A 56,905-nucleotide genomic window follows, 5' to 3' on the forward strand; every position below is an offset into this window, starting at 1 on the left:
CGTGTTGGAACGGCTGAATCGGGAGATCCGTCGCCGTTCCAGTGTGGTAGGAATATTTCCCAGTGCAGATGCCTACACCAGACTGGTTTCCACTTACCTCATGGAATATGCGGAAGACTGGTCCGCCTCCAGAGCGTACCTCAGCGAACAGTCTGTTCAAGCCATACTGCAACCGGCGGCTTGACTTCTTGTTTTACAGGAACCCTTTTTGCGAACAATACTTGACGCAGCCTTTCATTCATATTCCTGCCTCCTATACGGTTTTATAGATTTATTGTATAGGATGGGCATTTTGCACCGGGAAATTACAGATATGTGCTTATCTGTCCCATGTCCTGCCGCAGTATCGGCTCTTTTTCCGTTCGTGGGCATAGAAAAAAGACAGCCGTTTTTCCCGGCTGTCCCTTGCAGGCAGTTTGTTCGGTTTTGTTGTGATAAAGGGCCTTTTTGTACGGACCTGAAAACAGCCCTGTGCAGCAGGTATGGCGCTAATGATTATCTTTCCTTCATAATGATTTTTTCCGGAGCAACATTTTCCGTTATATAGGACTCCATCTTTTCATAGCCCGTCATAAGGGTTTCCACCGAGACATGTCTGGACTTTGTATATATGGTCGTTTTGTTCAAGATCACTATCCCGGTGTTTCGATTAACCCTGCGTACCACTTCCCTTATGCTGTCGTAGCAATAACTTCCTCTCAGCGTGCCGACACAGCCCGTCCGGTATGCTCATAATACACAAGAACCGCAGTTCCATTTCCTGTCTGGCTCATCATCGTATAGTCATCTGCTGATATTTCCACACGGGTCCTTAATCCCTGAGAATCCGTCCCCATCAGATAATAATGATGCGAAAAAATGCTGGTATGCGCTTGTGTTTCACTTACTTCTATATCTGTCAGCGTGACCGTCTTCGTACCCGACGCCAGATCAGCGGCAAAATCCTTCGTAAACCACATGCAGACTGCCGCACAGAAAACCGCGATGATCACTCCTGCTGTTTTGTTACTTTTTTCCCCTGTTTTCCAGTTATGTATGACCCGCACGACCACATAGATGCACACGATCCATATGACGGATATATTGCAGAATTCATCCAGTAACACCAGCTCTCCTGTCTTAGGCAGAAGCAGACCGGCAACTATGACCGCCAGTACAAGAACACAGAGAATGATCTCATATTTTGTTATTTTTCTTCTCACTTTGCTCATGATTCGGTTCCTTCCATTAGACTTACAAGATCATTTCTCCATGAAAATTCCTTTGCATAATCAATGCATGCTTTCCCAAAATTGTCTTTTTCATAGATATTTGAACCGTGATCTATTAAATATTGATATACCGGCATAGCCGTCTCTGTCGGCAGCTTTACAACAGTAATCGCATAATTAAGTGGAATTGCCCCATATTTGTCTTTGGCGTTTATGTTCACCCCAGCCTCAACCAGCAGCTGAGTTACTTTTAATATGTACTGTGGATCGGGCCTCATAACCGAAAAGTAAAATATATGCAGTGCATTTCTTTGATCTTTTGGACTTTTAAAGTTAACATCCGCCCCCTCAGATATTAAAAATCGAATCATCTTTATTTTTTCGTCTGTGTTGTGGTCATTGACAAACAGTAACTGAAACAAACTTAATCCTGTATACTTATGGAATAGATTCGGATCACCTGTATAAAACTTCCGGAAGTCCGAATAAGTTGCGTCTCTTACCGCATCAAAAATGTCTGTAATCCTCATAAATCTCACTCCTAAAATCACTCAATCTTGCTCAATAACTTTATCGTCCGTTTCCTGCAAATATCTTTCTGTAAGATCACAAGTTCTTTCGGGATATATCTTCCATTGATCCGGAGCCAGCAGGCACTTTCAGCAAAATCTGTCCGCCGCAGCGATCCTGACTTTAACTCGGTGATCGTCTCAAAATTTTCACATTCGAGCAGCTCCTCCTGCTCTTTTTTTTGTAAGCCGCCGGTTCAAAGCGGGCAGACACTGATATGTAGTTCTGTAATATCCAAGCAGGCGCGGCAGCGAAAGGACTGCGCCCGCCAATGCAAGAACACACGCTGCCAGCGACGGAATATTCTCCGGACGCGCCAGTATCCCGGCGAAGCCTGCGAGCGCCAGCACTCCCCATGCACACAGGGCAAGGTTTTTCTTTATGGGGTATCCTCTCCGCCATTCTGTTTTTCTCAACTGTTTCATTATTTTCCCTCTGACAGCTTCGCAATTTTATCTATCTCAAAGAGTATAGGACTTTGATAATCCGTCGTTTCGTCAGCAAAACACCGCGCTAGGCTGTTCCAGTGGATATCCGGGAGTTCATTAACATTATCGCAGGATATGATCTGCAGCATAACGTCGTATATTTTTTTGATTATTCCCGAATACTGTAACTGCGTACTATAATCGGAACGGAGTATCTGTATGACTTTTTCACAATGCTGTTTTATCTCTTCCATGTGCTTTGGCGAACCTCATCTAACCACTTCATAAAAATCTCGCTTGAATCTGTCCCCGTCTTTGCGGAACAGATACTTTCATACTTATATTCCGTGTCTATTTTACCGCTTTTACAGTCATAAATCATTCTTAATTCCGTGGGGACAGGTTTTTCGTAATGTATGCATATTTGTCTTATCTTCTCAAGATCCGCTTCCCCAAGATCCAGAAAATCCCATATCGCGTCCGGATCGGCAGCTATATTATTTGTTGTTTTTATCTGACCATCAATCTTGAAAAATGCATTGAACGAAATACTGCTTTCTTCGATAGAGCCATAGGCATAAACTTTATCAGTCCTATTCCCCGCAAATTCGACACATAGTGAAATAATCCGTGACTGCGCATCCATAAATTCATCTTCAAACACTCTATCCATAGCGTCCCCCTTTGAAACAAAACTCTTTTTTAACTTCCGCTGTATTCTCCTGACAGAAGCATTTCTTTCACTTCATCGTATTCGTCCGGCAGCGCCTGCGACAACAAGCCGGACGCTTCTACACGGAAGACCGTTCCGTCATCATATAATACAGCCAGCACCATATGCTGGGGATCTGTAATTTCCTCTTCACCCGTTCCGGATTCCCAGCCAAAAACACCATACTTGTCTAACGCCTCAATGATCTGCTGTCCGTCCGCATAATATCCGCCCTGTATCTGGTAGAGGTCATCAAAGAGATACGCGTCCGACGTTTGATACCTTTTTCTGTCCGGCAGATCATAATATACACATTCTGTACTTGTATTCTTATTTTCCATAAAAGCTACAGCATATACATTTTCTGTAAAATCAGATGTGCGTTCTTCTATGCCGTCTTCAATGAGATAACTTACATCATACATGCCGAATTTGCGTTCCGGTTCGTATTCTTCCAGGAGCAAAGGTATGTTGAGCGTATCCACATCTTCTGTCGTGATGTCAAAATCCTCAATAAACTGTTCCAGATCAACTTTGCTGTACTGTTCTTTTGTAAGTCCTGCCGCCCGGATCAGTTCTTCCGGAGTGATCAGCCTCTGTTCCGAATACGTCTCTTCCCCGGTTTCTGTCACATAGATACCCGGTTTCTGATCCAGACTCCAGAGAAATTCATCCTTGTTAAAAGTTTCTTCCGTAGTGATCTCTATCGCAGTAAGCCCTTCTTTATCCGGTTCTTCTCTGTAAAAAGGAATATAAATATATGCGATTTCATATTGTGCTTCATCTGTAATAACCGAATAGTGCCCTCTCAATTCCCGCCATGTTATTTTTCCGTGTTCACTTTTTTCATGGGAACTTGCATTTCCTTTCCAGCTTTTACATTCGCCCTGAAAAAACTCTATGAATTCTTCCGCCTGTTCCGTTAAGTTTAGCGTACTGTCCCCGGCATACTGCGAAAATAATCCCGTCAGCGCTTTTGCATCTTCCTTCTCTGCGCACCCGATAATGTTTTCTATCATTTCATCCGCCAATTCTTTATCAGAACGATATGCATTGGATGATCCCCGCCTGAAAACGATGCATCCGCTCAAACTGCATACAAGGGCGCAGCATACGATAAGCAGTAATACCTTCCTCATAAATTCTCTTCCTTTCAGCTAATATACGGTCACTTTCCCGCTCCCGGATATCGCGCACTCCGCCTCTTCGGTATAGATATCTTCCCGGAGCTTATCCTCATAATCAGATCTGCCAATCTGTTTCCACGCTTCAGACTCTGCCATGCGCAGATAGATCCCGGCCGGCACGCCCTGACAGTTCTCCGTCAGCCAGTCCGGCACAGCCTCCAGAAACGCCTCGTACTGTTCTGAACACAGGGCGTCGTCCATAAAAATATACGTCACGGCGGAAACCTCGTTCAGTATCGCTTCTTCTTCTGCCGCGCCGCTGCCGCCGTTCTTTATCTCCGTGTATATCTTTATCCCTTCGGAAGGCAGATACTGCTCTGCAAATGCGCGTACCTGCTCTTCATAGGCGGGGCGCATCAGGATCGCCCCGTAATCGTCTTCATACCGGTACATGCCGTTTTCATATGTGCGGTACACTGTCACAACATCCGATTCACCGCCCTGTTCCGGATACACCTTTAGGTGTTCCTGCTCGACGGCGTCTCCCGGCGCGTAGGATATATAATGAAACTGCTGCTCATATTTCCCTTCGATCCAGTCCAGCATCTGCACGACAGATGTAACGACCCCTTTCTGTGTATCGGTCAGTTCCTCATAAGGCCCGGTAAGGCCTGTCATGTCCATAACCTCTTCCTGTCTGGCACCAAGCCATGCGCCGCCGTCATAGCTGGCCTTCCATTCGTCGGGCCCGAAGGTGATGCTCCCGTCCGGAAATGTGCCTTCACCGACAGTCAGCCCCGTATGGCAGTTCACGATCTTTGCGCTGACACTCCAGCTTGGATCCCCTGTTTCCATGATTCCGGTCAGGACATCCGATGTCGTGATCGTCAACAGCATCTTTGCCTGTAGAATACCGTCGATATTCTCGTCGATATGATATATGAAACGGCTGTGATCGGTATCCACCTCTACATAATAGCCCTGTTCGTCTTTCTCCATATCTTCCAGCACATCGTCAATGGACCCGGCGTACATCTCTATAAGTTCTTCTTTCTGCGTCGGCGTCACTTCCAGAATTAGATCATCCCCGTCACGCCTTACATCGGTACAGTAATCTTCAAAAGCCTCCATGTTGTCCTCGATATCTGTATTGGCAAACTTAAATATCGAGGCAGGTATGGTAATCTTCTCTGTCATCTCCGGCAATGTTTTTCCGGCATCCGGGTCCTGGACCTGATCTGCTGCCGGAGCGCCCGCACAGGCGCTGCAGACGAGTACCGAAGCAGCTGTCACCGTTGCGAGCACTGTTTTATATAGCTTGTCCATCCTCTCACTCCTCTGAAAACACATTTCTATGCTGATAATAATACCATATTCAAGCTGTAAAAGTTACCGTTTTTATAGATCTTTTCATCTCAGATCTGCTGAGAACGGCAACACCCCAGGCAGTCAGGGTATCTGTGCGCAATGTATCTCCACTCTCTGTCCTGACAACTGTTCTTCCATGATTAGTACGAGTGCTCCACCGCCTTCTTCTGACTAGTATCCGGTCACTACTGCCGTGATCTCATATTCATATACTATGATTACCAAAGAGACCTTTTGTGCGGCGTTGGGCCAGATTATGGAGCAACGGGAGATCGACGAGAAGGTCGGCGCGGCGCTCGAATCTGTAGGTGACGGTCACTTTGTATTTGGATGTAAGAACCGATACCTGACTGCGCTCCTTCTAGTTTTGAAAGAGGCTGTCAACGACCAGTATGATTACATCGACTGGTGGCTATATGATGCCTCTCCAGACTATAAAGTCTGGACTGACGATGGAACAAAAGAATAGTGTCTAAAAGAACCAGGAGCCTTATATGACTTCATTGTTGCCGGCACTTGAAAAGAAGGTGAAAAACAAAATGAATCAAGCGGAAACCCTGCGGCAACTCCTGAAAGAAATCGAGGAACTGCTGGAACGTAACATAAGCGAAGACGGCGAGTGCCAATTCAGTTATCTCAAGGAAAAGATTGTACTTGAGATGGCCAAGGAAATAATCACAGACGGAGTTCCCGACCCTCCGATGTGCTTTACATCTTGCTGAATGAAGAACATCATAGATGGGAAAGGATGATTGCGAATATCGGATGAAGTGCTGAAGCAAGTGGTCTTTGATTCGGGCGATTGGGCCTCGATGCGTGAATTGTGTAAGAATCACGAGCAGTACCCTGTACCGCTCCTTGGGAAAACATCAATCGGAGAGGATATCATTATTGAGGTTCTGTCCGATCGTATCATTACGGAAGTCTACCAAGAAAACGGTTGGGTGCGAAAAAACTTCTATTACCCTGAAGAATGTACTACCGAAGAACTCTTCCAAGGGAAGTGGAAGCAGAGTCAGCAGCCCAGCAAAAAAAGGGCTCGTGGAGAACGATAACTCGAAGTAAAAGTGTTGTGTTTTCTCCTTGTACATGCTATAATTTAAGTGCAAAGAATAGGTATTTTGGCAGAGGATCTGGTCGGAGGATGCCTGGCAACAGTTGATTACTCCAAAAAGGCCGGTTTTCCAAGAATTGCCAAATATATCTATTCTGTTAGTTCATGCCATGTTGCCTTAACAAAAAAGATATAAGGCCGAAAAAGCCCGCAAACAAGCCGTTTGCGGGCTTTTTTCGTGCCCAAAATCAGGTGCGATTTAAAAAGATATATTTCGCCCTTTTCGGCCTTTGGTACAGACTTGAACTACCGACTACCGGTTTTTGACCCTGTTTCAGATCAATGTGGGCTGCTTTTTCTCATTTTTGGGCCTCTCAAATTGTAAACAATTTATGAACTTTTCAAAAATCGTCCCCAAAATCATTTTTTCTCTATCGAAGAACAGAATTTTCTGCTTTTCCCCCAAAATTCTATCGTAGAAAAAACAGCGGTATTTTTGTTTAGGATGCCGAAAATCACTTTTAAGGCATATCTTTGAGAAAAACTCGGGGCCGGATAAAGAATCAAAAAACGGCAGATCCATGAAAAGGTCTGCCGTTTTCGTTTTATCGTTCTTGATCTGGTTTTTTGATGCGATGGATTACGACTGGATTCTCTTCGATAGATGCTTTCACGAAGTGTTGCACAATCAAGATGAACCGGCTGTCCTATGACTAAACCGCTTTCCAGCAAATAAAGAAATCAAAAATAATCCACATCCTGTCTGTACCCATATATTGTCGCTATCCCATCGGAAATTGTTCCAGGGACATGGATTCTTCTGAGTTCTTGTAAAACAAACTCCCGATTTTGCTCAGTCAGCTCAATCTGCAAACAACCGATGTTCTTCCAACTTCTCGGCTCACATCCGAAATGAGTCCAAGTCCCATCCCAATCACTGATAAACCCGGTTTCTAAATCTTTTGTACGCCAACGAACCAGCGGAATATTTCCGTCACACTCATTCTGATAGAACACCGCAAATAGTTCATTCCACTTTGTGTCGTTCAATGGTTTCCTCCCAGTTCATCTCAGTCGCTCTTTTTCTTTGTGAAAAGAGCTTGTAAAGCCTTCTTATTTAGACACGCAATCAACACATGCTCTGCCGCGCCGGGAAAGTACTAATTCCAAAAAGCTTCTCTGGCAATTTCCTCGGTTCTGCTATAGTCTTTGATTTCTTCATAGCGAACCGTGATATCTATGCTTCATTATCCCCTGCCCTTTTGTTTTGGTGCCCGCTGTTCTCCTACGAAGCGAAACGGATCCTTGCCGATTTTTTAAGATACACCAATAATAACAAAGGAGAGAAAGGTCGTCAAATGGTAAAGAACAGGGACTCATTAAACCAGTGTATGACGACTTTTCTAAAATATAAAAATCATACAATGATTACGAATCGCAAATTCAAAGGGTTCGTGTTGAAACAGTCGATTGACCGATTTTCCTGTATTTTGAAGTGACTGCGGTTTGGAATTTTATCTTTCTGGAAAGTACGGACTGTGCCATCTTGAACCGTTCCGCGGCAAAGGCCGCAAATCGAAAGTGAAACACTCCCTTGACGCAGGAACATCTCCTGTGCCAAGAGGGTGTTTTGCTTCAGAAGAGGACATCCGACGGCCGCTCAGACTGTTTTATGACGCGGCAGTATCGCGGCGGAGATGCCGAGAAATACGGCCAGTCCCACCGCAAAGCCCACCGTCGTGTCGGTCAGGTAGTGGGCCCCCATGACAATTCGGGAAACAGCCACAAGGACGGTCCAGGCCAACGCGATGAAAAACAGGAAATTTTGCTTATCCGCCAGTTTTGGGGAGAGCCTCGGCAGAAGACACAGCAGCATCAGACTAGACGCATTGGCGGTATGGCCGGAGGGAAAACTCTTGAACTCATCCGCGGCAACGCCTGCGGCGACCAGCGTATCACGCAGTCCCGTTCCTGCCTGCCACCACGGCATGAAGTACGCCCGGCTGTCTGAAGCCACAAGGCGCATTCTCGCGCGGCCCCAGGGGATTTTGATGAGGTTTACCACGAGAATGTCCGCGAAAATCACAAGCAGGAATACAGCGGCGATCCGGATCACGGTGCGGCGGTCAGAAGTCCTGCACAAGCGCAGTGTTCCCCACACCGTCAAGACGGTGCAGACCAGTCCGATGCCGCCAGACAGTCCGGCGGGGATATGCAGATAGTTCGTCGGAAGAATCGACGCCATGGCGGCGCCCGAGAAGATAAACCAGCACCCGGCGATAATCTGAAGTACGCCCGTCAGATGCTTTTCCCGGTTCCGTGCGGACAGCAGCATGGAGCCGGCCGCAGCAAATCCCAGCGCCGCGGGATACTCACCGAAGGCCGCGAAAAACAAGCCAAAGGGACTGTCCGGATTGTAGGCCGCCTGTGAGATGGAGTAATCCCAGACGGAACCGGCCGCCATCATGACAAGGAGAAGACTTGCAGTTCCTAAAAACAGCCGTTTTTGCGGAAAAAGGTTCCCGCTGCGCATCAGAGGACCTCCTTCATCATGGCGGCAATCTCTGCCATCAGATCCTCCGCCTGCGGCATGACGCCGATCTGGTCGGCAAAGCCATGGCCAAGACCGCGATAGACGATTGTCCGGATGGGGACACCGGCCTTGACGGCGTGACGGGCGTATGCAAAATTCTCAAAGGCGAGAAAATCATGTTCCCCAAACGCAAGCAGCGTAGGAGGAATCTCGTGAAAATCGTCCAGAATGGGTGAGGCATAGCGGTGCTCCGGCTCGAGATAGCCCTGCAAATACACGTTCTCGAGCATATTGCCCCCGCTTCCGGTGAGCATCCCCATCATCCGGTACATAGCCTCCACCGGTTTCTTGCTGCGCCTCGTTGTATGGTAATCCGCAGGGTTGGTGCCGTGGTAGAACTCTGTGTGCTTTCCGGAAATGTTCACCGCCGGGTAAATCAGGGCCTGCATCCCCACCATACCGGTGCCCTCATCCCGATCGCGCAGGGTGATGGCTGCCGCCAGATTGCCGCCGGCACTGTCTCCGCTGACGGCAATTTTTTTCTCAGCCGCGCCCAATTCCGTCCGATGGTCGTACGCCCATTTTGTTGCGGCCCAGCAATCGTCCAGCGGCTGCGGATAGTGCGCCGCGGGACACAGACGATAATCCACATTCAGCACAACACAGTCCAGATCGCGCACCAGAACTTTGCACATCTGCTCCACAATATCCGGGCCGCCGCCGAAAAATCCGCCGCCGTGATAATACACCAGCACGGGAAGCTCTTCCCCTGCCCGGCTGCGCTTGTAAATCCGGACCGGCACATCATAACCATCAGCACTTTTTACGGTGATATGCCGGGTGTCTATGCCCTCGGTCACGACGAAATCGCCCTTGTATTCACCGAACATCTTCCGCGGCCCGGCAATCTGCTCTTCCACGGTAGCATTCTTCTTGGGCCTTGGCAGAAAGGGAAGGATCAGCGGGAGCAGCCGCATGGATTTGAAGAGCCGCGGGTCCACTTCGCCGTCGTCTCCTCCCTCGGGGATCGGCTTGACAAGAACTCTAACGCCTTTGTACATCGTCTCCTGCTGACCCTGCCTGATTTTGTCCAATAAGGCTGCGTCGTATCTGCGACCCATTGTAAAACCTCCCAACTTTCAACCTGTTGTCATTAGGATAACATGTCAAATTGACAAAGTATTTCAGAAATGTTAGATTGATTACAGAAAAGCAGGTGATTTCATGGACAGGGAAACCAGCATCGAACTGTGCCGCAGCCTGGCGAAGGCCTACAGCACCGGGGTTCGATTGTACGAAAAGGAGACTTGCCTTTTCTATTATGCCGTCAGCAATATGCAGCCCGATCCTGCAATCCCGTATTTGAGCGAAATCTTTTCAAGCGAGGCGGAAGCGGGAATCATCACCACCGGGCTGTTTCAGTTTTACGGATTCCTGACGCTTCCCGGAGCACAGCGGCTGATCCTGGGGCCGACCCGAATGATGCAGGAAAACAGCAGGGAGACGGAACTTCTGCTCGCCCGGCTGAACGTCGCGCAGGAGGCGCGGGAAAACTATCTGCGGCTTCTGCGCAGCGCGCCTCTCATTCATGCGGACCGGTTTGCGTGGCTTCTGACCTCACTCATGACGGCGCTGCGGGGAAAGCCTTTCCCTGTGGAGAATGTATGGTTCCAGATTCGTCCGGAGAGCAGCCGCGGGGCGATCCAGTCCGGTTATACCCGGCAGCAGCTGGATGACTCCGACGATGAGGATGTGCGCCAGACGGTGGCACAGAGCTATGCGTGGGAGCAGCTGGTGCTGTCTTATGTGGAAAACGGTCAGCCGCAGATGCTTCGGGAAGTCTTCAGCGCGCCGCCCAACATCCAGGCGGGACGGATCGCGCATGACGGGCTGCGTCAGATGAAGAATATGGGAATCTGCACGGCGACCGGCTTGGCAAGGGCCGCCATTCGGGGAGGCCTTGACCCCCAGGAGGCGTTCAGCATGTCCGATCTGTACATCCAGCGGCTGGAGCTGCTGCGGGATGTGTTCAGCGTGGAACGCCTGATTCAGGATATGATGCTCGATTTTGCCGAACGGGTGGAGAAGCTGCTGCGCCCGGAAGGAGGCGGAAGCCAGTTCTACCGCCGGTGCGCACAATTTGTGTCGGAGAATCTTTTCGCCACGATCCGCGCCGAGGACATGGCGGCCAAGCTGGGATATAACCGGACATATCTGTGCAGCCGGTTCAAGCAGGAAGCGGGAATCTCCCTGACGCAGTTCATCCAGAAAGAAAAAATCGGCGAGGCAAAACGTTTGCTTCAATTTACGGATCAGGACCTCGGACAGATCGCAGCGCTGCTGGATTTTTCCTCCCAGAGCCACTTTCAGACGGTATTCAAGAAAATTGCCGGAGAGACGCCCATGGCTTACCGGAGGCGGACCAGAATCCAATTGCGGCAATGAACCAAATATTCTGAAATGAGCCTGTCAAATCTGTAATCTTTTGCAGCTTTCATCTGTTATGATGAGAACAGAACCAATGTGCGAAAGGAAGGGAAATTCATGGCATCGGCAATCTCACAAAAGGCAAAGAATCTCGTATCGCAGATGACGCTGGAGGAGAAGGCGTCGCTGTGCTCCGGCAAAAATTTCTGGGAGACCAAGGCGGTGGAGCGGCTGGGCATCGCTTCGTTCATGGTCACAGACGGCCCGCACGGCCTGCGCAAACAGGCGGGGGAATCGGATCATCTGGGCCTGAATGCTTCTGTGCCGGCGACGTGTTTCCCCACAGCGGCCGCAACGGCATGCAGCTTTGACCCCGCCCTCATGGAGCGGATGGGTTCCGCGCTCGGAGAAGAATGCCGTGCGGAAAATGTGGGCATCATTCTCGGCCCCGCGGCCAATATCAAGCGCAGCCCTTTGTGCGGACGGAATTTCGAATACTTTTCCGAGGACCCGCTTCTCACCGGCGAAATCGCCGCGGGACTGATCCAGGGCATCCAAAGCCGGAACGTCGGCACCAGCATGAAGCACTATCTGGCCAACAACCAGGAAAAAGCGCGCGTCTCTTCGGATTCCATCGTGGACGAGCGCGCGCTCCGGGAAATCTATCTGAAGGGATTTGAGACAGCCGTCAAAAAGGCACAGCCGTGGACGCTGATGTGCTCCTACAACAAAATCAACGGCACGTATGCTTCCGACAACAAGCGGCTGATGACTGACGTTCCCCGGGGCGAATGGGGCTTTGCCGGCGCCATTATGACGGACTGGGGTGCGATGAACGACCGTGTGGAAGCCGTCAAAGCCGGTCTGGATCTTGAAATGCCCGGCCCGTGCAGCGGAAATGACGCCCGGATCGTGCAGGCGGTGCGGGACGGAGCACTGTCGGAAGAGCAGGTGGACGTCTGTGCAGCCCGGATGGTCGAACTGGCGCTGAGAGTGGCAGAGAATGCTGCGGACGCATACGACAGGGAGGCACACAACGAACTGGCGCGGCAGATTGCCCGCGAAAGCGCGGTGCTGCTCCGCAAGGGTTCGGCGCTGCCGCTGAAAGCGGGCGCCAGACTGGCCGTGATCGGCGATTTTGCAAAGAATCCCCGGTACCAGGGCGCGGGTTCCAGCAAAATCAATCCGACGGTGATCACAAGCCTGTGCGATGCGCTGGACAAGCGGAATATCGCCTATTCCTACGCGCAGGGCTTTGTCGCCGAGGGGCAGCCCGATGACGCGCTGGTGACCGAAGCAGTTGAAACGGCGAAAGGTGCCGACGTAGCCGTTGTGATGCTCGGTCTGCCCGACAGCTTTGAGAGCGAGGGGTTTGACCGTGCGCATATGAATCTGCCTGAGAACCAGAACCTGCTCATGGCGGCTCTGGTAAAAACCGGAACGCCCGTTGTGGCAGTTCTCAGCACAGGCTCTGCGGTCATTTTGCCGTGGCGGGAACAGGCGGACAGCATCCTTCTTCTGTATCTCGGCGGACAGAATGTGGGCAGCGCGGCGGCGGATCTGCTGTTCGGAGAAGCCAATCCCTGCGGCAAGCTGGCGGAGACCTGGCCGCTGCGTCTGGAAGATACGCCCTGCTACGGATTCTTCGGCAGCAAGGGCAATGTCGAGTACCGCGAGAGCATCTATGTCGGTTACCGCTATTACGACAAGGCCGGCAAAGAGGTCGCGTACCCGTTCGGCCACGGCCTGAGCTACACGACGTTCGCATTCTCCGTCCTGCATCTCTCCGCCGCCGAAATCAGCGAAGGAGAGCGTCTCGACGTCAGTGTGACCGTCACGAATACAGGGGATCTTGCAGGCAAGACCGTGGTACAGATCTATGTTGCGCCTCCGGCCGACGGAATGTTCCGTCCGGTGCGGGAGCTGCGCGCGTTTGCAAAAGTGGATCTTGCTCCCGGAGAGAGCAAGATCGTAACCATGCCTCTCGACAGCCGGGCGTTTGCCTACTTTGACACGGCTTCCGGAAACTGGCGTGTGGACAGCGGTGAGTACACCGTGGAAGCCGCCTTTTCCAGCCGCTGCATCGAACGGACGGAGAAGGTCACCGTCCGCGGCGCCGAGCCGAACACGGCTCTCAATGCCGAAGTTCCCGCGTACTGCAACCCTGCCGCAGTATGGCCTGTGCCCAAGGAGCAGTTTGAAGTACTGCTCGGGCATCCCGTTCCGGAAGAGAGACCGCTGCGCCCCTTCACGGCAAATTCCACACTGGGTGAAGTGCAGGTGAGCTTTGCGGGACGGATGTTTTATAAGGTCATCAAGAAGAATATGGCCAAGCAGTTCAGCGGCGGCGGCGCAGACGACATCACCAAAATGATTGACGCGATGCTGGAGGACATGCCGCTCCGTCAGCTTGCCATGCTGTCCGGCGGCGCAATGACGCCCGCCGTTATGGCGGGCCTTGTGGATATGATGAACGGCCATTATCTGAGCGGTTTGAAAAAGATGAAAGGATAAAAGAGCCCGCCGGAAACGGAATCTATCCCCGAGCGGCTCCGCTGTTTCCGCAAGCAGTGATCCGCAGCCCGCAGGTAAATACAGGATGTTAAATCGGAGTTTGCAGGTGTGAATGGTGAAAATCTTATATCCGCGCAGGATAATATAGGCACTGTCCCTATCAGTATTCCGGAGGAATCGCATGAGTGAATTAAAACAAAACTATTATGGCAGCTTGTGTACGGAAATGTACGAAATCTTACATGAACAGGCGCCGCAGGGCGAATTGGACTTTTATCTTTCCTATGCAGAAAAGGGAAAGAAAATCCTGGAACCCCTGTGCGGCAGCGGACGGTTTTTGGTTCCGTTTTTAAAGCGCGGCTTTGACATCAGCGGAATGGATTTGTCAGGAGAAATGCTGGCGAAATTAAAGCAGAAAGCACCGGACGCAAAAGTGATCCGGGCGGACATCATCAACTATGCCGTACAGGAACAGTTTGATTATATTTTTATTCCCTCCGGCTCCATCTCACTGTTTACGGACATGCGGATGTGCCAGGGAATTTTGCGGAAGATGAAAGAAATGCTGGCTCCCGGCGGGAAATTTGTGTTTGCAGTTGATACCGTTTTTGACCGATGTGAAGAGGACAGTGACTACAAAGTAAACGTTTCGGTGAAAACAAAAGAGGGATACGACTTGATCCTGAAAGGGAAAAACCACTACGACGAAAAAAGCCAGACGCAGTTTTCCCCTTCCGTTTACGAACTCCGTCACGGATCGGAATTGCTGCAAAGTGAAACCATGGATTTTCAGACACATCTGTACCGATACGGGGAGATGGACGAATATCTGCGGGCGTGCGGCTTCAAGAACATATCCGTCTATTCCGGTTACCGGAAAGAACCCGCAGTCAATGACCGGTGCGAAATGTTTCTCTATGAGTGCAGCCAAGCGCTCTGAGGGACCGGCCGTCCTGTCTGCCCGTTCCGCGGGACGGAGGGCGGCGGTCAAGGCCGGGTGTAAGCCCGTTCATTTCAGCCGTGACGGTTGCCGGCCGTTCTGCTGCTTTTCCAGGAGCGCGGTCGCAACTTACTATATCCACAAATATCTTTTTTGTTAACCCATTTCACAAAAAGAGCGTTGAAACGCAAAGTTTCAACGTTCTTCTCTTTTTGCTTCTGGAGAAAAATGCGGGTTTGTCCGTGGGTGGTCCGTTGCAGCGTTTTAGCCCCTACACTGATGGTTAGATATCATATCTGTAAATTGCATTAACCACATTAACATGATAAAATAATATCGTTATTTATTATTCATCAACTAACTTTTCAGCCTTATAATCTTTTTATCGGCATTTCTATCTTTTAGGCGGAAAGTTACTAGATCGAAAAATCGCAAGGATAAGTTTATGGAAGATTTTGACTATAACGGCTTAGACACCGCTCTGAACAAATACATCAGTCTCTCATACACAATGCCTCCTTCTTGGAAATTTTCATTTGATAAGGTTGCTTACATCCTAGAAGCTAGCACATTACACAAAGATAGACCCAGTGATGTTTTGCTTGAGCGTCTAAAAATTTCATGTTTAATTGACTTTGTTGCGACACAGCATCTTAAAAAAACTCTTTCTGTTATCAATTCCATTCATAGGGCTTCCATGCTCACGCAAAATTATCTTGATGCAACATCAAAAGCTTACGAGAATAGTTTAAAAGAAAATGTAATAGAACGCGTCTATTATTTTTATCCGTGGATAAGATGTTTTCAAGATGATACTGCACTTGAAGTCACTTTCTTTTCTTTGATAGAATACCGAAATCATAGAAGAATATTTAAAATCACCAAATTGATTCCGGATAATTTAGCATCTGATACTTCAGTTTTTCAGTATTTGGAAGATGTATGGAAAACACCTATTCCCACAATCCATATTGATTCAGATATCTATCACTATTTTCCGCCAGATTTCGAGTTGCCCGCATCACATATGCTAATTTGTTTCAACTCTATATTTGAACTTTTTTGCGTCAAAATTTCAAATATTCTTTCCACCTTTCTGACGCTGACATTGGCTTAATAGGCGTAGGCAAGTTATTAACTTCGGATGATAAAAAATCAAGGCGAGTAGCACGTAAATTTCAAGAAAGCACATGTTACGTTTCCGTAACGCCTTCCTCGTTTGATGACTATTTTTCGTACACTTATAAAGCGTATTTAGCTCTCGCAAACATGGAAACCTACAGAGATATCTTCTTTGCATATAAAAGATTATGTAGAAAGCATCACATGGATATTCGTCAAACACAGGCTAAGCAAGCATATGAAAGATTTTTGCTAAACTTTGCACATAATCAAGGAATTCGACTTGATATGAGCCTTGAGGAGCTTGTTCACCAGAAGAACAAACAAGAGCTACTCGATGTTATTGGGACATTTCTAGGGAAAATCTGCAGTGAACTCCTGCCATCTTAAATGTTTTTTATCCAATGTTATAAAAAGGGAAGCGCAGCCAAAAGTCTGCGCTTCCCTTTTTATGTTTTATCTCCCTTTTAATCTGTTTGATGTACCGGATTCAACAAATGATCCATCATCTCTGCCGAAGCCGCTGCTGCGCTTTGGATCGCATGGGCGTAGATCTTTGTGGTAGTGGCAGAATCTGCATGACCCAGATTGCTGGCCACGGTGGTAAGCGGAACGCCATTGGCAATCTGCAGCGTTGCATTTGTATGGCGCAAACTATGCAGGTGTATGGGCGGCAAGTCCGTCTTTATGATGAATGCGTGAAACCAATTGGTCAGGGTATCCGGTCGCATGGTTTGACCTTCGCTTGTGGTAGAGTGAATTATTATTGAGTGAGATGACATCAGGCTGATTGAGATTGGAACCAGATTCGTTCCGTGCTATGAATTGCCGGTCTTTTCAAAGGTTTTGAATGTTTCAGTAGATTGGTTATTGGGATTATAAGATAAGACCGCCCCTTGAACACAAATAGTTCAAGGGGCGGTCTTCATAATCAAAAGCTTGTACTCAGTTTCGGAAGATCCTTGCGATAAATTCGCCAGGACTTTCCCACACGAAAAGCGGGAAGAAGGCCCTGTTTGATCAATTTGTATACCGTATTTTTGTGGACACATAAAAACTCGGCAACTTCTTCCGGCTACAGAACTCTCGGCAAATCCTGGCAATCATCGGGGTCAACGTCATAATAGAGCATAGGTATTACCACCAATCTGTGTACAAAGCAGCCCGGCGGAGCACAAAATTGCTATATCACATCCAGGCACATTTTGCACACGAACTTTAACGTTTTGTAGAAGAAAAATTGACATTGCAGCACAATTATGCTACGCTTACATTGAGGTGATTACTATGCCTGAAATCAGACCTATGCGCGACTTACGCGATACCAATGCCATTTCCCGTCTGTGCCATGCTACATCCGAACCCATCTTTATTACCAAAAACGGTTATCAGGATTTGGTGATTATGAGCAACGAGGAATTTGAGCGCCGCTGTGCTCGAGAAGAAATCTATGCAAAACTTCTGGAAGCAGAAGGCGATGTGGCCCGCGGTGATCTGACCGATGCTGATGATGTCTTTTCTGCGATGAGGGCCAAATATGAGTATTGATCAGCCGTATGCCCTGCGCTTTACCCGCCATGCTGCCCGTGACCTAGATGAACTATTCCGCTATATTTCCTACGAACTGGATGCCGAAAAGGCCGCCAAAGAACTGATGCAGGAAGTGGAAACCTCTATTTCCAACCTGCGAGAGTTCCCCTATTCTGCCCCGCAATCCCGGGACGATTTGCTGGCCCGGAAAGGATATCGGACACTGACCGTACGGAAAAAATATGTGGTTGTGTATCGGGTATATGAAGAAAAGCAGACAGTGATTGTCCATCGGATTTTTTATGGCAGACGGGATTACGGAAAATTATTATAAAAAGGCAAAACAGCCGTATCAGAGCGATACGGCTGTTTTGCTTTGTATCTGCATATCTGCAAAAACATGTATAGCATATATATGTCATGTATGGTATGGTGTTATTAAGAAGCGGATGCGGAGGTGTCCCTTATGAGCAAGGAAAATTTCCAGCGAATTTTGGCTCTAAAACTATATGAGATTTTACGTGAGGAAAGTGATGAGGAACATCCCCTTTCCCTGGCGGAGTTGCGGGAACTGCTTACCATGCGTGGGTATCCTTGTGATACGCGCACTGTTCGCACAGCCCTGAAAGCCTTGGTTGAGGGAGGATACGATATTCAAAAAGAATTCCAGTATCCAAAAAACATGTACTGTCTGTTGGGGCGTGATTTTGATATAGCAGAGCTTCAGATTTTGGCGGATGCCGTCCGCTCTGCCACCTGCATTACCGAAAAGAAAACCCACCAGCTTGTGGATAAGTTGTCGCTTTTGGCCGGGCGGCACTGTGCAGAAGTTTTGGAACACAAGCATCGGGTATACAGCGTTCAGAAATCAAGCAACGAAAACATTTTTCGCTACACCGACCAACTGCACCAGGCCATACAAACAGACCACCAGGTATCCTTCTTGTATCTGCGCAATCGGCAGCTCCGACAGGAGGAAGACGGCTTCCCCAAGCGGTATCTGGTAAGTCCGGTGGGTACCGTTTTCAACGATGGATTTTACTATCTGGTTGGAGAATCAAAGGATCATCCTTCTTCACTGGTAAGCTACCGTGTAGACAGAATGCAAAAACTGGAAATATCCCCGTTGCCCCGCGCTTTAACCGGTATTGGCCGCCGTTTCAGCAAAGATCAATACCAAAAGAGAGTATTTTCAATGTATACCGGGCAGCCAACCCGTGTTACACTTCGGATTATTCCAAAATGGATTGATGCTGTTACGGATGCCTTTGGCCCGGTTGTCCCGAAGAATCCGGAGCCAGATGGTTGGTACCTAGTTCCTGTGGAAGTTGACATCAGTCCCACGTTTTTTGCTTGGTGCTGTCATTTTACGCATGGCTTCAAAATTGCGGCACCGGACAATGTTGTGCAGCAGATGAAGAAACACGTCAGTCAAATAGCTGATATGTATACAGAATAGGCCGAATTTTATTGTGTAAATGTAGTTTGATGACAATTCTTGGTATGGTATAATTGAGGCGGATGTGTCTGCCAATTCCACCACTGTTGTAGCTCCCTGACAGTTCTTGGTATGGTATAATAGAGGAGCAACACAATGAAACTGTCTGAGCGTTGTAGCTCCCTGACAGTTCTTGGTATGGTATAATCGCCCAAAGGGTCACGACCGGCAACAGGATGGTTGTAGCTCCCTGACAGTTCTTGGTATGGTATAATTTGCAGCAGCTGGCGTAAATCCGATGGTTCTGTTGTAGCTCCCTGACAGTTCTTGGTATGGTATAATTTCCCTGAGAGAGCATACTACAGGCCCATAGTTGTAGCTCCCTGACAGTTCTTGGTATGGTATAATCAAACGCTGCAGGGGTGCATCATAGGGCCGGTTGTAGCTCCCTGACAGTTCTTGGTATGGTATAATTTTCAATGGGTTTGAATTTGAAGTTCTCGAGTTGTAGCTCCCTGACAGTTCTTGGTATGGTATAATTTAACTCCTTTCAGTATGGCCCGAACGTTTGTTGTAGCTCCCTGACAGTTCTTGGTATGGTATAATTTGCTGATCGACCTGGTGGACAGCCCCATAGTTGTAGCTCCCTGACAGTTCTTGGTATGGTATAATAAGCCGAGTCAAACACCTGGAAAAAACTTTGTTGTAGCTCCCTGACAGTTCTTGGTATGGTATAATAGACTGTCAAAAAAGCGCTTCAGCATCACGCTGAAGCGCTTTTTCATGTTGCTATAAATCACAGAATTGTCAGCTGTTGGCTTTCAAAAGACTGGTCTGCCTCAGACAAATGGCCAAGCAAAATTTCGATGGAAGCATACTGTTTTTCTGTAATGACCAAAAGGCGGACAGCCCCATTATCCGGCAGATGATCGTACAAACGGACCCGATGTTTTTGTACGGCATCGGCTCCGTTACAGATGCGGACATATACCGAATACTGCAACATATGGTACCCATCTTTCAACAAAAAATTCCGGAAGGCGGTGGCATCATGCCGCTGCTTTTTTGTTTTGACGGGCAGATCAAAGAGAACAACCAATCTCATGAATCTATTCATACCTGTGTTGCTGCAATGGCACCAAACAGGGAAGGCACAGTTCTTTACTGCCACTGCGCAGGCTCTGTACCTGCCGTTCCATGGCGTGGGCAACACTGTACCGCTGTTTTCCGGAAAGGATGTCCATATTCAATAAGTTGAACAGACAACTTTTCAATATGGTATCCAATGCTGCCTCCTCCCTTATCTGTGATGCCACAAACAAATCGACCACCGGACGATATGGTTCCATCATATCATCCGCCAGATTCCAGGCATTTAATGTACTGCTGTGATGCAGCCCCAGCCACGGAATGAACCCATACACCGCCAGACATCGCGCCATACAACCGCGCAGAATGGCATATCCATAGTTAAGCGCTGCGTTGCGTCCGTCCATATCTTCATTGCGGGTAAATCCTTTGCCAAATAAGGATGGGAAATAAAGTGCCGCTGCCGTAGCTTCCCGATTTTCTTTATCTCCCCTGCTGACTGCCACAGCCTGGCTGTGTAAAACGGCGGCAACGTCACAGATGCCGCATAAAGCCAGACACTCTGCCTGATTTTGTATTTTTGCCTTGACAAGCTGCTGCCACCAGCGGTTCCGTTCAGACTGTGTCCAGGCAAATTGTACTCTTGTCACCTCCAGCTGTCGGCTATGCTGCGCCAGCGGAAGAGTAATGGAGCAAGGAATATGCTTTTCATCGCATAGAAAAACGATTGTCCCATTTTTCGCCAATGCAGAAAGGGCTGCTGTCGTTACGGTACATTGGCGGCTTTCAATCAGGAGAGAGAGTAAATCTTCCAAGGGAAAGCTAGCGTTTGTTTCTCCTTGAATCACCAACTGCTCCCGCTGGCAGCTGATCCGGCAAGGTGTGGTGATTATCACGTTCCGGTAAGCCATACGATCACCGCCTTATCGAAAAGATTGACGCTGTTCTTTTTTCACCTCTCTCACATTACCCAGGATATCTACTTCATATTTTTTCAAACTGGTCAGTGTTTTAACACCAAGTCCTCCAATGAAATAGGAATTATCATGATTGCATACACCTATTGCACCAGTAGAAATATTCATACCCGTATAATAACACAGCGTACTTTTTGTTTCCCATTTAGCCGGCAGAGTGCTGTCTTTATTCATAACTGCGAATGCAAGTTCCTTTTTATGTTCCACTGCAATCAAATCATCCGGATACAGTGAGAAAATAAAATTCTTATTTTCCATTACCTTCCACACTGCATATTTTTTTGCCGCCACCACAGCCCGGTTAGGCAGTTCTTTCTTCTTTGTATCAGACACGTAAATGGGAACCATGTAATACCCGTCCCCCGGTACAAAAAACACATCCACACGCACCATACTGTCGTTATCGGCTGCACCATTTCCGCCATGGACCGGCACACACAGACTGGCCTTTTCGCACAGCTTGACCTTGCGCACCAGCGGTCCCGGCGTACCATCCGCCTTGGGCTTGTAAAATGGTTCGGTGAAAGCTTTCTTACCGTCCCCGTCAAATTCCAATAGCCGGGCGCGAAGGGCCTCATACAACAGCTTATCGCTTGACGGCTGGTAGTATCCCTCAATCTCGCCGGTCTTTTTATTCAGTTTCAAATCCGTCAACGGATGTTTGACGATCAGGAAGCCATCCTGCAGGGCTTTCGGGCTTTTGATGGTTTCCTTGTGGGCTGCCCCTGTCACCTTATGCTGCGGCATACGGGACACAAAAACAGGCCGGATCGATTCCACATCAAAATTGGAATAAAACACCGGATTCCACTGCATCAGATTTTGCTGTGGTTCCTGGCTCAGGCGCTGAATCAGTTCGTCCCGGAAATGCGGCCACGGAGCCGGGAAACGCTCTCCGGTACGGGTATGCACGGAATAGGTGCCATCCGGCGACTGCTGATATTGGCCCTCAATGCGATGGTAGTAACCGGAAATCTGCTGTACCATCCCCTGGGTAGCACAGGCAATGACAGCCGCATCCAAGGCATGATGAAGATCACCGTCCGCCCGGACTTTGGTCAGGCCCCAACGTTTGCGAAGATGGCTGGTAACAGCACCCGCCAATGCCAAAACTCTCTGTTTTCCGGCAGCCGGGTGATCGGCAAAAGCAAGGTGATCCCGAATGTAATTCAGCAGAAAGCGAGCCATATACTGCGTGTCTTGCAGATTGCGCTGCTTGAAACCGTTTTGTTCTTCATCACTCAACGTTTCCCGCAGCAGATTTTTCTGTTTGCGATAGTTGCGGACTTGTGACTTGGTCCACACGATAAATTTTTCGCGCCGTTCTCCCTGAAGATACTGTAACGGCAGCCGATTTCCTTTCTGACGGTTTTCAGCTGCCATCACCAGCACTTTGTTGCTGCGAGAATCATCAAAACTGATGCTGTATGGCACAATGTGGTCTACCTCGGCATAGCCGGGTTCAAACAGCCGTTCCGCTGCAATGCTCTGCTGAGAATAGGCACAAATCCCATCCTGCTCTTTCCACAGACGGTACTTGATCAAATCCTGTCCCGTAGGGTTCAACTTGTGGAATGTATCCCGGATTTCCTGCATCAGCCGTTCATTCTGCTTGGCATTGTCTTCCATGGATTTCTGGTCTTTGCGCCGTTCCTCAAACGTGCGGCTCAGTTCTCGGGCCAGTTCAATGTGAATCCATACAGGCGACTGCCCCATTTCGCGGATGATAGCATTGATCAGCTTGATAGTCTGAGACACCGCACGGCGCACCACCGGACTGGTAATGTCCTCCAATTCCGGGGCCGAAGCCGGCAACTTAGATGTTTTTTCCGTATTTCCATGGCCATGGAAATTCAATCCGGCCTGGGCACACGCCTGGTCATAAGTAAGCCCCTGCATCAGCCATGGTTCCAACAACTGACAGGCCTTCAAAGAAATATGCCCGACACCGGAAAAATCCAGGCCAAGAACGGCTTCTATCTGCTCTGCAGTCAAACCTTTTTCTTCCAACAACTTCTTCCGGACATCTTCATCCCGATGGGATGCCAGGATCGTGATAATATCATCCCACAAGGGAAGCTCTGGCTGTTGTGTGCCCAAGGCTTTGCGGAGCGCGTGATAGCCTTTCATCACCGGGAGCTTGTACTTTTTTTCTGCTATTTCCGGTGCAGCATCTACGTCATATCGTACATCGGTGAACCGGATTTCCTGTGGCCATTTCAGCTCTTTACGAATCCGGGCATAAGGCACAGTCTCCACACGATAGGCCAGATCTATTACTTTTTGACGCTCTTCATCAGAAAGAGCCCGGGTCTGCCCAGATTCCTGTACCCGGATATGATTAATCTTTTGCAGCAAGGTGAAGCGCTCAAAGCTGTATGTGTTTTTGAAGGCACGCTTTTCGTCCGGTAACAAGGTGCAAGGGCCAATTTTTTCTATCCAGCCTCCCCTATAAGGGCTATTCCCGCCGGGGCCCTGATCAAAAGAACGTTGCCGCAAAAGAATAGAAAGATACTCTGCCTCCAGCTCCGGAGTTGCCCATGTCTGGCCCTTCTCACGCTGTGCAGCAAAGAGCAGTTGGGCTTCATTGGCAATTTCTTCCCGACTTACTGTGGAAAGATAATTTTCTCCCTTATTGCGTTTGCACGCTGCAAAAAGCGGATCTTTATACAGCATTTCACCAACAGTTCTATAGTCATTTTCCTGCATGCGCAAACGATTTTGTGTCACCGCTTGAAGAAGTGCTCCATCTTCCTTCGACTTATCGGCCCGACGGTTGCTTTTAAAGCCACGACGCTGCATCAGATGCAGCAAAATACGCGCAAATTCCTGAGGTGTGACTGCCTCATCCAAGGCTCTTGTCCGCAACGCGTAAATATCCTCCAAACCGCCTGCCGCAAACAGCTGGGAAAGCTCTTCCTTGCCCGTCAGATGATTTTTCTCCAGAAGTTGATAGAAATCCTGTTTGCGCAAAGCTTTGCGACGCAACCGACGACGCATACTGCGGGCCTCTCGCCTTGGTGCAGCCAGGCTTTCCCCCGTCTTCGGCTGCTCTGCGCGCTTGAACACACGGCTTCCAAGACGAATCAGACCACACGGCTGCGCCTTCTCATCCAAGGCAACGGTGGCCCATCCAATCGAAGCGACACCAATATCCAGACCGATTCCATAAGGCCAATGCATTCGTCTCAACCTCCTATTGTGCGTATAAAAAAAGATGACGCCCTGCAAGCAGGGCGTCAGAGCTTTACGGTATACTACCTTATTGTAGCAACCATAACAGTTCTTGGTATGGTATAAGAACTGTATATAGTATAGCAAATCTCAGCCCCGTTGTAAAGATGCAAGCTTTGTTGAACTGATTCTAAAAGTATGATACCATGTGGCTTAGGTAAATTGCTATACCTATTTTTGAATACCAATATTCCCAATTTTGGGGCCAGGCACTTGTCCGTCCCCTGTCCGTGCAAACGGTTTCGTAAAATGTAAAATAGGGTCCACCCTATTTTTACATTTCAGATGCAATCGGCGGCTAACAGGCGAAAATCAAAGGCCGATTACAGCGGTTTTGTGCCGGCCCAAAGGAATCCGGCCCTCATAACCCGGAAGTCGCAGGTTCAATCCCTGTCCCCGCAGCCGCCAAAAGAACGGTAAAATGTCATATTTTACCATTCTTTTCTTTTTTTCGGTTGTCGTCTTAAAATTCTCAGATTTTGACCCCAAAACGCTTTTTCTTTTCCACCGTTCATTTCTAATCGGTGGAAAATCGTAACGGACAATATAACGGACAACAGCCCCAGCCATCCGGCCAGGGCCGTTTTTGTTTATTCAGGCTGTCTTCAGGAGGATCAGCACGCTGTTCTCCGGCACCACGATATTCTCCTGCCGAGTGGGGATCGGCGGATATTTGAACTGGCTTAGCGCCTTCTGGATCTGCTTTTTTGCTTCCATCAAGGCCGCTTCCATTGTGCCGGCTTGAATCTGTATTTTCGGAAAGTCCGGCGCAAAGGCTTTGCGTCCCTCTTCTGTGGCAGTAAACAGTACCGGGTAAGGCTGTTGCTCCACCGAGATTTCCAGGCTCATCCCGAACAGGTCATCCATTTTATCCATCTCGTTTCGCTTGTGCTCATCCATGCTGTGCACATAAGTATCCATCGTGAACGATACGGAGTAACTCGCTGCTTTTTCATCAAAGAACAGTCCGTACAAACCTTTCCCGTGTACAGTTCTAGGAAAAGAGGCGTTTACCAGACCGGGAATCGTTACCAGTAAATCATCCAATTCTATCAATTCCTCACAGACGCCTGTGCCAATCTTGTTCTTCCAATGGGCAATCAGTAGAATATCGATAGATTCTTCATACGGCAACTGCTTATCCTTTTCTCCTTGGCTGCCCAACAATTCCCCATGATTCGAACTATAGAAAATGAGAGTATTTTCCAACATCTCCAACTGTTCCAGCTTACTTCCTATTTTCCTTACCTGCTCATTAATGGTCGTAATGGTCTTTGCCAGAACCACATCGTTGGTCTGCTTGTCCCGGACAAGGGTCAGATCGTAACTCTGCTTGGTACCGACAAAATCTATAAGAAGCACCGGTTTCTTCGATATGGTAACTGCCCAACGGCAAGTTCACCGCAACTTCACCTACCGCGCCACCGTGTTTGGCCGGGAGGAAAGCATAGGTGGAATTGGTACGCTCCGAAGCAAAGGCAGCAATGTCGCTGGTGCCATCACCGGTGCGGACAACGGCTTACCACATCGCCTTCGGCATACCAGAGAGATATGTTCCCATCGGCATCCGTCTGCCGTTCCTGAGTGCAAATATCCTCATTGGCTGTGATGGTATATTCGGCATAAGGGATGGGCCGTTCTTCATACACAAAGTAGCTGGGCTTTGCCGGAAAATGCCGGTTCAAGAGTGGCGCCCTCATCCTCCTGCCAGCCGGTAAAAACTTCGCTGGTCTTGCAGACTTTCAGAACCCCCAGCGTTGCGTTGTTCTGGTAATCCTCATCAATCACCAGAATATCCTGTCTATTTTTGCTACACCATCATTTCTAAAATACTTCCTTAGTGACCCAGAATCCAATGTTGCAGTATTATTTACGCACCATCGGGGACGAGACCATCAGGACCTACTACTTAAGTCTCAGTTACTCTACCAAGTAGGCATTCTTATTCGCGTGCACTTTCACGCTACCAAAGCTTCTTGGTTCGCCTTCTAGTACTCAGCCATCTATTACTCTAAATTGGACATCATACCATTCAGCAAGATTCTTTGCTGTTGTATTGTCCAATGCTCTTGTAAGAAATCCGCAAGTTCATGCTTGCCCAGCTGCATCCAGGACTGTGCTTCTTTGCCAGCCAGAATAGGATAGAACCAAACACCATTGCTCTGAGCAGCTTTCCAGTCACCGGGGGCATCCCCAATCATCAGGACATCCCCGTCGCCATAGCCTTCTGCTTTTGCGCAGGCAATGCACTGAGTTTTACTGCCGTCATTCTGAGAATAATACCGCCTTACATAGCCGTCCAGTCCACCGGCTTTCCATTCCTGCAAAATAGCGTCCCGATTAGCGGAGGAAACGACCACTATATCGGCAAAATCGGCTGCAGAAGCCAAGCAATCCGCAACATTGGCAAAAGGCTGAGCTAGAGGCAGCGCACTGATTTTTTCGTTCACACGCTGGGACCATTCCAGCGCCTGGCGGAATACAAGAGGTGCACCGTCCCTCACACATTTTTCCACCGCGCTGTTGGAAAGTTCCTCTGCCCGGGTGGTCCAGTGAACAAATTCTTGCACCTGCTGCGAAGGCACACTGCTCTCAATCTGCTGCAGAATAGCAGCCACACCCGCAAAACGGTTGATACCCCTTTGCGCGGAGAAAAGATTGATTTTTTCCCATCGGCGCTGCACTTCCGCATCGGGTATAGCAAATTTCCACACCTCATGCAGAGCCGGGCCAAAGCACAAGCGGTGCTTGGTATTCATGGAATCAATGGCGCAACCGTCGGAGTCTATGCAGAGAAGTTTTTTCATCTCCGTTCCTCCTTACCAAGCCCGGAATGCCTTCTGGCGCAGCCACAGCAACGATTCCACCAGGAAATAGTCACCATAGATGATAGGCACGTGGGTGTCTTCATGACCGTAGGCTGCGGTGCCATTCTGCAGAATACCGTCGCGGACAGGGTCCCAATCGCAGTGGCCGTCCAAGAGAGCCTGCAGCATCTTTTCCGCCGCCCGGCGGTACAGGGGGCGCTCCTCTGCCGTCACCAGCTCTTCCAGCGCCAGCAATCCGCAGACCGTGCAGGCCGTAGCGGTGGTATCCAGATACACTGGCGTCTGCGGCGAACGGAAATCCACCCGGGATACCCAGCCATCCTCGGCCACGTTGGCGATAAAGTAGTTGGCAGCGCGGCGGGCAGCATCTAGGTACCGCTGTTCTCCAGTATGGGCCGCCGAGATAGCATAGCCGTACACGGCCCAAGCCTGGCCGCGGCTCCAGGAAGAGCCCTCGCTATATCCCTGCCCCGCCGGGCAGGAAAGCAGCTCTCCCGAATCCGGGTCCAGTACCGCTATGTGGTTGGTGCTGCCGTCCGGCCGCGCCAGCACGCGCAGCGCCGTATCCGCATGGGCCCGGGCGATCTGCCCGAAACGGGGATCTCCAGTTTCCTCACTGGCCCAGTACAGCAGGCTCAGATTCATCAGACAATCCACGATCATCCAACCGGGCTTGTCCAGGTTCCAGGCCCGGATGTACTGCCCGTTCAGGTTGAAACGGCCAGCCAGCAGCGTGGCCGCATGAAGGGCCCGCACCCGGCTTTTCTCGTTGCCAGTCAGGCTATAATCTGCCACGGCGGAAAGCCGCCACATAAATCCCACATCGTGGTGCAGACCCAGGAAGTTTTCCATCGCTTCGTCCAGCCAGCCCTCGGTCTTTTCCGCCACCCGGCGGTAGAGTGGGTCATGCGTGGCATGATACATCTGCCACAACATCCCCGCCCAGAAGCCGTTAGTCCACCAGGAAAGATTTTTCTGCCGCATATCGGTTTCGTACCGGCCGTCATGGGCAATATAGGGGATTTTATCGGCGTTGCGCTCCATTTCGGCACGGAGCTTTCGGTCCAGCACTTCCATCAGCGAATCGTCATAGATATTCACGTTGTACCTTCTTTCCAGTCTTTGGGATACACTCCCACATGTTTTTTGAACAGTTCGGAAAAATACTTTTTGTCGTGATACCCCACCAGTTCGCACACTTCGTACACCCGGATATTGCCGCCGGACAAAAGTTCCTTGGCCCGTTCCATCCGTACGGTGGTGAGATACTCGTTAAAATTGACCCCCAACACCTCCTTGAAGGAGATGGAAAGATATGCGGGGCTGACAAAGGCCAGCGCGGCCATGTTTTTCAGGTTGATATTTTCGGCATAGTTCTGGTCAATATATCGCTTAACCTTGTACACCCCCGCCGCGATCTGGGATGCATTTTCGTCCATCTGGTCCTTCAGATAGGCTGTCAGACTGTCAAACCATTCCCGCAGCGCCGGAATGTTTCGTTTGCTACGGAACTGGTCCAGCGCACTGGCCACATGCAGATACTGGTCCAAGTCACATTCATGGAACAGGCGCAACAAAAAGGACAACAGGTGTTCCCGCAGCCCGACGGAGGGGGCCTCGGTCATGCCCATCAGCCGGTCAAACAGTTCTTCCAGCACTCGGCGGGCTTGATTCAATTCCCGGCGGCGGAGCAGCTGGATTGCTTCATCCTGCAGGTTGTAGGGATACTTCTGTTCCCAGCCCACGGTTTCACCTGGCAGCCAGCAAACGGAAAAAACAGTCGGCTTGTCCATAAAGAAGTTGCGTTCCATAGCCCGCACCGCATCTTCCCAACTTGTACGCAGTTCTCCTGCATCGGCGGCACAGCTACCGATACCTCCGGCCAAGGAAATATGCAAGATCTCGCTGCACTTGTCTGCCAGGGAGGCGATCACCGCCTCCACTTGTCTGTTGACCTCCGCCCGGGTGCTTTGCCCGGGGTAGTTCAAAAGAAATGCCAGCCGGTCTTTGCCCAAGTCCACGCATTCGCAGGGGAAGGAAGCCCGGATCAATTCCAGACCGATGTTGGACACGGCATAGCGCATGAGTTCCTGCTCATCGGACGCGGGAACTTCATCCCCATCCTCCGTCAGAGACACTACCACAAACAGAAGGTGGTTCGGTTTCAGGTCAAAGCCCAGTTCCGCCAGTTGGGTGCACAGGGATTCCTGCTTCAGCATTTTTCCTTGGGCCAGGCTTTCCAGCCACTGCCTCCTAAGAGCGGGCAAGCTGCGCTGGTACCGACGCCACTCCTCCATCTGAGCATCCTTATCTCGGCGGTGCTGCACCGAAATTTTGTATTCGCGGTCGATCAGTTCCTGAATAGCTTCCACCCGGACAGGCTTGGTCAGATACTCCACTGCCCCCAGACGCAGTGCTTCCCTGGCATAGGCAAAGTCCTCGTACCCGGTCAGCAGAACCACCCGGGTTTCCACGCCGTGCTCTTTCAGAGCGGCCATCAATTCCAATCCCGTCATAAAAGGCATACGAATGTCCGTTATTACCAGATCCGGCTTATTGTCCAGGCAATAAGCTAACGCATCGGCACCGTTGAAAAATCCGTGCATCTGAACATCTCGTGCCTTCCAGTCCACCGCCGCAGCAATTCCCCGGACAATGTCCTTTTTATCGTCGACCAAAACCACATCCATCATTTCATTGCCTCATTTCCCGGTTTCATCCCGCACAGCTCTTTTCGAATCCGGATTTCGATTTCCGTCTTCTGGTATGCTTCGCTCTGTATCAGCAGCTCCGCCGCCAGGCCATAGTGAGCGGACAGGCGCTCTTCAATATTTTTAAGTGCAAAACCAGCATACGGGCTGCGCCCTTGCTGCGATTCCGACAATGCAAAACCGCAGCCGTTATCCGCCACCTTCAAATGAAGATAATGCTCGTCCGCATCCACACTGATCCAGATCATACCCCCCCGCTCCATATTCTCGAAGCCGTGGTTGATACTGTTTTCTACCAAAGGCTGCAGCAGAACTTTGACCACCAGATACTCGTCCGGCACATTGCACCGAATCTCATAGTCAAACTTATCGCTGAAAATAATCTTCTGGATGCCCAGATAGTCCTGCACGTGGCGCAGTTCCTGGGACAAAGGAATGTATTCCGAGCCTTTGGAAAGGCCGATGCGAAGCATATCGGATAACTTCTCTACAATCATGCCGATATCTCTTTGGCGTCCGGACAACGCGTACCAGTATACCGAATCCAAGGTGTTATAGAGGAAGTGTGGGTTAATCTGCGCCTGCAGTACCTTCATTTCCGCCAGACGCTTTTTCTGCTCGCTTAAGGATATCTGCCGGTTCTTTTCTTCCAGCGCGGCAATATTCTGCTGAATCTGTCTGGTCATATCGTTGAGGGTACGGCCCAACAGGCCCAGTTCATCCGCCCCCGTCACGCCGGTACGGGCTGAATAATCTCCCCTGGCCACCCTCTCGGTGGTCAGGGTCAAGCTCCGCAGTGGGCGCAGAATGCTCTGAGCCACAAAGTAGGACAGAAGCAGGCACACCACCGAAATTGCCGCCGACGCCACCAACATATTGGCCAGCGACTCGTTTCTGCTGGCATACAGACGGCTGCGCTCCATCACGCAACATAAACTCCACCCGCTGATTTCCAGTTCAGTATCGTTCACCACATAGGCCGTGTCATCGAAAGCCTGGGGAAACTGTTCATCGCCGTACAGCACATTATCTCCACTGTGCAGCACCAGGGCACACCCCAAGGATTGTTCCAGCCGATGGATATGCCCAAACAGTTCCTGGGCATCCAGATTGACCAGGATATAAGCTTCCCGGGTTTCGGAAAAGCTGCCGGTGGGCACACGCATGACCATGGGCAGGACCGTTTTGCCGGTACTTTCGTTGGTGATGGCGGTGTCCGTCCAGTAGGCCAGCTGGCTTTCCTGCGCGGCCTGCAGCAAGGGGGTCATGTCGTAGCTGACTTCGTGCAGGTCATCTGTAAAGACCTTGCCCTGAACCGTCAATGCCACCGACTCAATATAAGTGCTCTGGGATTTGAGGGACGCCAGCATGGAGATGATCACATCCTGAGCCTGGATATATTTGGCCAAGTCCCCGTCCAGATCCGTGAGCAGCGCCGCCTGCAAGCTCTGGTCCAGCAGGCTGAAATGCACCAGCGCCACCAGATTCCGCAGTTCCGCGCTGACATAGCGGGAGGTTTCGGTCACTGTCTGTTCGATGATCTGACTGACCTTGTTCTCATAGCTGTTCTGCACGGCTACGGTTCCCGCCGTCATCAGCCCCAGGCCCATCAACAGCACCGTTACCAGAGGGATGCACAGGATCTTCTGCGCCAGGCTCGCTTTCATAAACCAGCGTTTCAAGAGAGGTCCTCCTTCAAAGCGACATTATTTTTCTCTTCCAATTTCGATTATAGCCGCTTTGAATCATCCGTACAAGCAAGTGTCAGGGAGTAATCCGGACCGTGAAGGCGGTTCCGGCGCTCAGTTTCCAGCGGTGTTCCTGCGCCAGAAGACCGCCGGCCGGCGAGAAGCATACCGCTTTCTCGGGTGATGCGGGTTCCGCCGCGCCCCCTGCCATGGGCAATAGGAAACAGCAGTCCGGACAGGAGGTCCATACCTCGATTTCCAGGCATTCCGGCCGGAAGCGATACCCCAATCGGTATTCCCCCTGCTCCGCCATGGCATCTCCCTGTATACGGGACAAAGTCCCCCGGGCTTCCAGATAAACGCCGCCTTCTTCCGAAACAGCCCGAATCACAGCGGTGTTGTCCCAGCAGCTAGCCCACAACTCCCCTGCCCGGCGGCACTCCACCCGCGGGGTCAGGCTTTTCTGCAGTTCCCGGTCCGTGAGCTGCTGCATGTTATGGGCTTCATACAGCGAGTAGCGGGTCATGCTTGATGCGATCATCAGGCCGTTCTTTTTGTGCCAGAGAAGAGAGAGTGTTCCACCGGATGCATGTCCGCCCAGGTGGTAGGTAAAATCGTAAGCGGTCACATCGGCATACCAGTCGCCCAGATGGACGCGCCAGGTGTCGATGGTGGGATAGTATTTCAGGGCGGGAGCCGCCTCACAGGGCAGAGGTGCATCCCCCTGCGGGATCAGGTCCTCGTCCAGCAGTTCCGCCAGCACCCGCGCGTGGGAAAAGCTGTGGTGGAGGCAGGCCCGGGCTCCCACCTTGGGGTAGTCGGGTCCACCGGCAAGCAGGCCGTCCCGGCTGCAGCGGCACATCAGTTCCAGATTGCGCGCAGCAGCTGCCGCACACTGTGGGTCCGTCTTGCCGAAATGGGCATAGGGCGCGATGCAGCCTTCCGACGTGCGGCTTCCCCAGTAGGTCCACTTGAAGTTGCGCGTGCCGAAGCTGTTGTCCCATCCGCCGTCGGGAAGCATAAACTCCAGATGGTCTTTCAAAGTCTTTTTTATCCAGCGGTAAACATCCTCATTGCCGCGCTGGCGGGCGTACAGCAACAGAAGAGGCAGGCTTTCCTCCACATTGTAGCCAATGTCCACCGGCCGACACCCCTTGGCGGTCAGGCTTTCGATGGGTTTGCCCTCACCGTAAAATAAGCCGTCCGCTTCAACGTGGGTCACCGCGTAGCGGGCCATGCGGTCCGCATGTTCCAGGTATGCTTCGCAGTGAAAATAGTTCCCCAACAGAGCCAGACTTCCGGCGGCTGCGGCGTTGTAGTTGATATTGCTGTCAAAGTGTTCGTCGATATGAGTCAGGATCCAATCGCCGTGGGCCCGCAGCCGCTGTTCCCATCGCTGTTTTTCCTCTGCCGTGAGAAGATGCCCGTGCCGACGCAGCGCATCGCAGAGGGATACCGCCGCAAAAACGGTGATTCCCTTCCACATACTTTGACCATCATTGAGCATAGCGCCGTCAGAACAGAATAGGCTCCCGCTCCAGTCAAACAATTTTCTGGCCGCATCCAAGTATTCTTGCCGTCCCAGGCGGTCGCACAGGGTCATCAGCGGATAGACCAATTCGCCGCAGCGGCCATGGATGGTCTGACATGCGGGGCACAGCAAGGCGCCATCCAGCTGCGGGTCTCCGGTATTCTTGATCTGGTATTGCAGCAGCGCATCACACCAGCTCTTCAGCAGCGCGCACACATCCGTTTGCAACGGGCATCCTCCCTTCCGGCGTGATCCGACCGTACAACACCCCGGCCGTAACTGCGATATTTTCCGGTGACGTGGCAAAAGTAACCACAACGTTTTCTGCATTGTAGGGAACGGAGATTTCTTCAAAGGGCGTGTTGCTTACGATGATTACCTTTTTGTTGGTTTTTCCGATCATCTCCGCCAAAAAATCCCGGTTGGACAGGGTTCCGCGCAGAAAGTAACTGGTAGCCACGATCACATCCGCCCCATCCACAGCCGCCATGATTCTCTGCTTGTCCTGCTCATCATAGGTATAGGCGGTTTCCAGATATTCTACGCGGGTGCTGTACCGCAGGCAGTCCTCGTATAGAATACCGGAATGCCAGGCGGCATCGTTGTATTCCTTAACCTTCTGTTCAATGACCAGTACCTTTCGGTCCGCGGACAGTGGCAGCACGCCTTCCCGGCTACGCGCCACTAACACCGACCGCCGAGCCACCGTTTTGGCTAGAGTGCGGATGGCGGGGTCATTCAGAACCGTTTCCGGCGCAATGTTGTGGTCCTCGGCATCATAGAACAGGCCGTATTCATATTTCAGGTTCAGAACTCGGTACACCTTGCGGTCCAGTTCTTCCCCGGAGATGCGGCCCTGTTCCACAAAGGAGCGGATGGCCTCCACCGTCTGGCCCACCAGTTCGTTTTCCGCCTTCATCAGCACCAGGTCGGCACCCGCTTCCAGAGCCAGGGCACAGGCATTGGCCACCCCGTAGCGAGTAGCGATGGCACCCATGGTCATGCTGTCGGTGGTAATCACGCCTTCAAATCCCAGTTCCTCCCGCAGCAGTCCGGTGATGACCTTGCGGGACACGGTGGCAATGTTGTCCGGGTCAATGGCCGGGAAGATACTGTGTGCAATCATGACAGAAGGCAGCAGTCCCAGGCGAATCAGTTCCTTATACGGCAGCAGTTCCCGTTCCAGCAGCGTCTGGCGGTCCACATCAATGACCGGCACCTGGAAATGGGCGTCCACATCCGAATGGCCGCGCCCGGGAAAATGCTTACCAGTGGCGATCATCCGACCGTCCCGGAAGCCGCGGCAGCTTTCCGCGGCATACTGTGCCACCACTTCCGCATCATCCGAATAGGAGCGGGTATAAATTTCCGGGTTTTTGGGTTCGCTGCACACATCCAACACCGGCGAATGGACCCAGTTGAATCCCACCGCGCGGCTCTGCCGGGCCACGGCCTGGGCTACTTCGTAAGCCAGATGGGGGTCCCCCGTTGCCGTCAGCCCCATGGGTTTGGGGAAAATATTGACCCCGCCGAAGCAGAAGTCAGCGCTGGAACCGCCCTCCTGGTCATAGGAGAAATGCAGCGGAAGCCCCAGCGGGCGGCGGCGGGCAGCGGCCTGCAGGTCATCCAAGACCGCTTTATACTGGGAAGCCGTAGGCACCGGCGCCGCCGATTTGTATTTCACGCCTGTAGAACGCTCCACGCTGACCACCGTCTTGTTGCTCTTGGGATCCACATAGCTGCCGAACGCCCGCATATCGCAGGAAAGACGCAGCCCGCCGCAGTGATACTTTTCGATAAACTCGTAAATATGGGGACGCGCCACCGTTCCCGCAAAACCAAGGGTCAGCAGGGCGCCAATCTTCTGGTCCAGCGTCATGCGCCGGATCAGCCCGCACACAAAGGTATTCTTGCTCTTCATAAAAATGTTCTCCTTATTCAAAAGCGGCCCGCCGGGCAAGCGGGCCGCTGGTCTGCCATCAGCCCTTCACGGAGCCGGAGGTCGTTCCTTCCACAAAATAGCGGTTGCACAACAGATACACCAGCAGCATGGGGATAATGGAAATGGCTGCGCCGGCCATCATCAGGTGGTATTCCGCGGCCGCCGAAGCACCGTACTTCAGCTGCACAACGCCCACCGTCAAAGGTCTCAGCTCAGGTCTGGTCATAGTAAAGACCGAGGAGGTAATGTAGTCGTTCCAAGCAATACGGAACTGGAACAGGGCCACCGTTGCCAGAATCGGCTTAAGCAGAGGCAAAAGCACCATGTAGTACAGCCGGAACGGACCGCAGCCGTCCAGAATGGCTGCTTCATCCAGCTCTTTCGGCAGGCCGGAGACAAACTTGGTGACCAGGAACACATTGTTGCCCTGGGCACCGATAGTGATGAGGATGATGGGCCACAGGGAGTTCTGCAGGCCCGTCTGCACTGCCAAGGTGTACAAAGGACGGAGGGTAACCGCACCCAGCGCAATGAACATCGTCATCATGTACAGGTTTTTCAGGATTTTCCGACCGGGAAAATCACAGCGCGCCAGACAGAACGCGGTCATGGAAGAAAGGATCACCGCGCCGGCTGTGGAGAAGGCGGCGATAAAAACACTGTTGAAGGTGTACTGGGCAAAGTTTGCCTTTTCCCATACTTCGATAAAGTTGCCGAATTCCCAGGTGGTGGGCAGCAGGCTGCCGCCGCCCATCAGCTGCAGGTTGGTTTTCAAGCTGCCGCAAAGCACATATACCACCGGGTACAGGATCACCACGGCGAAGATTGTGAGAAACACATACAAAAGGCCGTGCGTCAACCGGGTTCTCGCTTTGATTCCCATGTTCTTGCCTCCTTAGAAAGTTTCGTCCATTTTGCGGGACCAGCGCAGGTACAGCATGGTGATGATCCCCACGATGATGGCCGTGGCAAACGCAACGGTAGCGCCGTACCCGTAGTTCAGGACCACGTTGCCGTAGCTGTCGCCCATGGGGAACATCAAGCGATAGATGTACAGGTAGAGGGTCTCGGTGCAGTTGTTGGGACCGCCGCCGGTCAGAACCATGATGTTCTCGTAATCCTTGAAGGCCTGGATCAATGCCAGCATAATCACCGTCTGGGTGATGGGCGCCATCATGGGAATGGTAATGTGCCACAGACGCTTCCAGCCGGTGGCACCGTCCAGTTCCGCACTTTCGTAGATATCGGTGGGAATAGTGGCCAGGCCGGATAGGAAATAGGTCATGTAGTTACCCAAAGCGCCCCACACGGCAATGAGCAGAACCGTGACCATGGCGAACTGGTTGCCAAACCAGTTGATGGGTTCATCCACAATGCCCAGAGTCATGAGCAGCTGGTTCACAGAGCCGTTGTACGGGTTGAAGATCAGGTAGAACACCGTGCTCATGATGGACACGCTGATGATGGTGGGCATGAAATAGATAGAACGGTAGATCATACGGCCGCGCAGCTTCATGTTGACGAAGTAGGCTAGCACGAAGGACAGCGGGATGGTGATGATCAGTTTGAAGAACGCATACACCAGGGTGTTTTTCAGCGCGTTCCAGAACATTTCGTCATGAATCAGGGTGGAGAAGTTTTTCAGGCCGGTGAAGTTGAAATCACCGAAGGAGGTGTACTGATAAAACATCATCCGCAGGATCCACACGATGGGATAGATTGCAAACAGGACCAGGAAAATAAAGCCCGGCAGCAGCATCGCATATACCGTACGATTCTGCCGGATTCTTGACTTCAAGGATTTGGTATTCATAACGGTTCAGACCTCATTTCCAACAAAATAGGCCTGTGCCGCGACCCTTTACATGGATACAGGAAGGGACGAAACACAGGCCCACACGAAAGATCCGCTTACTTCGTAATCGGTGCCATGCTGCCGGATTCCACAGCGGCAGTCAACGCGGTGTTGTATTTTTCATTCATCGCTTCGACCAGGCCATCCATGGAGGCTTGCCCCATAATGACCGCACCGAATTCGTCGTAGAAGCTCTTGCCCTCGATTTCCAGACCGGCCATTTCCGGCGCGAGAGGCTGGATAGTATCGGTATCTACCAGGTTGAAGAACTCGGAACCGTACACTTCGCAGGTACCGGCCTTCTCCGCCACGGAAGGAACCACGATCAGGCCGTAGCCCTTCTCCTGGTATTCGGACATGAATTCATCGCTGGTGATGAACTTGATGAATTCCCAGGCGGCTTCGGGATGTTCGCACTGGCTGGAGATGCAGTAGCTGCGTCCGGCGGAGTTCATGGTGTTGACACCGTCTACCACGCCGTCATAGGTCGGCAGGACGCAGGCGCCCCATTCCTGATCGGTGGGGAACTGAGAATCGTAGACAGCCACTTCCCAGTAGCCGGACATATACATGCCGATGTTGCCCAGAGCAAACTGGGTACGCAACGGGTCGATATCCAGGCTTTCCGCACCGGGGAAGAAGGAACCGTCGGCGTAGATGTCGGCAAAGGTCTGCACGACCTTGGCATATTCGCTGAAGTCGTAGGTGCCGGTTTCGTAGTCATAGTAGAACATATCCGACAGACGGGCCACTTCGTCCACAGAACGATACATGGCGCTGTAGGCGTTCTTCATGTTCATGGCGAAGCCGTAGATGCCTTCGTCCTTCAGGTTTTCGGTGATAATGCGCGCATACTCTCGCAGTTCTTCCATGGTCTTGGGGGGCTTTTCAGGATCGAGCCCGGCTTTGCGGAAGACGTCCTTGTTGTAGATCAGACGGTAGTTGTTGCCGTAGGTGGGGATGCTATAGGTCTGGCCATCATACACGTTGACGTTCTGGATGCCCAGGGTGTCACCGTAGCGTTCCCGGTCTTCATCCGTCAGGAACTCGTCAATGGGAATGGCCATCCCCTTCTTGACATAGGGCACAATCTCGCTTTTGGGGCGGAAAATGTCCGGCGCCTGGTTGGACTGGAAGGCCAGTTCCAGGTTGTTGTCGTAGTTATCGGTCATCGCCTCATAGGTGACCTCGATGTTCATGGTGTTGGTGGCGTTGAACTCTGCCACCTTCTCTTCCATGAATTCCAGGTCATGGCGCTGGGTGGTCCAGAAGGTGATGGGGATCTTCTCCCCTTCCTGCGCAGTGGTGGAGGTGCCCTCCGCACTTTCGCCGGTTCCTGCCGTGTCGGCAGGAGCGCCGCAACCGCTGAAAACGCTCAGCAACAGGGCGCTTCCCATCGCCAAAGACGCCATCCGCATCAGTTGCTTCTTGGATTTCAACATCATTGATACTCTTCCTTCTTTCTTTTTTCTTGCAGCCTTTTGTCCGTAAGGCTTTTGCTGTTTGTAGTATAGCAAAATCCGGCAGCGTCCAAAATGGGACAGTTTTTGGTTTTTGGGTGGGTATTTTTTTACACTATTTAAGTAATACTCCCTCCATCAATTTAGTCAACCAGCCTATTTTCCCATATTTATATATACACTCATTCCTTAGTCCATTTATATCATCAGCCATACACTATCCGCCGGGTTCAGCCAATACGCTTGTATCCGCCGGCCTTCCAATGTCCACAATGTGATATCGAACGGCCGACAGCTGTAATCATACATGAACAGGTAATCCTTGCCGCCGAATACACTGAGCCGATTATACTTTTCCCCTTGGTCCGAAACCAACAGTTCCTGTCTGGGGCGTCCCTGCTGATACCCGAGTACTTAAACTCCCCCTTATTATTCACTTGTCCAAACCAAATGGATGCTTACTAAGCTATTTTCGCGGTTTCGCGTAAGAGTTCTCAAATCATATAGGGTATTGTGATGCTGTCCGTTCATTGTCCGTGCAAATGATTTTACAAAGCGTAAAATAGGGTCCACCCTATTTTTACATTTCAGACGCAATCAGCGGCAAACCAGCGGGAATCAAAGGCCGATTACAGCGGTTTTGTGCTTGCCCAAAGGAATCCGGCCCTCATAACCCGGAGGTCGCAGGTTCAATAGTCTGCCATGTCGGCCTTTCGGTCTGCCAGTTCCGGACGGGCGGCGGGATCTTTCATTTCCACGCTGCTGCGGGACTGTTTGTCCTGCCAGTTCAGATCCTTTCCGGTATAGGGAACGGCAGGTTTGATCTCATACAGATCCGCATCAATCGCCTCTGCGAGCAACCGGGCCACTCCCGCCGTCGTACCACTGGCGGAAAAGTATGCCACCAAGGTTTTCTTTGCCATAGAAAGTTCCTCCTTTTTACTCCATCCTATCAATTGTGAGGCTTCCGCTCATCCGGCTCACAAGTTCCTCACCAGAAACGATCTGTCCCAGTTCATAGAGCGCCGGATTTGTGTTGTACTCTCCATAAAACATCACCACATCGCCCCACGGCGCATAGTAGGCCAGGGTTCCTGCACCGCCTTCTGCCGTCGGGGTGTCCTGGGTATCCAGCGGCCTGGGCGGATAAAAAATCTTTTCGTTGGCGCCGTAGTCCTCCACTTCCATGGTCAACGGCAACTGGTCCAGTAAGGATTGAGCCTCCGGGCTGTCATTCAGTGCATAGATGACTCTGTTTTCCCCCCACCGGACCGAAATCTGCGCCCCTGCTGCATGGTTTTCACCGACGGAATTTCTCTGTTGTGTGTACCCCAACTCAGCCACCCAGTTTTTGATTGCCTCCTCCGAAGAGGACGCCTCTTCCTCATAACAATCGAAAATCGCATTGGAAATCACGGCTCCCGGCACAGCCTCCGTGATGATCTCCACACTGCGGGCCAATCCGCCGGTTCCATGGGAACAGAACAGGTAGACCTGCTTGCCGGACAAATCGTTTTCTTCCAGGAACGAGAGCAGCGCCATGGGCACGCCATACCACCAGTTGGGGTAGCCCAGAAAAACCGTGTCATACTGATCCAGATTTTCCACCCGTTCCTGCAGTGCGGGCCGCGCATTATCTCCACGTTCCTCATTGGCTCTTTCCAGGCAGGCATCCCAATCATTGGGATACGGCTCGGTCACACGGATAGAAAACAGATCTGCGCCGGTTTCCTCCTGAACCCATCCCGCCAGCTGCTGTACATTTCCGGGGACCAGCACACTGGGGGAAGCCACAGCGTCCACCTCCCCTTCCAGAATGGCATTTTCCGCCCAGGAAAAGTAGGCCACCAGAATACTCGATTCTCCCTTTTCCTCTGTTGAGCCTTCCGTGGTTTCCACCTTTCCTTCCGCTTCGGCGGTGTCTTGCGGCATCTGGTCCGCACGTTGGTCCGAAACCGCTTGCGATGCCGGGGGTTCCTGCTGCTTTTCCGGATTTTGAGAGCCTTCACATGCGGTCAACGCCCATACAAAAGTGAACATAAGAATCGCTGCAGCGACCTTCTTCATGGTTCCTCATCTTCTTTTGGTTTCTTTTCTGTTCATGCGTACCATACCGGGAGCTTCTTTACTTGCATTATAAAATCGCACCGATGAAATGTCTAATACCTATCTTTTATTATCAGTCATTCGTAAAAGGCATGGGGTTTCCAAAGCATTTCATGTTCGCCCGCACAAAAATAGCGCCAAGCCTAAAAGGCTTGGCGCCACCCATGCTTGCGCATTATCGCATCTGTGCTCGCATCATATTGATTTCTTGAATAAAGAGGGAGGTTGCCGGAGAGAACAGCTGGTTTTTCTTCCAGACCAAGACACTCCTTGTGGTTTTTTCCGGGCGCAGAGGAATAAATTTCAGATTGGCGCTGCTTCTTACAGCCAGCGCTCCATCCAGACAGAACGCACAGCCCAATCCTTCTTCCACCAACAGCACGGCGTTGGACAGAAGGGTATAGCTCAAGGGAATATAGAGATCCTTCTCCTCCCTGCCAATCCAGTTCAGGACATCCTGCCTGACTTTATCCCGCAAGGGCAGAATCAATGGGTAAGACGCGATCTGCTCCGGTGTAATGAATTTTTCATTGGCCAGTGGATGATCCTTCCACAGCAAAATCCCCCACGTTTCTTTCTGTGACAGACGCAGATATTCATATTTTTGCACGTCCACAGGCTCCAGAAGAAGGCCTATATCCGCCAGCCCTTTATCCAGCTTATCTTTCACGTTATCTGCCATTTCATTGTACATATGGAACTGTACCAAGGGATAACGCTGTGCAAAGGAAGCAATGAGCTTTGACAGCATTCTGCTTCCTATGGACTCCGTAGCGCCAATGGTAATAATCCCACTGACTGATTCGCTTTTCTCTGCAAATTGCTGCTCCAGACGATCCGCCAGTTCCACAATCTCTTCCGCTCTTTGGCGGAAGTACATGCCGTCATCTGTCAAGGTAAGCCCTTTTTTCCCGCGCAGTACCAGGGTGGTGCCCAGCTCACGCTCCAAATCCACCAGCTGGCGGCTCAAGGTGGGCTGCGTAACATGAAGAACATCGGCGGCACGGGTAATATTTCCTTCTGCGGCTGTCGTTAAAAAATATCTCAGTGTCCGCAATTCCATCAAAAATCACTCCGATGTTGCTTTTGCATACAGAATAGCATATCCCTTTTCCGGATTCAACATTCCGCCCCTCCCTCTTCGGCCGGGAGTGCCGTTCCACCCCAAACAACAGGCAAGTTTTATCCGCGCATCCTCTTCTTTTGTGCAACTCTACGTAAAATCCAAAAGAAAACTTGTGTATACTGCGTATAGACAAGAAAAAAAGCGCTTGCTAGAATAATACCAGACAAACAAACAAGCCGTTACTCTTCGGGAGGCGCTGCTTGCAGGAATCCGCACAGGGATCGTGGTATCTCTGTTCTGGTTTGCAGGCAGTTCTTTTTGAAGGGTATTTTTTTTATTTTTTTCAGACACATCCCCCATGGATTTGTGAAAAGGAGTGCTTTCCTTGAAGATCATTCGCAAAATCAACAACAATGCCGCCATTGCGCAGGACAAGCGAGGCCGCGAATTGGTGGTTCTGGGGCGTGGTGTGGGATTTCATCCGGTACCGTATGAATTGACAGATCTCTCGGTGATTTATCGGACCTACTACGATGTCAACCCCAAATACTTTGGCCTCGCCGGGGAACTTCCCCCTGAAATCATTCTGGCCGCCACCGAAATTTCTGAGCAGGCGGAATTCCAGTTGGATTGCGAATTGAACCCCAATCTTCCTTTTACGTTGGCAGACCATCTGAATTTTGCCATGGAACGCCAGCGCAAAGGTATTCAGTTGGCGGCCCCCCTGGGGTATGATGTACGCCATCTCTATCCCAAAGAGAGTGAGCTGGGCCGTCAGGCGCTGGATCTGGTGGAACAGCGGGTGGGTGTCCGCCTGCCGGAAGCGGAGTCCATCAGTATTGCACTGCATCTTGTCAGTGCCGAGCTGGAAAGCAGCGGCCTGGACAATATGATGCGGACGCTGGATATCATTGCCGACATCGACAAAATTGTGGAGACCCGGCTGCAGATCCGTCTGGACCATACCAGTTACAACTATTCCCGGTTTGCCGTCCATCTGCAATATCTGATTCAGCGACTGGAAACCGGCACGCAGACAGAGGAGAAAAACGCCGATATTCTACGCGATATGGCAAAAGAATATCCGGATCTTTATACGTGTGCCTGCGAAGTAGGCGATTATCTGCACACCAGCTACGGCTGGAAATGCAACCAGGAAGAAATCCTGTACCTGATGCTGCACATCAACCGTGTGCAGGATCGGAAACTTTGATATCACATCATTTGGCATACCAAACGGAAGCGCGCACCGTCTTGTGTATCATACAGAGACCTGGCAACGGGAGGAAAATTGAATGGGTTACAAACAGTTTTTATCCGATATCACACCGCTGGTGGGCGGTAACGGGAACATCAGCAACAGTGACTACCGGGATAACCGGATGATGCTGGCTTTGAAAGACTGTGACGCCGTTCAGTTGGACACCCTGCGGGCGCTTCCTGAGGTGGCGCGGGCCGAATTGACCCGCAACCGCCTCCGGATCGTATTCCAATCGGAGAACACGGGAACGGAGGAACATTCCATGGCAAAGAATTATGCAGAGATTGCCCAGTTTGTGGTAGAAAAAGTGGGCGGCAAAGAAAATATCGAAACCTATACCCATTGCATCACACGGCTCCGCTTTGTGCTGCGGGACAAAGGCAAGGTAGCCGAGGCGGACCTGAAAGCCAATCCGGCGATTCTGAGCATCGTGGACCAGGGCGGGCAGTACCAGCTGGTCATCGGCAACGATGTGGAAAAGCTGTACAACGCGGTCAAACAGATTCTGGGGGAGCTTGAAGGGAACGCCCCTTCCCAGGCTACGGAAAAAACCGCGGAAAAGAAAAAACCGCTGGATCGGGTCATGGGGTTTGTCCAGGCCAGCGTGGCACCGGCCATCCCGGTTATTGTGGCCTGCGGCCTGATCAATGCCCTGCTGGCGCTGGCGGTGCAGTTTTTGGGTCTGAGCACCGAAAGCGGCACCTACCAGGCCTGGAACTCGCTGGCCAGTGTGGGCTTTACCTATCTGCCGGTCTGGATGGCTTTTGCCGGTGCCCGTTATCTGAATGCCGATTCCTATGTGGCTGCCTTTCTGTCCCTGGGCATGATTGCCTGCTTCAACAATCAGGAAGCCCTGTCCATGTTCGGGCTGCCCATCCCCAACATCAAATATGACAGCAGCATCGTGCCGGTGTTGCTGATGGTCCCGGTCTTTGCCCTGCTGGACCACTTCCTGGCCGAGCATCTGCCCAAAAATCTGGTGTACATGTTCAAGCCGCTGCTGTGCAGCATCATCATGGCCCCGCTGATCCTCTTTGTCTTTGGCCCGGTGGGCGCGCTGTGCGGCACCATCCTTGTCAGCATCTGCACCGCCCTGATGAACTTCGGTCCCATCTCCATGGCCATTCTGGCCGCGGCCCATCCCATCACCGTCATCTTCGGCATGCACAGCCTGTTCACCCCCATTCTGGTCAATGAGCTGGCTGAAAGCGGCATGACCTTTGTACTCTGCCGTGCCCTGGCTGCCAACTTTGCCATGGCCGGTGCCGCTCTGGGTGTGGGCATCAAGGCCAAAAAGATCCAGAATAAATCCACCGGCGTTACCTCCAGCGTCACAGCCCTGCTGGCCGCCACCGAGCCCGCCCTCTACGGCTGCCTGCTGCCCCTGCGCCGTCCGCTGATCGCCGCCTGCGGTGCCGCCGCGGTGTCCGGTTTCTTCATCGGCCTGTTCCAGGTGCACGCCTACGCCATGGGTTCCTTCAATGTGTTTACCCTGGCCTACTGCATCGGCGGCGATTCCATGACCAATTTCTTCCTGGCCTGCGCCTTTGCGGCTCTTGCCTTCGTTCTGGGATTGGTCTTCACCCTGCTGCTCGGCTTCAAAGAAGAGTAAAGGAGGCTTCACCATGGGGTTCCCGAAAGGTTTCTTGTGGGGCGGCGCCACCGCCGCCAATCAGTATGAAGGCGGTTGGGATGCCGGCGGACGCGGTCCTGCCAACTCCGATGTCATCACCAATGGTGATCCCAAAAACGGTCGCATGGCCACCCGCCGGCTGGCGGACGGCACCGTGGAAACGGTCACCGCCATGCGCCCCGATCCCCTGCCGGACGGCGCAGTCTACGACACGGCCCCCGGCCACTACTACCCTTCCCACCAGGCAACGGACTTTTACCACCACTTCCGGGAAGACATTGCTCTGATGGGCGAGCTGGGTTTGAAAACCTACCGTATGTCCATCAGCTGGTCCCGCATCTATCCCACCGGTCTGGAGGAAACACCCAACGAAGAAGGCCTGGCCTTTTATGACGCGGTGTTTGATGAACTGCATAAGTACGGCATCGAACCTATGGTGACACTGCACCACTTCGAGGTACCGCTGGCCCTGAGCAACGCCTTTGGCGCCTGGCAGGACCGCCGGATGGTGGAGCTCTTCCTCAAATTCTGTGAAACGGTGTTCCGCCGGTATCGTGACAAGGTCCGGTACTGGCTGACCTTCAACGAGATCAACAACCTGCCCTTTGGGTTCCTGGCCAGCGGCATGACCCGCTTTGACCCCCAGGCGCTGGCCCAGGCGGCCCATCACCAGTTTGTGGCCAGTGCAAACGCGGTACGCTTGGGGCATCAGATCAATCCAGATTTTCGCATCGGCTGCATGCTGGCGGCATCCCGGGTCACGGTATATCCCAAGACTTGCGCTCCGGAAGACGTACAGGCGGCCTGGGAAGCGGCCTGTCGGAATTATTTCTATGCCGACGTACAGTGCCGCGGTTTTTATCCCTCCTACCAGCTGCAGTATTATAAACGGCAGGGCATCCAGGTGCAGATGGAACCGGAAGATGCACAGATTCTGCGGGATGGCTGTGTGGATTTTATCTCCATCAGTTACTATCGCTCCACCCTGGCGGCGCGCCAGCAAGGCAAACAGAGCGGTGACCCGCTGAATCTGGGGGAACCCAACCCCTATCTGCCCTGTACCGAGTGGGGCATCACCATCGACCCGCTGGGATTCCGAATTGTGCTCCACAATCTGTATGACCGCTATGGGCTTCCCATCATGGTGGTAGAAAACGGTCTGGGTGCCGTGGACACCGTGGCAGAAGACGGGAAGGTGCATGATCCCTATCGCATCGATTTCTACCGCACCCACATCCGGGCCATGAAAGATGCCATCGAGCTGGACGGTGTGGACGTGATGGGCTACACGCCCTGGGGCTGGATTGACATCGTCAGTGCCGGCACCGGGGAAATGCGCAAACGGTACGGATTTGTCTATGTGGATATGGACGATACCGGTCACGGAACATTGGCCCGTTCCCGCAAAGACAGTTTTGCCTGGTACAAAAAAGTGATTGCGTCCAACGGAGAAGATCTGGACTGATAACGAAAAAGCGTGAATCTTTTCAAGATTCACGCTTTTTTGTTTGCACATGCTTGTTTGCTCGCTTGCCCTTCCGGAAAAATAATCATCGACACTCCGCCAGTGATAACGGTAACAAGGATATTATTGTACACCGCCAGGGCCACATAAGCGGCGGCATCGTAGAGCACGTTGTAGCCCAGCAGGCTCCAGGTAAAATCCACCCCGAAGAGATGCAGGGGAACCTAGGGCCACATGAATTCGGAAAGCAGAGGTATCTTCATATTGAAACGGGTAACTTTCGCTCAACCGTCCGGAAGGAATGAATTTTCCTGTAAGGATATCCCACATAGCGCCCGCACCGGCCTGTCCGTACAGATAGCCGTGGAGCAATAGGACAGCCAGGGCATTTCCAGCACGGAACCGGCACTGAGGACGCCCACAATATGAGGATTGACACGGGCCAACGCTTCCGACAACCCGATCTGGTTTTGCGGGATACGCAGATGTTCCCGGTCGATTTCTTCCGATTCACCGTGTTCGTCCAGACCGAAGCAGTAAACAATTGCATCGGCGGATTTTGCCAGATCCAAGGCATTTTTTCCAGTTCCGGTGCCGGTGCACCATCTCTGAAATAGCCCTGTGACACCCCCGCCCATTCCCATTCACTTTCGGCCAACGCATCTTTCATGGTATCCACCTGGGTGGCGTTCACCATGCTGGAACCCGCGCCCTGATACCGAGGCGCAAAGGCAAAATTTCCGATGAGGGCCACCCGGGTACCGGGTTTCAGGGGCAGAAGATCCCCCTCGTTTTTCAGCAGCACGGCGCTTTCGGCGGCTGCGCGGCGGGCCAGAGCGTGGTGAGCGGCCTTGTCAAAGGATGTGGGGCGGTCCTGGGGTTCAGTCAGGGTCAGGGCGGCGCGGAGCAGCCGGGCGGCACAGGCGTCCACGGCGGCTTCCGGCAGGCGGTCGGACCGCACCGCCTCCACCAGCCGCCGGGCGTCGGCTCAATGGCCACGCACAAACCAGAGAGTCTTTTCTCAAAAAGTGCCAGAGGCAAAATTGCCTCTGGCACTTTTTGAAACTTTTTCAGGATTCCTGCTCCCGATCCTCCATAAGACCAACAGATTGGGGCAGGCAGCCGATAGTCAGGAATTGATTCCGATACTCTGTGGGAAGCATCTGCGTCACATCCTTGAAGGCTTTTGAAAATTTTCCCTGGGTCCTGTACCCCACACGCTCCGCAATTTCCTGGATGGACATGCGGGTTTCTCTCAACAGTTTCATGGCGTACTCCACACGGTACCCTTTCATATACGTCCCGATGGGCTGCCCATAGACTGCCTTGAACACCTCCTTCAGGGTAGAGGTGTTCATCAGGTACTTCCGGGCAAGATCCTCAATGGTAAGGCGCTGTTCCAGATGCGTGGTCAGCTCCCGATGGATTTCTTTGATCATTTCTGTCTGTTGGGATTCACATGGCGGAAGCAGGTCCTTCTGGGGCTGCAGACGGGAAAGATAGAGCAGCAGTTCCTGCATTTTCAGGTACAGATAAGCCTTTTGCTGAACAGAAGGCGCCGAATAGATCGGTGAAAAGATCTCTTCCAGCCTCTGGCTGGCCGGAATGGCAACGGGCTTTTCCGCGCAGAAAGTCTGATGCAGGGCCTGAACATCCACCCCGGAATCCCGCAAAACAGGCGGGAAAGTTTCCTGCAGGACTGCCAGATCCATCGAAACGGACAGACCCTCTGCATATCCCAAGGGAAACATCATGCAGGAATCCGCACAACAGCCGGCGCTGTGAACACTCAGGTCTCCCGCGCCCAAATATACCGATATGCCACCCCGCATATTCCAGCCTACCCGGCCACGGCGGCAATAAAACAGCTCCAGAATGGTGTCCGAAGCCTCATGGCATACTGTGACCTCTGTGCCGATCAGCCTGCTGTACGACGCCTCCACCCCAGGCAGAGGTTGATATACATCCAATTTTCCCTTTCCCTTTGTTCTGGCTGAAAACTGGCCGGTCAGAAGGACTTGTTCCTGACCGGGAAGAGTATGCCGGATTGTCGTCACGCTGCCATATGAAACATCCTGCAGCTGTTGTTCCAGGTTTTCCCGCTCTTCTTGCCTCATGTTCTGCACTCCTCACGGCTTTTCCTGGGAAGGACAGGCGATTTTCACCAGTTCCTCGACCATCTGATGAAGCAGCCTGGCCTGTTCCGTATCCGCAGCCGTATAATATACCTCTTTGCCCTCCCTGCGGTTGACAATCAGACCGGCTGACCGCAGTTGCTTCAGATGATGGGATACGGCCGGGCTGCTCATTCCAACCATAGACGACAGATTGACCACACATTCCTCACAGTGGCACAATATCCAAAAAATGCGCAGTCGGCTGCCATCGCCCAGCTGCCTGAAGATTTCCGCAATCGTTTGGAAATTTTCCACGCTGGGCATATTCTGCAGCTTCCGCTCCATCATCTGCCCATGATCGTGAGGCAAATCCATCTTTCCCATCCAATCACCTTCCTGTTGGGCTTATCATACCACAAACGGGAACGGATGGGAACGTTCTTACCCTTCGCACGCCGACCGGAGTTCGGACAGAACCTCGCTCAAAGGGCCATCCAAACCAAAGGACCGGTCCTTTATGGCGTCTGTGATGAAAACTTCGCCCAGATTTACGGTGATATACGTGGCGCACGGTTCCCGTTCCACCAGGCGCATCATTGGGGCCTTAATGAGCTGATTGCGCCAGCCGATGCCCAGCTCCAGAACCACCAGCTTTTTCCCGTGATAGGTTTTCAGAAAGTTTTGGAACCGTGCCCGGGCAGCGGTATCCGGAATCATTCTCTGCCCTGCGCCCATGTGGATGTCCATGGGGCCGCCGCACTTGGGACAGCGCGGCACCAACTCTGCAGGAACACGGCCGCCCTGCTCGGCAGTTGATAATTTTTGGGCCACTTCCAGACTGGGATAACGGGTATCGTGGCAGGGGCGGGCACACTGCATCGTGAGCCAGTTTCCCTCCATCTCATAGATTTTCGACGGATCGAAGCCACACAGTTCAAAGTGACCTTCTCCGTTTGATGTGATGACAAAGTACTCCTTCTCCCCCACAATGGCCTTCAAATCCTTCATCACCGGCGTAGGCTGGTACTGCCCGCAGTAATGATAGATCAACCGGGCCCAGAAGGCCCACTTTTCCTCTTCCGATGGCCAATGGGCTGCCATCCCCTGCAGCAGACACCCCAGGCCGTATTTCCGTTTGAAGTCCCCAAACAACTTTTCAAAGGCCGCATTGTCCGCAAACAAGTGCAGTCCTTCGGTGATGGACAGCCCGTTGCTGGCACCGATCAGAATGGCATCTGCCTCACGGATTTTTTCCGCGATGGGGTTGAGATCATGCATTGCTGTATTCTCCTTTCTGTATCTGCCGAAGGGCTGCCAGCGTTTCCGCCAGGTCCCCCTGACGGGCCGGACAGCGCCGGGGACCAGTGATAGTGGTCATATCCGGCCGCGCTTGACAGGCCGGAACCACCGCCGATGACGACGGCGTCCGCTTGCGCCATACGCGCAGCAAGTTCCTGAATCAACGCCTGGTTTCCCCCGCTCATGGATTGTCCTCTTTGCTTTCCATGGTGTGCCGTGCATCCCGCAGTACTTGCGCAATATCGCACACAATGGTCATGCCCTTGTCCTCCAACGGCTTGGGCAGAAAGTCATACTGGTTATTGACCGCGATGTATCGGGCATGGGGAAGGCTGAAAGTCAGGTTCCAGAAGGGCTCCTGGATGAACATGGGCGTCAGCCGGCCAACGCCCAGCTCCAGAAATAGAATCTGACTGTCTTTGTGTTCCAGTACATAGCGAGAAATTTTTTCGTACTGTTCTTCGTATTTCTTCCCCTGGAGGAAATTTCCATATCCCCGCACCCAGGGGAATGCCTCACCGCCGCAGTGGGGGCACCGGGGAATGAGATCGGTGGGGATCTTCGTGCCGTCCCCCATAGCGGCCACCATCTCAGCCACCGGCTGTACCGCGTCCCATGTATCATCGGTGCAGCAGTCGGCACACTGGAAGAAGCGGTGATCCCCCTAGATTTCCGCCACCTTGTCCGCCGGGTAGAGCTTGACAAACTGGGTATCCTGGTTGGTGGTCAGTACAAAGAAATCCTTGCCCTCCAGCAGCGCGTTCAAATCCAGATAGGGCGGACGCACCGGGGCGGTCTGGGTGGTATGCAGAAAGGTGGCCAGATACCCCCAGTATTCCTCCCGGGTTTCCCAGTGGTGCATCATTCCTGCAAAAGCGCCTTTGAAGTGGTACTTCTCCGCAAAAGGGCGGAAATATTTCCGGTAGGAGTCATTGTCCTCGTAGTAAAAATCTCCGCCGCCGGCAGCGGACAGGCCGGAGGCTCCGCCCACTACCACACAGTCAGCTTCCTTTACCTCCTGTACCAACCGTTTGATCTGTTCGCTATACGGCAGCGGCTTTTTGTCAGTCAGCTGATACGGCGTACTGCCGGAAGCATAGACAGAATAATACCGGGAGTAATTCATCTGGGTCTGCATGACCAGATCTTCATAAAAGCTCATTGTCACCATTCCTTTCATTTGGGTGTTATTTTTATTCTTACTGCAAAGCATCTTAGCATCCGCTTGCGCCGCTGTCAATATGCTGTTATAATAAAAATAACATCAAGGCAAAAAGGAGATCCGGCCATGAAATACCCCACCCGCCTCAGCGATGCCGTTCATATTCTGGCTTTTATCGCTCTGTACCCGGACTGCGACCTGACCAGCAACAAGCTGGCAGAGAGTGTTCAGACGAATCCTGCCTATGTGCGCCAGCTCATGTCCGCCTTGCGGAAGGGCGGGCTGCTGGTCAGCGTGAAGGGACATCCCCGGCCTGCCCTGGCCCGTGAGCCGGAGAAGATCACTCTGCTGGATGCCTATCGGGCCGTGGAGGGCAATAAGCCCCTGCTCCATCAGGACATCCACACCAATCCCGCCTGTGGTGTGGGCGTGAATATCCAGCTGGTACTGCGTGATTATTACCTGGACATTCAAAAAACAGCTGAACACAAAATGCAGGAGATCACGCTGAAAGATGTGCTGGAACAATATCACAAAAAGCTGGAAGGGATTCCCACATGAAAACGGGACTGGCTGTGGAGAGAGGCCACATTGACAAAAACACCGGAGCGGTTTTCCCATGCGGCAGCCACTCCGGTGTTTTACAGCTTTGTCCTGAATCCCTCTCTTGCCGGAACTCAGGGAATATACTTCATCCCCCACTGGGAGATGGCGTAGAAAACAGGCAGCAGATCCCGGCCTTTTTCCGTCAAAGAGTACTCCACTCTGGGCGGAATCTCATTGTACTGTTCCCGATGTACCAATCCGTCCCCTTCCAGCTCTTTGAGCGCATTGGTCAGCATGGTATTGGTGATGGGGGTCAGCATCTTTTTCAGTTCCCCAAACCGCATGGGAGACTGGATACACAGTTCATAAATGATCTGAAGCTTCCATTTTCCCTGAAGCATCTGGATCACCGGTGTGACGGGGCAGTTGCCGTTTTCTGTCAGAATAACGCTGCTTACCCGGCGCTGAAATTCCTCATAGGTCATGGACGGATTCATAGCTTTGCCTTCTCTCTATTGGTGTGGTTTTTCGTACCAGGTACAAATATTCTGCGTACTTGAAGCTTATTTTGTTCTTAGTATAATAAGTATATCGGCTTCGCATTGAGCTGTCAAATTCACCTTGTGGTAAAGGAGCGGCGGAAATCTTCATGGCTGTGTGTATCAAGTCCCAAATTCAGAACATGAATCTGGTCATCGGCTGTACCATCGGATGCAGCTACTGTTATGCCAGAAACAATGTGCGACGGTTCCATATGATCGAAGATTTTGAGAAGCCGGAGTTTTTTCCCGGTAAGCTGCGGCTCATGGACAAACCCCGCCCGCAAATTTTTCTGCTCACCGGCATGAGCGATTTTTCCGGGTGGAAGCCGGAATGGCGGGAGCAGGTATTTGCCAAAATGGAACAGAACCCCCAGCATCAGTATCTGTTCCTGACCAAACGGCCGGAGGAGATCTGTTTTTCCACCCCGCTGGGCAATGCCTGGTTCGGGGTAACCGTCACTTCCCGAAAGGAGAAACACCGGATTGCCGATCTGCAGCAGCATATCCACGGTGGACATTACCATGTCACCTTCGAGCCCATGTTTGACGACATCGGCACGGTGGACCTTGCAGGCATCGAGTGGATCGTCATCGGAACAGAAACCAGACATCGCAAGGGGAAATCCGTATCCAGGCCCGAATGGGTACGAAGCCTGACCGAACAGGCCCATGCCCTGGGCATACCGGTCTTTATGAAAGAAGATCTGCTCCCCATACTGGGGGAAGCGCAGATGATCCAGGAATTGCCCCCGGCGTTCCACAAGGTTCTGGAGGAACAGCGAAAATGGCAGAAATGATGGAAAACGGCGTCCTGATCCGGGATGTCGAGACGAAAAATATCATGACCAAGTCCAGCCTGCCGGTGGGCGGGTACTCGGTGAACCCTTATGTGGGCTGCACCCATGGCTGCAAGTACTGCTACGCCTCCTTTATGAAGCGCTTTACCGGTCATACCGAACCCTGGGGCACCTTTCTGGATGTGAAACACTGGCCGGAGATCAAAAATCCCCGGAAATACCGGGGACAGCGGGTGGTCATCGGCTCGGTGACTGACGGCTATCTGCCCCAGGAGGAGCAGTTCCGGAACACCCGCAAACTGCTGGAACAACTGCGAGGTAGTGAGGCGGAAATCCTCATCTGCACCAAATCCGATCTGGTGGTGCGGGATCTCGACCTGCTGAAACAGCTGGGCAAGGTCACGGTTTCCTGGTCCATCAACACCCTGGACGAGGCCTTCCACCTTGATATGGACAAGGCGGTCAGCATTGAGCGGCGTCTGGCTGCCATGAAAACCGTCTACGAGGCAGGCATCCGCACCGTCTGCTTTATCTCTCCCGTGTTCCCCGGCATTACGGATTTTACGGCGATCTTTCACCGGGTAAAGGACCAGTGCGATCTGGTGTGGCTGGAAAACCTTAACCTGCGGGGCGGGTTCAAACAGGATATTCTGGACTATATTCAGGAAAAGCACCCCGATTTGGTTCCCCTGTATCGGGCCATCTACCAAAAGGGGGACCGGAGCTATTTTCAACAGCTGGAAAAACAGGCGGCCCGGCTGGCGGCAGAAAACGACTGCCCCTTTGTGGACAACGAATTGCCTTACGGTCGGGCTGTCCCGGGCCATCCCGTGATTGTGGACTACTTTTATCACGAAGAGATACGGGGTTCGGATAATACCGGAAAGCGAAAGAAAGCCTGAGCAAAGAAGTATTCTCTCCTGCATCGCACCCATCCTCCTATCTGTCAAAGCCTTGTACGGATGCCATCCGCACAGGGCTTTTTTCTGTGGGGGGCTTTTGTTTGCCCAAAAAGAAAAATCCTTAGCCCAAACGGAAGGACCTTTCCTTTCTCCCTTGACGGCAGGATACAACGGGGGTATGATGCGCTTATAGTTAAACAGTTGCTTAACTGTTCATAAATAAAAATCAAAAAGGGGTTTTCAAGATGAAAAAGAGCTATAAGATCGAAGTGGACTGCGCCAACTGTGCCAACCTGATGGAGGAAGCCGCACGCAAAACCGCCGGTGTGCAGGCGGCCACCGTCAACTTCATGACCCAGAAGATGATCGTGGAATTCGAGGAAGGGCAGGCGCCCGCCGGGGTCATGCAGAATGTGGTCAAGGCCTGCAAAAAGGTAGAGCCCGACTGCGAAATTTACCTGTAAGAGCCCATACAATAACTGACAAACCATAGAGGAAAGGAAGAGGAACCATGCAGGAACTGATTGTGAATATTCTGCTGGTCGTGGTGGCGCTTCTGGCGGCGGTGCTGCAGGGGATCGGCAGCAAGCCGGACAGCGGTATGACCAAAAAGCAGAAGGTCATGCTCTGGCGTATTCTGGGGGCCACGGTATTGCTGTTGGCACTCCAGGTATTGGGGGCGCCCGCCTTTGCTGCGCTGGGCGCCGCAGGCCGTTGGGTGCGGCTGGCATGCTATCTGGTGGATTACTGGATCATCGGCCACGACATTCTGCGCAAAGCCTACAAGGGCATCCGCAACGGTCAGGTCTTTGACGAAAACTTTCTGATGGCCGTGGCAACGCTGGGGGCTCTGGCTCTGGCCATTTATGAAAACGGCGATTATCTGGAATCCATCGCCGTCATGCTGTTCTATCAGGTGGGCGAATGGTTTCAGAGCTACGCCGTGGGCAAGAGCCGCCGCAACATCAGTGACCTGATGGACATCCGCCCCGACTACGCCAATATCGAACGGGACGGCAAACTGGAGAAGGTGGACCCGGATGAGGTGCCTATCGGCTCTGTCATTGTGGTCCAGCCCGGCGAAAAGGTGCCCATCGACGGCGACGTGGTGGAGGGCAGCTCCACTCTGAATACGGCAGCTCTCACCGGTGAGTCCCTGCCCCGGGAGGTGGGAACCGGTGATGCCATCATCAGCGGCTGCATCAACATGACCGGTGTGCTGAAGATCCGGACCACCAAGGAGTTCGGCGAATCCACCGTTTCCAAGATTCTGGACCTGGTGGAAAACGCCTCCTCCCGCAAGTCCAAGTCGGAAGATTTCATCTCCCGTTTTGCCCGGATCTATACCCCGGCTGTCTGCTATGCGGCCCTGGCGCTGGCCATTCTGCCGCCGCTGGTGCTCTGGTTCGGTCTGGGCCAGTCCCCTGCCTGGGAAACCTGGGTCTACCGGGCGCTGACCTTCCTGGTGGCCAGCTGCCCCTGCGCGCTGGTCATCAGCATCCCCCTGAGCTTCTTTGCCGGCATCGGCGGTGCCAGCAAGGCCGGTGTGCTGGTCAAGGGTTCCAACTATCTGGAAACCCTGTCCCAGACCCGCATTGTGGTATTTGACAAGACCGGCACCCTGACCCAGGGCGTCTTCGAGGTCAACGGCATCCACCACAGCGCCATGGAGAATGCCAAGCTGGTGGAGTACGCAGCGCTGGCCGAATCGGCTTCCAGCCATCCCATCAGCAAGAATCTGCAGAAAGCCTACGGCAAGGAGATCGACCGCAGCCGGGTGTCCGATATTCAGGAGATCAGCGGCAACGGCGTGGTGGCCAAGGTGGACGGCCACACGGTGGCGGCCGGCAACGACAAGCTGATGAAGCGGCTGGGCATTGACTACATCAACTGCCACAGCGTGGGCACCATCATCCATATGGCCATCGACGGCCGGTACGCCGGGCACATTGTCATCTCCGATGTGGTAAAACCCACCTCGCAAGCGGCCATTCAGGCTCTGAAGAACGCCGGTGTACGCCGGACAGTCATGCTCACCGGCGACGCCAAGCGGGTGGCCGATCAGGTTGCGTCCGAACTGGGCGTGGATCAGGTGTACAGTCAGCTGCTTCCCGCCGACAAGGTGGCGCAGGTGGAAAAACTGCTGGCCGGCAAACACGGCAAAGAAAAGTTGGCCTTTGTGGGCGACGGCATCAACGATGCGCCGGTGCTGGGCCGGGCGGACATCGGCATTGCCATGGGCGCCATGGGCTCGGATGCCGCCATCGAGGCCGCCGATGTGGTGCTGATGGACGACGATCCCCTGAAAATTTCCAAAGCCATCAAGATTTCCCGCAAATGCCTGGGCATCGTCTACCAGAACATTGTGGTGGCCATCGGCGTCAAGCTGCTCTGTCTGGTGCTGATCGCGCTGGGGTTTGCCAACATGTGGCTGGCCGTCTTTGCCGATGTGGGCGTGATGATTCTGGCCGTTCTGAATGCCATCCGGGCTTTGTTTGTCAGGAATCTGTGAGCAGGCTGTTCCTTTGCCCCGTCAGGCGTCGGTTACAAAAACATGGTTCACGAGGGTCTAGGCACCAAATGTGCTTCCTGTTCCATTCGGACATACCTCACAGTGGAGATGGCTACCAAATTCTGCAGAGCAACCAGCCGATGACGAGTTGCCGCGCGGATGGCGGAAAGCACTTTCTTGACGGCTCCTGCACTTTCTCTGGCCGCCTGCTGCGCCTGGTGGATTATCCTTTGTGTTCGTTGTGCTGCTTGGTTTGCCTGTTTTTCTTTGCGGGCGGCATTGGCAGCCGTGCGCCGTTGCCGCTTCCTCTTGGCGGTAGCTTGCGGATTGATGTTCAAAGACCCCCGAGTTGGTGTGTTTTTCTCCCTCAGTTCAGGGGAATCCCTGTACATCCAATCTCCCTGCTGTGATTCCTCCGGCTTTCTTTTGCGTGAGAGGCGACCGTTGGCATCAGCTTCTGTCTTTCGCAACGCAAGGATAGTTCCATCTTCCAGACGGAATTCACTTTGCTGAACGGCGAATTCCTCCATCTCCTGTGCGGAAGCGTAGTTGCTGTCGGGCTTTGTGCGTGTTGCCGAAACAACCTTTTCCTTACTTTTCAACCACGCCTGACGGGCAAGGGTTTTCGGCTGACGGTTCGTCGCGTTCCCTTTGGGCAACCGTCCGGAAGGCTTCTGTTTTGGCTCTTTATGATCATGACTTTCCTTCATAAAATCACCTGCCTTTTGAAAAGGCAATAAATATCCCCCGGCAAAGCCGGGGGATATTTATTGCCTGTGGATAGGGAGGATTCTCCGGTGTCGCAGTCCCAATCGGCAGGGCCACGAAAGCGGAGCTTCGAAGAGTATCCAAAGGCTCTGCCGTATTTTTGGGCGGGGCACAAATTGACGGCCAAGCGTTTTTTGCCTATACTGAAAGTGAAACAATGCAAGGGAGGCGCGGCCTATGAGCATACCGTACATCGTCGGAATGGGAGCGGCCTATACCGCCGCCCTGTGGCTGCTGGTGCGGCGGCTGCGCCTGCCGGGTCGGGGTTATCTGCCCGAAAAAGCACTGTGCAGCCTCTGCTTTGTGGCCGTGGCGGCGGTGTGCGCTGCCCTGGGCAGCCGTCCCGAAGCTTTTTGGCGATTACTGCCGGCGCTGCTGTGCTGTATGGTGGGGGATGTGGTGCTGGCGCTTTACAACAACCTGCGCCGTCCGGGCCTGTT

At 52.2% G+C, this 56,905-nt stretch carries 58 protein-coding genes, 3 pseudogenes and 1 CRISPR repeat array (1 of these 62 cut by a window edge); of the genes and pseudogenes, 21 read left to right on the plus strand and 40 right to left on the minus strand.

The genetic code is table 11. The annotated features are described in order from the left end of the window. A partial coding sequence (locus H6B15_RS08815; protein ID WP_204647624.1) for a transposase occupies nt 1–184 on the plus strand: 184 nt, incomplete at its 5' end. 514 nt (nt 185–698) lie between these two features. Here H6B15_RS08815 and H6B15_RS08820 read toward each other — a convergent pair. The 6 genes from H6B15_RS08820 to H6B15_RS08845 all read right to left on the minus strand — a co-directional run bounded on the left by H6B15_RS08820 (nt 699) and on the right by H6B15_RS08845 (nt 5,374). Further along, nucleotides 699–1,211 carry a hypothetical protein gene (locus tag H6B15_RS08820; protein ID WP_070087484.1) on the minus strand — a complete coding sequence of 171 codons (513 nt, stop codon included), beginning with the start codon at nt 1,209–1,211 and terminating at the stop codon, nt 699–701. Further along, nucleotides 1,208–1,741, minus strand: coding sequence for a hypothetical protein (locus tag H6B15_RS08825; RefSeq protein ID WP_087183219.1), 534 nt, complete (start codon nt 1,739–1,741; stop codon nt 1,208–1,210). Before H6B15_RS08825 ends, H6B15_RS08820 begins: the two co-directional genes overlap by 4 nt. A gap of 189 nt (nt 1,742–1,930) precedes the next feature. After that, nucleotides 1,931–2,206: a hypothetical protein gene (locus tag H6B15_RS08830; RefSeq protein WP_204647625.1), complete on the minus strand. Its 276-nt coding sequence runs from the start codon at nt 2,204–2,206 to the stop codon at nt 1,931–1,933. A 244-nt stretch (nt 2,207–2,450) separates the two neighbouring features. Further along, nucleotides 2,451–2,882, minus strand: coding sequence for a hypothetical protein (locus H6B15_RS08835; protein ID WP_087308269.1), 432 nt, complete (start codon nt 2,880–2,882; stop codon nt 2,451–2,453). A 29-nt stretch (nt 2,883–2,911) separates the two neighbouring features. Continuing rightward, nucleotides 2,912–4,060, minus strand: coding sequence for a DUF5104 domain-containing protein (locus H6B15_RS08840; RefSeq protein WP_087308268.1), 1,149 nt, complete (start codon nt 4,058–4,060; stop codon nt 2,912–2,914). A gap of 18 nt (nt 4,061–4,078) precedes the next feature. Next, entirely contained in the window at nt 4,079–5,374 is a 1,296-nt protein-coding gene (locus H6B15_RS08845; RefSeq protein WP_204647626.1) for a hypothetical protein, read from the minus strand. A 256-nt stretch (nt 5,375–5,630) separates the two neighbouring features. Between H6B15_RS08845 and H6B15_RS08850 the strand changes: the two genes are divergently transcribed. The 3 genes from H6B15_RS08850 to H6B15_RS08860 are packed head-to-tail and all read left to right on the plus strand — an operon-like array spanning nt 5,631 to nt 6,471. Continuing rightward, nucleotides 5,631–5,885, plus strand: coding sequence for a hypothetical protein (locus H6B15_RS08850; RefSeq protein ID WP_204647627.1), 255 nt, complete (start codon nt 5,631–5,633; stop codon nt 5,883–5,885). Nucleotides 5,886–5,910: 25 nt separating this feature from the next. Beyond that, nucleotides 5,911–6,138: a hypothetical protein gene (locus tag H6B15_RS08855; RefSeq protein ID WP_204647628.1), complete on the plus strand. Its 228-nt coding sequence runs from the start codon at nt 5,911–5,913 to the stop codon at nt 6,136–6,138. 48 nt (nt 6,139–6,186) lie between these two features. Then, nucleotides 6,187–6,471, plus strand: a complete 285-nt coding sequence (locus tag H6B15_RS08860) for a hypothetical protein (RefSeq protein WP_204647629.1) — start codon at nt 6,187–6,189, stop codon at nt 6,469–6,471. Nucleotides 6,472–6,804: 333 nt separating this feature from the next. Here H6B15_RS08860 and H6B15_RS08865 read toward each other — a convergent pair whose 3' ends face one another. The 4 genes from H6B15_RS08865 to H6B15_RS08880 form a co-directional block, all read right to left on the minus strand. Beyond that, nucleotides 6,805–7,053 carry a hypothetical protein gene (locus tag H6B15_RS08865; RefSeq protein WP_204647630.1) on the minus strand — a complete coding sequence of 83 codons (249 nt, stop codon included), beginning with the start codon at nt 7,051–7,053 and terminating at the stop codon, nt 6,805–6,807. A gap of 158 nt (nt 7,054–7,211) precedes the next feature. Continuing rightward, nucleotides 7,212–7,520, minus strand: coding sequence for a DUF6678 family protein (locus H6B15_RS08870; RefSeq protein WP_204647631.1), 309 nt, complete (start codon nt 7,518–7,520; stop codon nt 7,212–7,214). 610 nt (nt 7,521–8,130) lie between these two features. Then, nucleotides 8,131–9,003: a phosphatase PAP2 family protein gene (locus H6B15_RS08875; RefSeq protein ID WP_204647632.1), complete on the minus strand. Its 873-nt coding sequence runs from the start codon at nt 9,001–9,003 to the stop codon at nt 8,131–8,133. Beyond that, on the minus strand, nt 9,003–10,124 hold the full coding sequence (locus H6B15_RS08880; protein WP_204647633.1) for an alpha/beta hydrolase: 1,122 nt from the start codon (nt 10,122–10,124) through the stop codon (nt 9,003–9,005). The genes H6B15_RS08875 and H6B15_RS08880 overlap by 1 nt, the downstream gene beginning before the upstream one ends. Before the next feature lie 103 nt (nt 10,125–10,227). Here H6B15_RS08880 and H6B15_RS08885 point away from each other — a divergent pair, with 103 nt between their 5' ends. The 5 genes from H6B15_RS08885 (at nt 10,228) to H6B15_RS08905 (ending at nt 16,396) form a co-directional block, all read left to right on the plus strand. Further along, complete coding sequence (locus tag H6B15_RS08885) at nt 10,228–11,448, plus strand: helix-turn-helix domain-containing protein (protein ID WP_204647634.1); 1,221 nt, start codon at nt 10,228–10,230, stop codon at nt 11,446–11,448. 99 nt (nt 11,449–11,547) lie between these two features. Further along, nucleotides 11,548–13,944, plus strand: coding sequence for a glycoside hydrolase family 3 C-terminal domain-containing protein (locus H6B15_RS08890; protein WP_204647635.1), 2,397 nt, complete (start codon nt 11,548–11,550; stop codon nt 13,942–13,944). 181 nt (nt 13,945–14,125) lie between these two features. Beyond that, nucleotides 14,126–14,884, plus strand: a complete 759-nt coding sequence (locus tag H6B15_RS08895) for a class I SAM-dependent methyltransferase (protein WP_204647636.1) — start codon at nt 14,126–14,128, stop codon at nt 14,882–14,884. A gap of 445 nt (nt 14,885–15,329) precedes the next feature. Continuing rightward, nucleotides 15,330–16,001: a hypothetical protein gene (locus H6B15_RS08900; protein ID WP_204647637.1), complete on the plus strand. Its 672-nt coding sequence runs from the start codon at nt 15,330–15,332 to the stop codon at nt 15,999–16,001. A gap of 152 nt (nt 16,002–16,153) precedes the next feature. Further along, complete coding sequence (locus tag H6B15_RS08905; protein WP_204647638.1) at nt 16,154–16,396, plus strand: hypothetical protein; 243 nt, start codon at nt 16,154–16,156, stop codon at nt 16,394–16,396. Between the two features lie 77 nt (nt 16,397–16,473). On the opposite strand, the gene H6B15_RS08910 is transcribed toward H6B15_RS08905, so the two are convergent. Beyond that, the gene (locus tag H6B15_RS08910; RefSeq protein WP_204647639.1) at nt 16,474–16,788 is read right to left on the minus strand and encodes a tyrosine-type recombinase/integrase; all 315 of its coding nucleotides are present in this window, start codon (nt 16,786–16,788) and stop codon (nt 16,474–16,476) included. 149 nt (nt 16,789–16,937) lie between these two features. Then, nucleotides 16,938–17,069: pseudogene (locus H6B15_RS15690) on the minus strand (helix-turn-helix domain-containing protein); the annotation flags it as partial. 224 nt (nt 17,070–17,293) lie between these two features. Between H6B15_RS15690 and H6B15_RS08920 the strand changes: the two are divergent. The 3 genes from H6B15_RS08920 to H6B15_RS08930 all read left to right on the plus strand — a co-directional run bounded on the left by H6B15_RS08920 (nt 17,294) and on the right by H6B15_RS08930 (nt 18,995). Then, nucleotides 17,294–17,554, plus strand: coding sequence for a type II toxin-antitoxin system Phd/YefM family antitoxin (locus H6B15_RS08920; RefSeq protein ID WP_204647640.1), 261 nt, complete (start codon nt 17,294–17,296; stop codon nt 17,552–17,554). Further along, nucleotides 17,544–17,870, plus strand: coding sequence for a type II toxin-antitoxin system RelE/ParE family toxin (locus tag H6B15_RS08925; RefSeq protein WP_204647641.1), 327 nt, complete (start codon nt 17,544–17,546; stop codon nt 17,868–17,870). The genes H6B15_RS08920 and H6B15_RS08925 overlap by 11 nt, the downstream gene beginning before the upstream one ends. Nucleotides 17,871–18,002: 132 nt before the next feature. Further along, a complete protein-coding gene (locus H6B15_RS08930; protein ID WP_204647642.1) occupies nt 18,003–18,995 on the plus strand; it encodes a helix-turn-helix transcriptional regulator in 993 nt (330 codons plus the stop codon). Nucleotides 18,996–19,013: 18 nt separating this feature from the next. Next, nucleotides 19,014–19,712: a CRISPR direct-repeat array (repeat unit 36 nt; unit sequence GTTGTAGCTCCCTGACAGTTCTTGGTATGGTATAAT). A 58-nt stretch (nt 19,713–19,770) separates the two neighbouring features. Here the strand turns inward: H6B15_RS08930 and cas2 are convergent. From cas2 to H6B15_RS09020, 18 genes and pseudogenes are all read right to left on the minus strand, one after another. Beyond that, nucleotides 19,771–20,079 (minus strand): CRISPR-associated endonuclease Cas2, encoded by a 309-nt coding sequence (gene cas2, locus H6B15_RS08935; RefSeq protein ID WP_243424351.1) that lies wholly within the window; start codon nt 20,077–20,079, stop codon nt 19,771–19,773. 4 nt (nt 20,080–20,083) lie between these two features. Beyond that, nucleotides 20,084–20,974 (minus strand): type II CRISPR-associated endonuclease Cas1, encoded by an 891-nt coding sequence (gene cas1, locus H6B15_RS08940; RefSeq protein ID WP_204647644.1) that lies wholly within the window; start codon nt 20,972–20,974, stop codon nt 20,084–20,086. Between the two features lie 12 nt (nt 20,975–20,986). Then, nucleotides 20,987–24,223, minus strand: a complete 3,237-nt coding sequence (cas9, locus tag H6B15_RS08945; RefSeq protein WP_204647645.1) for a type II CRISPR RNA-guided endonuclease Cas9 — start codon at nt 24,221–24,223, stop codon at nt 20,987–20,989. Nucleotides 24,224–24,868: 645 nt separating this feature from the next. Continuing rightward, nucleotides 24,869–25,561, minus strand: coding sequence for a sulfatase-like hydrolase/transferase (locus H6B15_RS08950; protein WP_204647646.1), 693 nt, complete (start codon nt 25,559–25,561; stop codon nt 24,869–24,871). 354 nt (nt 25,562–25,915) lie between these two features. Continuing rightward, entirely contained in the window at nt 25,916–26,062 is a 147-nt protein-coding gene (locus tag H6B15_RS08955; RefSeq protein ID WP_204647647.1) for a hypothetical protein, read from the minus strand. Nucleotides 26,063–26,280: 218 nt separating this feature from the next. Further along, complete coding sequence (locus tag H6B15_RS08960) at nt 26,281–27,081, minus strand: HAD family hydrolase (RefSeq protein WP_204647648.1); 801 nt, start codon at nt 27,079–27,081, stop codon at nt 26,281–26,283. 12 nt (nt 27,082–27,093) lie between these two features. Further along, nucleotides 27,094–28,203: a glycoside hydrolase family 88 protein gene (locus tag H6B15_RS08965; RefSeq protein WP_345941965.1), complete on the minus strand. Its 1,110-nt coding sequence runs from the start codon at nt 28,201–28,203 to the stop codon at nt 27,094–27,096. After that, nucleotides 28,200–29,795, minus strand: a complete 1,596-nt coding sequence (locus tag H6B15_RS08970; protein WP_204647649.1) for a response regulator — start codon at nt 29,793–29,795, stop codon at nt 28,200–28,202. The genes H6B15_RS08965 and H6B15_RS08970 overlap by 4 nt, the downstream gene beginning before the upstream one ends. Beyond that, entirely contained in the window at nt 29,792–31,495 is a 1,704-nt protein-coding gene (locus H6B15_RS08975) for a sensor histidine kinase (protein ID WP_204647650.1), read from the minus strand. The genes H6B15_RS08970 and H6B15_RS08975 overlap by 4 nt, the downstream gene beginning before the upstream one ends. Before the next feature lie 82 nt (nt 31,496–31,577). Beyond that, nucleotides 31,578–33,260, minus strand: a complete 1,683-nt coding sequence (locus H6B15_RS08980) for a hypothetical protein (protein ID WP_204647651.1) — start codon at nt 33,258–33,260, stop codon at nt 31,578–31,580. Next, nucleotides 33,220–34,953, minus strand: coding sequence for a glycoside hydrolase family 3 protein (locus tag H6B15_RS08985; RefSeq protein ID WP_204647652.1), 1,734 nt, complete (start codon nt 34,951–34,953; stop codon nt 33,220–33,222). The genes H6B15_RS08980 and H6B15_RS08985 overlap by 41 nt, the downstream gene beginning before the upstream one ends. Before the next feature lie 58 nt (nt 34,954–35,011). Further along, nucleotides 35,012–35,857: a carbohydrate ABC transporter permease gene (locus H6B15_RS08990; protein ID WP_204647653.1), complete on the minus strand. Its 846-nt coding sequence runs from the start codon at nt 35,855–35,857 to the stop codon at nt 35,012–35,014. Nucleotides 35,858–35,869: 12 nt separating this feature from the next. Continuing rightward, entirely contained in the window at nt 35,870–36,787 is a 918-nt protein-coding gene (locus tag H6B15_RS08995) for a carbohydrate ABC transporter permease (protein ID WP_204647654.1), read from the minus strand. A gap of 98 nt (nt 36,788–36,885) precedes the next feature. After that, nucleotides 36,886–38,274, minus strand: a complete 1,389-nt coding sequence (locus H6B15_RS09000) for an ABC transporter substrate-binding protein (protein WP_204647655.1) — start codon at nt 38,272–38,274, stop codon at nt 36,886–36,888. Nucleotides 38,275–38,487: 213 nt separating this feature from the next. Further along, nucleotides 38,488–38,667, minus strand: coding sequence for a putative collagen-binding domain-containing protein (locus H6B15_RS15860; RefSeq protein ID WP_430661838.1), 180 nt, complete (start codon nt 38,665–38,667; stop codon nt 38,488–38,490). 314 nt (nt 38,668–38,981) lie between these two features. After that, nucleotides 38,982–39,212, minus strand: a pseudogene (locus H6B15_RS09010) (flavodoxin); the annotation flags it as partial. A gap of 16 nt (nt 39,213–39,228) precedes the next feature. Continuing rightward, the gene (locus tag H6B15_RS09015) at nt 39,229–40,356 is read right to left on the minus strand and encodes a cyclophilin-like fold protein (RefSeq protein ID WP_204647658.1); all 1,128 of its coding nucleotides are present in this window, start codon (nt 40,354–40,356) and stop codon (nt 39,229–39,231) included. A gap of 214 nt (nt 40,357–40,570) precedes the next feature. Beyond that, a complete protein-coding gene (locus tag H6B15_RS09020) occupies nt 40,571–41,458 on the minus strand; it encodes a LysR family transcriptional regulator (protein WP_204647659.1) in 888 nt (295 codons plus the stop codon). A gap of 388 nt (nt 41,459–41,846) precedes the next feature. Here H6B15_RS09020 and H6B15_RS09025 point away from each other — a divergent pair, with 388 nt between their 5' ends. From H6B15_RS09025 to H6B15_RS09035, 3 genes are all read left to right on the plus strand, one after another. Further along, nucleotides 41,847–42,674 carry a PRD domain-containing protein gene (locus H6B15_RS09025; RefSeq protein ID WP_204647660.1) on the plus strand — a complete coding sequence of 276 codons (828 nt, stop codon included), beginning with the start codon at nt 41,847–41,849 and terminating at the stop codon, nt 42,672–42,674. A gap of 82 nt (nt 42,675–42,756) precedes the next feature. Then, nucleotides 42,757–44,334, plus strand: a complete 1,578-nt coding sequence (locus H6B15_RS09030; RefSeq protein ID WP_204647661.1) for a PTS transporter subunit EIIC — start codon at nt 42,757–42,759, stop codon at nt 44,332–44,334. A gap of 13 nt (nt 44,335–44,347) precedes the next feature. Further along, nucleotides 44,348–45,820 (plus strand): glycoside hydrolase family 1 protein, encoded by a 1,473-nt coding sequence (locus H6B15_RS09035; RefSeq protein ID WP_204647662.1) that lies wholly within the window; start codon nt 44,348–44,350, stop codon nt 45,818–45,820. 29 nt (nt 45,821–45,849) lie between these two features. Here H6B15_RS09035 and H6B15_RS09040 read toward each other — a convergent pair whose 3' ends face one another. The 8 genes and pseudogenes from H6B15_RS09040 to H6B15_RS15525 form a co-directional block, all read right to left on the minus strand. Beyond that, nucleotides 45,850–46,023, minus strand: coding sequence for a hypothetical protein (locus tag H6B15_RS09040; RefSeq protein WP_204647681.1), 174 nt, complete (start codon nt 46,021–46,023; stop codon nt 45,850–45,852). Nucleotides 46,024–46,104: 81 nt separating this feature from the next. After that, nucleotides 46,105–46,392 (minus strand): glycoside hydrolase family 3 C-terminal domain-containing protein, encoded by a 288-nt coding sequence (locus tag H6B15_RS15695; protein ID WP_275950987.1) that lies wholly within the window; start codon nt 46,390–46,392, stop codon nt 46,105–46,107. Nucleotides 46,393–46,529: 137 nt separating this feature from the next. Beyond that, nucleotides 46,530–46,790 (minus strand): annotated as a pseudogene (locus tag H6B15_RS15795) (glycosyl hydrolase); the annotation flags it as partial. Between the two features lie 100 nt (nt 46,791–46,890). Continuing rightward, nucleotides 46,891–47,532 carry a helix-turn-helix domain-containing protein gene (locus H6B15_RS15515; RefSeq protein ID WP_243424352.1) on the minus strand — a complete coding sequence of 214 codons (642 nt, stop codon included), beginning with the start codon at nt 47,530–47,532 and terminating at the stop codon, nt 46,891–46,893. A 417-nt stretch (nt 47,533–47,949) separates the two neighbouring features. Further along, nucleotides 47,950–48,321 (minus strand): ArsR/SmtB family transcription factor, encoded by a 372-nt coding sequence (locus H6B15_RS09055; protein WP_204647663.1) that lies wholly within the window; start codon nt 48,319–48,321, stop codon nt 47,950–47,952. A 57-nt stretch (nt 48,322–48,378) separates the two neighbouring features. Further along, a complete protein-coding gene (locus H6B15_RS09060) occupies nt 48,379–49,215 on the minus strand; it encodes an NAD-dependent protein deacetylase, SIR2 family (protein ID WP_204647664.1) in 837 nt (278 codons plus the stop codon). Nucleotides 49,216–49,417: 202 nt separating this feature from the next. Beyond that, entirely contained in the window at nt 49,418–49,834 is a 417-nt protein-coding gene (locus H6B15_RS15520; protein ID WP_243424353.1) for a hypothetical protein, read from the minus strand. Between the two features lie 66 nt (nt 49,835–49,900). Beyond that, nucleotides 49,901–50,398: a hypothetical protein gene (locus H6B15_RS15525; RefSeq protein ID WP_243424354.1), complete on the minus strand. Its 498-nt coding sequence runs from the start codon at nt 50,396–50,398 to the stop codon at nt 49,901–49,903. 126 nt (nt 50,399–50,524) lie between these two features. On the opposite strand from H6B15_RS15525, the gene H6B15_RS09070 reads away from it, so the two are divergent. Continuing rightward, nucleotides 50,525–50,959 (plus strand): Rrf2 family transcriptional regulator, encoded by a 435-nt coding sequence (locus H6B15_RS09070; RefSeq protein ID WP_204647665.1) that lies wholly within the window; start codon nt 50,525–50,527, stop codon nt 50,957–50,959. 116 nt (nt 50,960–51,075) lie between these two features. Here the strand turns inward: H6B15_RS09070 and H6B15_RS09075 are convergent, their stop codons facing one another. After that, on the minus strand, nt 51,076–51,441 hold the full coding sequence (locus H6B15_RS09075) for a winged helix-turn-helix transcriptional regulator (protein ID WP_204647666.1): 366 nt from the start codon (nt 51,439–51,441) through the stop codon (nt 51,076–51,078). A 152-nt stretch (nt 51,442–51,593) separates the two neighbouring features. Between H6B15_RS09075 and H6B15_RS09080 the strand changes: the two genes are divergently transcribed. The 4 genes from H6B15_RS09080 (at nt 51,594) to H6B15_RS09095 (ending at nt 55,697) form a co-directional block, all read left to right on the plus strand. Further along, a complete protein-coding gene (locus tag H6B15_RS09080; RefSeq protein ID WP_204647667.1) occupies nt 51,594–52,283 on the plus strand; it encodes a radical SAM mobile pair protein A in 690 nt (229 codons plus the stop codon). Then, the gene (locus H6B15_RS09085; protein ID WP_204647668.1) at nt 52,271–53,185 is read left to right on the plus strand and encodes a radical SAM mobile pair protein B; all 915 of its coding nucleotides are present in this window, start codon (nt 52,271–52,273) and stop codon (nt 53,183–53,185) included. The genes H6B15_RS09080 and H6B15_RS09085 overlap by 13 nt, the downstream gene beginning before the upstream one ends. A gap of 245 nt (nt 53,186–53,430) precedes the next feature. Continuing rightward, nucleotides 53,431–53,649, plus strand: a complete 219-nt coding sequence (locus tag H6B15_RS09090) for a cation transporter (RefSeq protein ID WP_007048056.1) — start codon at nt 53,431–53,433, stop codon at nt 53,647–53,649. Nucleotides 53,650–53,696: 47 nt separating this feature from the next. Further along, a complete protein-coding gene (locus H6B15_RS09095) occupies nt 53,697–55,697 on the plus strand; it encodes a heavy metal translocating P-type ATPase (protein ID WP_345941966.1) in 2,001 nt (666 codons plus the stop codon). A gap of 47 nt (nt 55,698–55,744) precedes the next feature. Here H6B15_RS09095 and H6B15_RS09100 read toward each other — a convergent pair whose 3' ends face one another. Next, nucleotides 55,745–56,407 carry a hypothetical protein gene (locus H6B15_RS09100; RefSeq protein WP_204647669.1) on the minus strand — a complete coding sequence of 221 codons (663 nt, stop codon included), beginning with the start codon at nt 56,405–56,407 and terminating at the stop codon, nt 55,745–55,747. Between the two features lie 235 nt (nt 56,408–56,642). On the opposite strand from H6B15_RS09100, the gene H6B15_RS09105 reads away from it, so the two are divergent. Continuing rightward, on the plus strand, nt 56,643–56,905 hold the 5' end (the start) of the coding sequence (locus H6B15_RS09105; protein WP_204647670.1) for a lysoplasmalogenase. 406 nt of this gene lie beyond the right edge of the window; only the first 263 of its 669 coding nucleotides appear in the window; its start codon is at nt 56,643–56,645; its stop codon lies beyond the right edge, outside the window.

Source organism: Gemmiger formicilis (assembly GCF_016900095.1).
In the GTDB taxonomy this organism is placed as follows: Bacteria; Bacillota; Clostridia; order Oscillospirales; family Ruminococcaceae; genus Gemmiger; species Gemmiger formicilis_A.

Excerpts from the sequence above, each read along its gene's own strand:
- H6B15_RS08820 (WP_070087484.1), bottom strand. The coding sequence starts at position 1,211 with ATGAGCAAAGTGAGAAGAAAAATAACAAAATATGAGATCATTCTCTGT.
- H6B15_RS08825 (WP_087183219.1), bottom strand. The coding sequence starts at position 1,741 with ATGAGGATTACAGACATTTTTGATGCGGTAAGAGACGCAACTTATTCG.
- H6B15_RS08830 (WP_204647625.1), bottom strand. The coding sequence starts at position 2,206 with ATGAAACAGTTGAGAAAAACAGAATGGCGGAGAGGATACCCCATAAAG.
- H6B15_RS08835 (WP_087308269.1), bottom strand. The coding sequence starts at position 2,882 with ATGGATAGAGTGTTTGAAGATGAATTTATGGATGCGCAGTCACGGATT.
- H6B15_RS08840 (WP_087308268.1), bottom strand. The coding sequence starts at position 4,060 with ATGAGGAAGGTATTACTGCTTATCGTATGCTGCGCCCTTGTATGCAGT.
- H6B15_RS08845 (WP_204647626.1), bottom strand. The coding sequence starts at position 5,374 with ATGGACAAGCTATATAAAACAGTGCTCGCAACGGTGACAGCTGCTTCG.
- H6B15_RS08850 (WP_204647627.1), top strand. The coding sequence starts at position 5,631 with ATGATTACCAAAGAGACCTTTTGTGCGGCGTTGGGCCAGATTATGGAG.
- H6B15_RS08855 (WP_204647628.1), top strand. The coding sequence starts at position 5,911 with ATGACTTCATTGTTGCCGGCACTTGAAAAGAAGGTGAAAAACAAAATG.
- H6B15_RS08865 (WP_204647630.1), bottom strand. The coding sequence starts at position 7,053 with ATGGATCTGCCGTTTTTTGATTCTTTATCCGGCCCCGAGTTTTTCTCA.
- H6B15_RS08875 (WP_204647632.1), bottom strand. The coding sequence starts at position 9,003 with ATGCGCAGCGGGAACCTTTTTCCGCAAAAACGGCTGTTTTTAGGAACT.
- H6B15_RS08880 (WP_204647633.1), bottom strand. The coding sequence starts at position 10,124 with ATGGGTCGCAGATACGACGCAGCCTTATTGGACAAAATCAGGCAGGGT.
- H6B15_RS08885 (WP_204647634.1), top strand. The coding sequence starts at position 10,228 with ATGGACAGGGAAACCAGCATCGAACTGTGCCGCAGCCTGGCGAAGGCC.
- H6B15_RS08890 (WP_204647635.1), top strand. The coding sequence starts at position 11,548 with ATGGCATCGGCAATCTCACAAAAGGCAAAGAATCTCGTATCGCAGATG.
- H6B15_RS08895 (WP_204647636.1), top strand. The coding sequence starts at position 14,126 with ATGAGTGAATTAAAACAAAACTATTATGGCAGCTTGTGTACGGAAATG.
- H6B15_RS08900 (WP_204647637.1), top strand. The coding sequence starts at position 15,330 with ATGGAAGATTTTGACTATAACGGCTTAGACACCGCTCTGAACAAATAC.
- H6B15_RS08905 (WP_204647638.1), top strand. The coding sequence starts at position 16,154 with ATGGAAACCTACAGAGATATCTTCTTTGCATATAAAAGATTATGTAGA.
- H6B15_RS08910 (WP_204647639.1), bottom strand. The coding sequence starts at position 16,788 with ATGTCATCTCACTCAATAATAATTCACTCTACCACAAGCGAAGGTCAA.
- H6B15_RS08920 (WP_204647640.1), top strand. The coding sequence starts at position 17,294 with ATGCCTGAAATCAGACCTATGCGCGACTTACGCGATACCAATGCCATT.
- H6B15_RS08925 (WP_204647641.1), top strand. The coding sequence starts at position 17,544 with ATGAGTATTGATCAGCCGTATGCCCTGCGCTTTACCCGCCATGCTGCC.
- H6B15_RS08930 (WP_204647642.1), top strand. The coding sequence starts at position 18,003 with ATGAGCAAGGAAAATTTCCAGCGAATTTTGGCTCTAAAACTATATGAG.
- cas2 (WP_243424351.1), bottom strand. The coding sequence starts at position 20,079 with ATGAGATTGGTTGTTCTCTTTGATCTGCCCGTCAAAACAAAAAAGCAG.
- cas1 (WP_204647644.1), bottom strand. The coding sequence starts at position 20,974 with ATGGCTTACCGGAACGTGATAATCACCACACCTTGCCGGATCAGCTGC.
- cas9 (WP_204647645.1), bottom strand. The coding sequence starts at position 24,223 with ATGCATTGGCCTTATGGAATCGGTCTGGATATTGGTGTCGCTTCGATT.
- H6B15_RS08960 (WP_204647648.1), bottom strand. The coding sequence starts at position 27,081 with ATGAAAAAACTTCTCTGCATAGACTCCGACGGTTGCGCCATTGATTCC.
- H6B15_RS08970 (WP_204647649.1), bottom strand. The coding sequence starts at position 29,795 with ATGATGGATGTGGTTTTGGTCGACGATAAAAAGGACATTGTCCGGGGA.
- H6B15_RS08985 (WP_204647652.1), bottom strand. The coding sequence starts at position 34,953 with ATGAAGAGCAAGAATACCTTTGTGTGCGGGCTGATCCGGCGCATGACG.
- H6B15_RS08990 (WP_204647653.1), bottom strand. The coding sequence starts at position 35,857 with ATGGGAATCAAAGCGAGAACCCGGTTGACGCACGGCCTTTTGTATGTG.
- H6B15_RS08995 (WP_204647654.1), bottom strand. The coding sequence starts at position 36,787 with ATGAATACCAAATCCTTGAAGTCAAGAATCCGGCAGAATCGTACGGTA.
- H6B15_RS09000 (WP_204647655.1), bottom strand. The coding sequence starts at position 38,274 with ATGATGTTGAAATCCAAGAAGCAACTGATGCGGATGGCGTCTTTGGCG.
- H6B15_RS09015 (WP_204647658.1), bottom strand. The coding sequence starts at position 40,356 with ATGAAGAAGGTCGCTGCAGCGATTCTTATGTTCACTTTTGTATGGGCG.
- H6B15_RS09020 (WP_204647659.1), bottom strand. The coding sequence starts at position 41,458 with ATGGAATTGCGGACACTGAGATATTTTTTAACGACAGCCGCAGAAGGA.
- H6B15_RS09030 (WP_204647661.1), top strand. The coding sequence starts at position 42,757 with ATGGGTTACAAACAGTTTTTATCCGATATCACACCGCTGGTGGGCGGT.
- H6B15_RS09035 (WP_204647662.1), top strand. The coding sequence starts at position 44,348 with ATGGGGTTCCCGAAAGGTTTCTTGTGGGGCGGCGCCACCGCCGCCAAT.
- H6B15_RS15515 (WP_243424352.1), bottom strand. The coding sequence starts at position 47,532 with ATGGATCTGGCAGTCCTGCAGGAAACTTTCCCGCCTGTTTTGCGGGAT.
- H6B15_RS09055 (WP_204647663.1), bottom strand. The coding sequence starts at position 48,321 with ATGGGAAAGATGGATTTGCCTCACGATCATGGGCAGATGATGGAGCGG.
- H6B15_RS09060 (WP_204647664.1), bottom strand. The coding sequence starts at position 49,215 with ATGCATGATCTCAACCCCATCGCGGAAAAAATCCGTGAGGCAGATGCC.
- H6B15_RS15525 (WP_243424354.1), bottom strand. The coding sequence starts at position 50,398 with ATGAGCTTTTATGAAGATCTGGTCATGCAGACCCAGATGAATTACTCC.
- H6B15_RS09070 (WP_204647665.1), top strand. The coding sequence starts at position 50,525 with ATGAAATACCCCACCCGCCTCAGCGATGCCGTTCATATTCTGGCTTTT.
- H6B15_RS09075 (WP_204647666.1), bottom strand. The coding sequence starts at position 51,441 with ATGAATCCGTCCATGACCTATGAGGAATTTCAGCGCCGGGTAAGCAGC.
- H6B15_RS09080 (WP_204647667.1), top strand. The coding sequence starts at position 51,594 with ATGGCTGTGTGTATCAAGTCCCAAATTCAGAACATGAATCTGGTCATC.
- H6B15_RS09085 (WP_204647668.1), top strand. The coding sequence starts at position 52,271 with ATGGCAGAAATGATGGAAAACGGCGTCCTGATCCGGGATGTCGAGACG.
- H6B15_RS09090 (WP_007048056.1), top strand. The coding sequence starts at position 53,431 with ATGAAAAAGAGCTATAAGATCGAAGTGGACTGCGCCAACTGTGCCAAC.
- H6B15_RS09095 (WP_345941966.1), top strand. The coding sequence starts at position 53,697 with ATGCAGGAACTGATTGTGAATATTCTGCTGGTCGTGGTGGCGCTTCTG.
- H6B15_RS09100 (WP_204647669.1), bottom strand. The coding sequence starts at position 56,407 with ATGAAGGAAAGTCATGATCATAAAGAGCCAAAACAGAAGCCTTCCGGA.